Genomic DNA, 45511 nt, shown 5'->3' on the forward strand with positions numbered 1-45511 from the left:
CAAGTAGCGGCAACGGGCTAAGATGTGTCGCCTTGTACCCTGTCGCCCGCAAAGCCTGGCAGGTTGCCTTCCAATGGTATGCGGCTTTAAAGTGCGCAGCGCCTTGGCCTGTTTCATAGTCGGCCGCAGATATTGCCGGCGCTCAGGTCCTTGCACGGGCCGTTGGATATTTACGTTTGACTTGACTGCCTTTGGGGCGTCGCAAGTTCCACAAGACCAATTACAATTTTCAGGAGCCTGAATATGGGCTGGTTACGATCACGTCGTCTGCATTACTTTTTGGGCGGTGTAGTGATTCTTTTTATACTGCTGGTCGCTTTGCGGGCAGTCTTTCTGTTTGGTTTTTCGTCGATTACGCCCGGAGTGGACCAGTCCTGGGGACTGGTGCTTGAGACACTGGGGATCGGCGTGCGTTTCGACCTCAGGCTGGCGATTCTGCTTATGCTTCCGGCGATGTTCTTGGCCTGGTTGCCAGTATGGAACAGCCTGCGTTCCAGGCCGCTGCGCTGGATCAGCCGAGCTTATCTGTTGATCGCCCTGGCGGTTTTACTGTTCATGTACATCATCGATTTCGGGCATTACGCCTATCTTGGCGTACGTTTGAATGCTTCTGCCCTCAAGTTCATCGAGGACGCAGGTATTTCCCAGCAGATGGTCTGGGAAAGTTATCCGGTAATCTGGATTACTCTGGCCTGGCTGGTGATGCTGGTAGCAACCTTCTGGGCATTGTTGCGTCTGGAAAGGGAAACGCTCGATCGCGCTGATACCCGGATTGGTCTCGGCTCACGGGTCTGGGGTAGCTGCCTGATGGTTGTCGTCGTGTTCCTGGCGATCCTTGGCCGGTTCAGCAACATCAATCTGGAGAATCCCGTTCCGCTGCGCTGGAGTGACGCATTTTTCTCGGGCGACAGTCAGTTGGGTGCCCTGGGTATTAATCCGGTGATTTTTTTCTACGACACCATGGCCATTCCCCAGGAGCGTTATAACCTGGAAGAAGTGCGCAAATATTATCCGGTGGTGAGCGAATATCTCGGCGTGAACGACCCGGATATAGAAGCATTGACCCTTAACAGGAACGTGCCTGCGCAACCGCACCAGCTGGACGTCATGCAACGCCCCAATGTGATCTTCATTATGCTTGAGTCGCTCGGGACTACGGCGGTAGGAGCTTATGGCAACCCCCTGAAACCAACACCCAATCTTGATCGAATGGCTTCGGAGAGTTGGTTCTTCCGGCACTTCTACGTTCCGGTAACCGGCACGGCAAAGACCGTCTGGGCGAGTATTACCGGTATACCCGATGTGTCCCGTTCGGAAACCGCGACGCGCAACCCGCTGATTACCAATCAGCACACGCTGGTCAATGCGCTGGAAGGTTACAACAAGATCTATACCATCGGTGGCAGTGCCGGCTGGGCCAACATGAATGGACTCATAAGGCAGAGCATCGACGGTGTGACGCTTTATGAAGAAGGCTTCTGGCAATCAGGTAATGCCGATGTCTGGGGTATCTCTGATCTGGATCTGTTCAAGGAAACCGACAAGTTATTGCGCGAACTGCCGAGCGACGAACCTTTCTTTGCCTACATCCAGACCGCAGGCAACCACAGGCCCTTTACCATTCCACCGGAAAACGACGGGTTTGAAGTGCTTGAGCCGAGTCTGGAGGAGGTCCAGGCAGCCGGTTCGCGCAGCGTAGCCCAGTACAATGCGGTGCGTTTGCTCGACTTCAATATCGGACGATTGATGGAGATGGCGAAAGAAAGCGGATATTTTGACAACACCATTTTTGTTCTCTTTGGTGATCACAATACCCGTATTGCCAATATCGATTACATGAAGCCGGCTTTCGACCAGCTGGGTCTGGAAAGCAACAATACGCCGCTGTTCATTTACGCCCCCAAGCTACTTCCTCCCCGCGAATTCGATGAGGCCGTGGGATTGGCTGACCTGCTTCCTACCATCACTGGCCTGCTCGGTTTCGAGTACGACAATCGCACCATGGGTCGTGACCTGTTGATGCCTGCCCCGGAAGGCGAGCGAGTCGTGCCCCTGGTATTGCGTGAGGGTACCTTCCCGTTGATTGGTGCCGTCAGTCAGGATTTCCTCTTGCAGATGAACTACGACGGGAGCGAGCCCAGTTTGCACGACCTGCATTCCGATACGCCGCTTGATAACGTGGCGGACCAGTACCCGGATGAGTATCAGCGTCTGCTGCCGTTGACCCGGGGTTTGTATGAGACGTCGCACTATATGCTGTATGAAAACGTGCGCGATTGAAGGGTAAGCACCTGTAATAGAAGAACCGGCCTCTTGGCCGGTTTTTTCAATTACATGCTCAGGCGCATGGATAGGTCCACGGCCTTGATGTCCTTGGTCATACTGCCAATCGAGATAAAGTCGACACCGGTATCAGCGGCGCTTCTGAGCGTTTTCTCAGTGATTCCGCCGGAGGCTTCAAGCGCGGCACGACCAGCGCTGAGGCGCACCGCTTCACGCATATCTTCGTGGCTTAGTTCATCAAGCATGATGATATCCGCACCCGCTTCGAGCGCTTGACGCAGCTCATCAAGACTTTCAACTTCGACTTCCACGGGCTTGCCCGGCGCCAGATGTCGAGCCTGGCTGATAGCCTCTGTAATGCCGCCGCAGGCAGCAATGTGATTTTCCTTGATCAGAAACGCGTCGAATAATCCAATTCGGTGATTATCACAGCCACCGCAGGTTACCGCGTATTTCTGGGCCATGCGTAGACCCGGCAGTGTTTTGCGGGTATCAAGCAGGCGGACGCCACTGCCCTCTACCAGATCGGCAAAATACCGGCTGCGGGTCGCTGTGGCGGAGAGCGTCTGAATGAAATTCATCGCGCTGCGTTCGGCGGTCAGTAGCCCCCTGGCGGGACCAATCAGGCGGCAGAACACTTGATCGGGCTGCATACGCTCACCGTCGCGGGCCAACCACTCGACGCTGATCTGAGGGTCGACCTGGCGGAATACTTCGTCGGCCCAGGCAGTGCCGCACAGAATGGCTGATTCGCGCGTAAGAATGCTGGCGCTGGCCTGACGTTCAGCCGGAATCAGGGCCGCTGTAATATCGCCGGTACCCACATCCTCGGCCAGGGCACGGCGCACGTCATCCACGATAGTCTGTTGCAGGGTGTCCAGGGTCAGGTTGGGCATGAGCGGGGCTCCGTCGAGAGTGTCGTGAGCCGGCGAGTATACCCTATCGAGCAAAGAACGCCCGCCTGGAGGGCGGGCGAGCAGGGCGGTTTACCTAGTCTTTCAGCAGGTTGGCCGGGTCTTTGAAGTAGTCCCGGGTCAGCTTGAATACAACCGGGCTGAGCAGCAGGAGCGCAATCAGGTTCGGAATCGCCATCATTGCGTTCAATGTGTCTGCCACGAGCCAGAGACTACCTAGATCGACAATCGGCAGGGTGCCCAGTGGGATCGCCAAAACCCAGAGTATGCGAAAGGGGATGTTGGACTTCTCGCCGAACAGGAACTGGGTGCATTTCTCGCCATAGAAGCTCCAGCCGATGATGGTGGTAAAGGCGAAAATTGCCAGGCCGATACTGACGATGTACTGACCCCAGCCCCCCGGTAAGCCAATGTTGAAGGCGAGGGCCGACATGGATGCGCCGTTCTCGCCACTTTGCCAGGCACCAGTCACCATGATCACCAGGCCGGTGATCGAGCAGATGACGATGGTATCGATAAAGGTACCCAGCATGGCAACCGTACCCTGGCGGACCGGGTTGCTGGTCTGTGCAGCGGCGTGGGCGATGGGCGCGCTGCCCAGACCTGCTTCGTTTGAAAAAACGCCACGGGCAATACCAAACCGCATGGCCGCCCAGATGGTCGCACCGGCGAATCCGCCGGCCGCGGCTGCAGGGTTGAATGCATGGTAGAAAATCAGACCGAAAGCTTCAGGCAGTTCACTGGCGTGCATGATCAAAATGATCAGCCCGCCACCGACGTAGAACAGGGCCATGATAGGAACCAGTTTGCCGGCAACATCGCCAATACGCTTGATGCCACCGATCAGTACCAGTGCTACCAGAACGGCAATAACAATACCTGTCATCAGGGGGGCGATACCGAAGGTGCTTTCCAGCGCATCAGCTACCGAATTGGACTGGATGGTGTTACCAATACCAAAGCCGGCAAGCATCCCGAATATCGCAAAAAGCACGCCAAGCCATTTCCATTTCTGACCAAGTCCGTTCTTGATGTAATACATTGGGCCGCCAACGTGATGGCCCAGGGCATCTTTCTCACGAAAGTGGACAGCCAGAGCTGCCTCACAGAATTTGGTTCCCATGCCGACTACTGCAATAGCCCACATCCAGAAAAGCGCGCCAGGACCGCCGAAGAACAGTGCGGTGGCTACGCCGGCAATGTTACCGGTACCGACTGTCGCAGACAGTGCGGTCATCAGGGCGTTAAACGGGCTGATGTCGCCTTCAGCGGTACTTTTCCGTCCGTTCCAGAGCATCTTGAAGCCAAAGCCCAGCTTGCGTTGGGGAATCAGCTTCAGACCCAGGGTCAGATACAGGCCGGTGCCCGCCAGCAGAGCCAGCATTGCTGGTCCCCAGACAATGCCGTTTATGGTGCCAATATACGCAATAAGTGCATCCATTAGGGTGACGCTCCAGTAGTCAGATCTGTTATTTTGTGTTTTTACCAGCGCGCACAGGATAGCTTGAGTTGTCTTGTGGCAGCTGTCTGCTGGCGTCCATTTGTGTCACCAATGCGTCTACGCCCAGTGCTACGAGCATGAATTATGTGAACCGGTTCAAGGAAAAATCAGATCAAAGAAGGCTGGCCAAGAAAAGGCTGTATACTTGACCTTAATTTGACGCCAAATCCGTGACGCATGGAAGGCATTACGAGCAGTATCATGTGCAGTAGAAGGGAGCTCCGCTGGCGTTGGTCATGACGGTCGCAGACCGTCCGGAGAACTGGTATGGCGCGCGATCCCAAAATCATCAATTTTACCAACGCTGGTCAGGGCGGCGAAGCTGACCGCGAGCGGGTGTCCTCGCTTCCCGCCCCGCTCAGGTCGGTCGGCAAGGAAGCCGTTGATTTTATCAAAGCCCGCTTGTCAGCACTTTTTGACAACGCTGACGATAGCCTTTTTGAAATGGCTGATCGCGCAGCGAGCAATTCCGAGCAGGCGCTTTTCTTCGAAGCTATGCGGGCGGTGCGCCTGCAACGCCACGCCATTACTACCCAGTGTTGCCAGCAGCTTGCCCGGGATCTGGAAGCACTCAATGACACAGCGGATGTAGTCAAGGTCAAGCCAACATCCAATTTTGCCATCGACAGTCTGTCTCTTGTTCAGCCCGACGACCTGGAGCAAACGGTCGCGCTCGACAGTATGGTTGGCCGGGTGGTGGAGCGGAACCGTCAAGCGCTTTCGCATCTGGCGATTCGACTCAACAGTCTGGTTAAATCGCCTGTTGACGAAAACAGCAATCCTCTTGGTCCAGCGGGCCTGGCGCAGATATTTATGGATGCGTTGGGCGGGATGGACCTTGATATAAAAGTACGCTTGATCGTTCTCAAGCTCTTTGAGCGTTATGTGTTCAATCAGATAGATCCCTTTTATACCAAGGCAAATGCCCAGCTCGTCAGCGCTGGTGTGCTGCCTGATCTGAAGAGCACTGCAGCACCCCAGCGGCGGCCGCCCACCCCGGGTGCCAGTTCTGGGACTAGTTATGCCCAGGGAGGCTACGAGAGGCAGGAGAGCGATGACCAGCAGAGGGTGCTTTCCCTGTTCAGCGAGCTGATCGGTAACTGGCGTCACGCTAGCGGAGATGCGGCGCTGTCGCGGGTTGCGGGCTCTTCAGCTGCGCCGCTGCAAAGCAGTGAGTTACTGGGCGTTCTGGCCCAGGTGCCTGTGGATGAGATGGCGGAAGGCGGTTTTGGGCGCCAGGATCTGCGTACTCATATCAATCAGTTGCTGCGCGAGCAACGTGATCATCATGGACAACGACGCTCCGTTGATCGTATTGATGAGGACGTGATCAGTCTGGTTTCGATGTTGTTTGATTTCATTCTGGATGATCCGCAATTGCCTGCTGCGCTAAAAGCGATGATAGGCAGGCTGCAACTGCCGATCCTGCGTCTGGCGATTGCTGATAAACGCTTTTTTGGTCAGGCCAGCCATCCTGCACGAAGGCTGCTGAACGAGCTGGCCCGCGCGACGATGGGGTGGAATGATCAGGATGATCTTCGGCGCGATCAGTTGCATGTCTTGCTGGAAAGTATTGTTCAGCGTCTGCTTGCCGAGCCAGAACCGCAGCCAGACATGTTTGCGGCGATGCATAGTGAGTTGACCAGCTTTGTCAGTACCGAGAAGCGTCGTTCTGATCTTCTCGAACAGCGGACTCGCGATGCTGAAGAAGGCAAGGCCAGGGTGGATGCCGCCCGTGGTGAGGTGGCGGCCAGATTGAATGCACTGCTTTTGGGAAAGACGCTGCCCGTCTTCGTAGTGGATCTGTTGCGTGACACCTGGAGTCAGGTAATGCAAATGATCTGCCTGCGGGAAGGGGCGAATTCTGCTGCCATGCGATCGGCCGAGGAGGCGGCACGCCAGTTGCTTCTGAGCGTTGAGCCATTGGGGATCGGTGGCGCAGGGGAGCGTGAGGATCTCAATAGGCAGGTGCGTGAATCCCTCGCTGAAGGGCTAACGCTTCTGGGCATTCAGGCTGAGCAGGGAGCGCCGTTACTGGTGCGGCTCAAACAGTTGCAACAATCCGTGCTGCTTGAAACGGGCGGCCCTGCGCAAGCAGCCGAGATCTCCCCGGTTTTAGACGGGGACGAGCAGGGCACTATCCGGGAGGAGCAACAGGTAGAAAACCTTGTAGCCCCGGAAGTAACAACGCGGGATGGAGAAGATACTCAGGCTGGGTCTCGTGTGTCTCCGCAGATAGCCTCAAAGCTGGAGCAAGCCGCGCAGTCAGTAGACGATTCTGCCGGGGTGGTGGGGCCGGGTGCACCATCCGTGCCTGTGGAATCACCTCCCCAGGCGCCGCGGTCTCGCACGCCTGTGATAGAAGTGCGTGAGCCGGTGCTGGAAGAGAACACTGCGCCTGCGCCGGCGGATCCGGCAGAGGAGGTTGATCCGGCAGCGGTCTCCTGGGTGGAGAAGCTGCACACCGGTAGCTGGTATGAGTTTCAGACGGATGAACAAGCTGCCGCGCAGCGTTGCAAGCTCGCTGCGGTAATCAGCTTCAGTGGCAAGTACATTTTCGTCAATCGTGCCGGCATGAAGGTCGCGGAGTTCAGCCGTGTCGGCCTGGCGGTGCATCATTCTGCTGGGTTGATTCGATTACTTAACGACAATCAGCTATTTGATCGTGCTCTTGAATCGGTGATCGGCAACCTCCGTCAATTGCAGGCGGGCAAGCACTGACACAAGTTGTGCTATCCAGCGCGCAGACTGCTAGCATAGGGCTTTTGCAGGACTCCCGATGCCATGCCGATACGCATAGAAGATGGTTGGGCGAGTGGTGTGCACATCTGCCCTTCGCCCCATTGCAATACCCGCTCTCCCGCGGACACCATCTCGTTACTGGTGATTCACAATATCAGCCTACCGCCCGGGCAGTTTGGCGGCGGCTTCGTGCAGGCCTTTTTTAGTGGTTCCCTCGATCCCCGCAAACATCCCTATTTTGCAGAAATAGCCAGCCTGCACGTCTCGGCCCATTTCCTCATCGAGCGCGGGGGACAGATCACCCAATTCGTTTCCTGTCTTGACCGGGCCTGGCACGCTGGCGTTTCTCGTTATGGGGGACGCACTGATTGCAACGATTTCTCGGTCGGTATCGAGCTGGAGGGTACCGACACTCAGCCTTATGAGGACGCCCAGTATCGCAGTCTTCTGGAGCTGACCCAGGCTCTGCAATCAACCTACCCGGCGATAACGCCATACCGTATCACCGGCCATGAATTTATTGCGCCAGGTCGCAAGACAGATCCAGGCATTGCCTTTGAATGGCGTCGTTATCTGAGGGATCTGATTAACCTGCCAGGAGGGCACGCAGCGTGAGTTTTCTAGTTCTTCTGTTGGTCGGTCTCATCGTCCGCTTCACTCCGTGGCGTCACGGATTCCCCCTTGATGCGCCCGGCTTCTGGGCGCGCAGGATTGTCGAGGGTGCCCCTTATCGCGCCGTTTGGCCCACTCTGGCGCTTCTGGCGTTGCCGTTGCTGCTTGCCGGCTTTGTTTTATGGTCTATAGGGGGGCAACTTTATGGCCTGTTGACTCTGGTTGCGCATGTCGTGCTCCTGCTGTTCGCTATTGGCCGTCATGACCCGCTGGGCTCAATGGCAAGTCCTTTCGAGGAGGCCTGGCAGCGGAGTGACCAGGAAGCGGCCTATCACATCGCCCGCCGGGACCTGGATCTGGACTGCGAAAACCCTGACGACCTTTTGCGCCAGGTAGATGCCAGCATTGGCTGCGCAGCGTTCCGTGACTACGTGGCACCCGTGTTCTGGTATTTATTGCTTGGACCATTGGGAGCGCTGGGTTACAGGTTGCTGAATCGTTTCGAGTTGCAGGCCGGGCATCCGGCCCATCCGTCGGTTACACGCATGACCCATGCCCTGGAATGGCTGCCGGCACGACTTTTTGCCATGAGCCTTGCCCTTGTAGGTGATTTCGAGCGAACGCTGGGGTTGGTAAAAGGTTGGCTACTGAGCTGGGAAATCAGCGCCGATCAAGTGGTAGCCGATTGCATTGCCGCGGCCCTGGGAGATGAGCAGGCAGTGGATTCTGCCCCGCTCGCTGTACTTCGACCGGTCCGTGTTCTTGTAACGCGCAGCTTGCTGGTATGGGCCGCCTGTATAGCATTCTTCAGCCTGTTCGGTTAAAGATGTTCGCAGTGTTGCCGATAGCCCAGTATGAGACAATCAGGGCAGGTTCAGTACTGCTTGCCTTTAGGGTTTTAGGAATACACAGGGTGGTGGTCGACCCGCCGACATAATAACCACAAGGCCTGATCACAGGTTTCTGCTGAAGCGGCTGCTTTGCGCCGCAGGTGGAGAATACGTATTTAGGGAGATGGATGCGTGAATAGTCTGATGGCCCCTGCCATAGCATTGATGAACCGCTTGAGTTACGGCATGAAGTTCTGCCTGATCAGCGTCCTGTTTTTTGTCCCTCTGGGTATTGTCAGCAGCATGCTGGTTCAGCAGGCATACGAGCGGGTCCAGATTACTCAGCGCGCACTCGATGGAATGACGCTCGTGGGACAGAATCTGTCGATCATGCGCAACGCAGAAATGCTGCGTGATCTGGATATGGTGCTTGGGCAGCTGGGTCAGGGCGAGTTTGCCGCTGATCTGGAGCAGCGCACGGCGGTGGTGCGTGAACAGGTAGTAAGTGCGCTGCAGAGTCTGGATCTGGATCCAGAGGACCCTCAGGCAAGTGATCTGTTGACCAAGCGCGACGAGTTGGTAGAGGCGTATCAGCAGGCCGGTCGGGAGTCAGTCCGAAACCGCGGTGCATTGACCAGTCTTGCGCTAGGCGAACTTGCCTCGCTACTGGGCTTCAGCGCGGCCTATGCAGGCCTACCCCAGGATTACGATCGCAATATACGTCAACTTTCGGACCTGTTGATCAACGTGACGCCGCCGATTACCCAGGCACTCGGAGCTGGTCGCGCCGTTGGCTCCTACTCCATTGGTCTGGGCTATCTGAACTCCGATGCCAGTCGGGACATGGATGATCTGTTTGAGAGTATGCAGACTCTGCGCGGTGGTTACGAACAGACTCTGGGCCTGGTACTGGCGGGTGATGAGCTGAGTGGACTGCGTGCGGCTGGCCAGGCCAGTCTTGAAAGTCTTGATATCGCCGCACGGATCTTCGAGGACGATATCATTCTGGCCAGCACGCTGAGCGGCAGCTGGCTGGACTACTTCAACCAGCTCACTGCAGAAATTGACAAAACCTATGCGTTCAACGAGGCGGTGCTCGAGACACTAGGTAATGTTCTGGCCAAGCGGCTGGGTGAAAATATCCAGGCCATGACGGTACTGATCATTTCCTTGTCAGCTGTAGGTTTGCTGATTATCTATCTCTACGCTGGCTTTTATATGGCCACACGTCGCACGCTCAAGCGGCTGTCCGTGCTGATGGGGCAGGTGGCTGATGGTGACATGACAGTCCATGTCGAGGTCGATAGCCGAGATGAACTTGGAGCCTTGGCTACTGACTTCAATCATACCGTGCGCCGCATTCAGGAACTGATCACCCAGGTCAGCCAGACCGCGGGACAGGTGGACCAACAATCGCAGCAGGTCGAGTCGATCTCCGGTGAGAGCAGTCGTGCGGTTGCTTCACAGCGCTCGCAGATCGAACAGGTGGCGACAGCCATGAACGAGATGTCGGCAACCTCCCAGGAAGTAGCTCGAAGCGCTGCGAATGCCGTGACCAGTGCCGGATTGGTGAGCAAGGAAACAATGGCAGGACGTCAATTGGTGGAGTCCTCGGTCGATGGTATCGAGAAACTGGCCAGCGAGATCGAGAACTCGGTCAATGCTATCAACCAGTTGGCCGACGACAGTTCCTCCATCAGTCGCGTACTTGAAGTGATAAAGGGTGTGGCCGAGCAGACTAACCTGCTTGCACTCAACGCCGCCATTGAGGCTGCCAGAGCAGGTGAGCAGGGTCGTGGTTTTGCAGTGGTGGCAGATGAAGTGCGAACGCTGGCAAGAAGGACCCAGCAGTCCACAGAAGAAATCGAGCAGATGATTGCCCGCTTGCAGAATGGCGTTAACGGCGCAGTCAAGGCCATGGGGGCGAGTCACGGTATGACGGGAGCCACCGTGGATTCCTCGTTGAAGGTACAGGATGCTCTGGCCAATATCCTCAAGGCGGTCAATCAGATCGTTGAGCAGAGCGAGCAAATTGCCGCTGCCGCTGAAGAGCAGACGGCAGTAAGCCATGATATTGATCAGAACATTGTTGAAATCAATCAGGTCAGTGATCGAACCGCCGAGGGCGCTCGGCAGACTGAAGAGTCCAGCAACCGTATGAGCCAGCTGGTCCAGCAGTTACAACAGATTATCAGCGCCTTCCGCGTTTGACCCGTGCACAGGCAGAACGGTAAAAGTCAAACCGTTCTGCCTGGCTCCTGGCCTATTCCTAAGCCTCTGGCTTGGGTTTGGACTGCCACAGGACTTCAGGTGTCTGTTCCAATTTCGCAATGGCCCTGGCCATGACAAATAGCAGATCCGACAACCGATTGAGATAAATCCGTGCCTGATTGTTAACCGCTTCCTTGCTGGAAAGCGAAAGGTAACGGCGTTCTGCTCGGCGGCAAACACTGCGGGCCAGGTGTGCGCTGGCCACGCACCGAGACCCACCAGGCAGGATAAAGTTTTTTAAGGGTTCCAGATCCGCGTTGTACTGGTCGATCAACACTTCCAGGTCCGCTACATCTGTCTCGCCAATGATATCGTGGCCGGGCACGGCCAGTTCGCCGCCCAGGTCGAAGAGTCGATGCTGAACCGGCCCCAATACCGCGCAGAAACTTGTCAGGTGCTGTGCTTGCAGATCTGCTATCAGTAATCCGAGCAGGCTGTTCAGCTCATCTACGCTGCCCATAGCTTCGATGCGAGGATGATCCTTGTCGATACGTCTGCCGTCAGCCAGGCCCGTCTGACCAGTGTCGCCAGTCCGGGTATAGAGTTTACTCAAGCGAAATCCCATGATGCATATGCCTTTAGGAAAGAAGGAAGTGTGCGGTAGGTGGTCCAGCGGCAAAGCCTAGCTGTTCTAAGCTCCGGCGCAAAGGATGCTCTCAGTTGGGCGGCAGTCCAAGCATTGCCAGATGTGTCTTCAATCGATCATGCAGACGTATCATCGTAGGTACTTCCAGACAGGCTGCCTCTGCTGTACGGCAAGCATGGCCAAGTATGTAGTCGATTTCTGTGCGTCGGCCTGCATGAACGTCCTGACGCATCGAGGAGCTATTCTGCGCAGTCCGCCGGATGACATTGCTGATGACCTCGGGTAGCTCCGTTGCCTGCCCGGTCATGCCCTGGCTTCGCAAAAGTGTCTGTAGTTCGCAAACAAGCGCATCGAGATCTTTTCCGGCATGCATCGGAATCTCGCCGTTTGGGCAGTCATGCAGTGCTGTAAAGGGATTGATGGCGCAGTTGATAGCCAGTTTTTGCCAGAGCACACGACCAATGTCTGGCTCCCATACCCAATCGAGGGTGGCTGGCTTGAGTGACCGGAGCCAGGGGGGGCAAGCGCCACCGTCTTCGTCCCCGATCCTGGTTGTTCCCTTTCCGGCCCAGACCACATGGCCGGGTTCGCGCATCCAGGCACCATCGGTGACACTCGCACAAAGTACCGGGCTTTGCCTGCACAGCTCCTTGGCCTGGTGCTGACTACCGATGCCGTTTTGCAACATGATCAGCGTGCTTTCAGGCCCCAGAAGGTGAGCAAGGGGGGCAAGCGCAGAGGCAACGGCATAGGCCTTTGTAGCAACGACAAGATGACTTATTGATGTGCATTCTGAGGCTAGCTGCGTTTCTACCTTGAGCCGTTGCTGGCTGCCCATGTGCTCAAACGTAAGTACGTTACCGGCGGTCTGCCATAGTGACACTGCCTCGCTGGAGCGCAAGATCAAGCGTACTTGATGCCCAGCCCCAAGGAGCCGACCTGCCCATAGCAGTCCCAGACTGCCGGCTCCAAGTATGTGAAACAGCATCGCCGTCAGCCCGGCTGGGGCCAGCGAACTTCAGTGATCAGGCTGGTTTCATAAGCCTCATCAAGGTGTTGTTCGACACACTCAAGCAGCTGTGCGGTACCTGGTAAAGCCTGTCTGTCATTCACCGCGCATAGTGCCATGCCGGCACGCAAGGTGAGATAGCCTTCGCTGGTTTTGAATGCCTTGAGGTTCAAGCCGTCGTGTAGCCGCTTGAAGCTGGCTGGTTTGCAGTCAGCGGGATCTTCAGCGAGAGTAACGATGGCAAAGGTGTTGGAGCCCACCCGGGCAATAACGTCGGTGGGCCTAACCAGCTGTTGGAGTCGACGGGCAATTCCCCTGAGTAGTTCATGTTGAACGCTCTCGCCAAGACGGCTGGTGAGCTCGTCGAGGTTCTGCACGCCCAACACCAGCGTGCAGCAGATGCCTCCGCGTGATTCGACATTGCGAAGAATGTCGCCGAGGCGTTGCAATGCATATCGCCGGTTTCCAAGGGCTGTCACGCTGTCTACCAGATTGTGTTCTTCCAACTGGCTGTTATTGCTCGCCAGTAGGCGATTTTCATCAAGCAGACGATTGATCAGCTGGGACGTGCGGTCAGCAGCATAGATGCGTGGAAGCAACTGTTCGTTCATTGACGACTTGCTGATGAAGTCGTCTACACCACGGTCGAAGGCTTCGCTGAGAACATTGTCGCCCTCGCGTGCCGTTAACAATACAACATAGGTGTAGTGGTCGGTCTGTTCATCGGTCTGACGAATGCGTGTAGTCAGCTCCAGGCCATCCATTTCCGGCATCAACCAGTCAGCGACCATTACGCTGGCTGGACGTTCTTCGTGCATTGTCAGCGCGTCCATTGCGGAGCTGGCAAATCGGATATCGGCATAGCCTGCGCGTGTCAGGTTGTGTCCAATAACCGCACTGCTGAACTTGGTGTCGTCCACCACCATGATGCTGAGCTGCGGGTTGGGCATGACGGGACTCCCGGTCTGTTGTTCTGTTCGGGTTATAATGCCACGAACCAAAGCCTAAGTTTTGCAATATATGTCATAAATTTTCTGTTTAGTTGAGGTAAATGCATGCCTTCTTTTGATGTTGTCTCCGAACTGGACAAGCATGAAGTCACCAACGCGGTAGAAAACTCCATGAAGGACCTTGAACGCCGCTATGACTTGCGGGGTAAGGGCAGTTTCGAGTTCAAGGATAAGGAATTGCTGGTGCATTTGACCGGCGATGCGGAGTTTCAACTGGAGCAGATGCTTGAGATTCTCAGGATTAATCTGGTCAAGCGTAAGATCGATATTCAATGTCTGGAGGTCAAGCCGGCCTTTGCATCAGGCAAGCAGGTAAAGCAGGATGTGCAGCTCAGGGAGGGCATAGACAAGGAGCTGGCGAAAAAAATCGTCGCCAGAATCAAGGAATCCAAGGCAAAAGTGCAGGCTGCAATTCAAGGCGAGCAGGTTCGCGTTACGGGCAAAAAGCGTGACGATCTTCAGGAAGTGATGGCGTTATTGCGCGGCGCCGATATGGAGATGCCCCTGCAGTTCAATAATTTCCGCGACTAAAGTCAATGACAGAGAGGTAGAACGGATGGATGAAGTGATAACGCAGCTTGAAGAGCTTCAGGAAGCATGGCTGCCCATGGTGGTGCAGTACGGGAGTCAGGTCCTGCTGGCTATTTTGACACTGTTGATTGGCTGGTGGCTGATCGGGCGAGTGACCGGCGGCGTCCATGTACTCATGGAAAAACGCAATATCGACAAGACCTTGCACGGATTTATTGGGGCTTTGGTTGGTATTGGGCTGAAGGTAATCTTGCTTGTCAGTGTGGCAGGCATGATCGGCGTGGAGACAACCTCGTTCATAGCGCTGATTGGTGCTGCCGGTCTAGCCGTTGGTCTGGCATTGCAGGGCAGCCTGGCAAACTTTGCCGGTGGCATGTTGATTCTCATAGTACGCCCGATCCGTGCGGGTGAGTATATCGAGGCTCAGGGCGTAGGTGGTACCGTCGACACTATTCAGATTTTCAATACCATTCTGAAAACCCCTGATAACAAGACCATCATTATTCCCAATGGCGCCCTGTCCAACGGCAACATTATCAACTATTCCCGCCAGCCCACCCGTCGCGTAGATCTTAATATCGGGATCGATTATGGCGATGATGTGAAAAAGGCTCGTGAGATATTGTTAGGCTTGGCAGCCGCCGACGAGCGTGTCTTCAAGGATCCGGAGCCGGTAGTCTGGCTGGTTTCGCTGGGTGACAACTCGGTCAACCTGTCGCTGCGTATGTGGGCCAAGACAGATGACTACTGGGGTGTCTACTGGGGCCTCCAGGAGTTGGCCAAGGAGCACTTTGACCGCGAGGGAATCACTATTCCGTTTCCCCAGCGTACGGTTCATATGATGACAGGATCGGCTGCAGAGTAAGTAGTAATCTGATGAAAAAGCCCGGTATCCACCGGGCTTTTTTTGTCTTCAAAAAAAGGTGCCACGTATGGGTCAATCAATACCCGGGCGTTTAAGCCTGTCGGGGTGGGCTACCTTTATCAGCACGAACGCCAGGACGATAGCCGGCAGGCCGGTAAGCGCAGTGAGCATGAAAAAGGTCACCCAGCCCATATTGGCGGCCAGCAAGCCGGTAAAGCCGGCTGCAAACTGACCTGGTAACGTCATTATTGAACTGAACAATGCATACTGTGTGGCTGTATAGGCGGTATTGGTCAGGCTCGAGAGATAGGCAATGAAGACTGAAATCGCCAATCCACCGGTGATGTTATCGGCAACGATAGCGAGAATGAGCCCGTACTGTTCGGGACCAATGTGCGCTAGCCAGGCGAAAGTCAGGTTGGTGGCCGGTGCCATAAAGGCGGTTAGCAGCAAGATAGGCGCAATACCGAAACGGGCTACCAGAAGCCCCCCTAACGCGGCTCCCAGCAAGGTCATGCCCAGGCCGAAGGCGGCTGCAATGTTGGCGATCTCAGCCTTGCTGAAGCCCAGGTCCAGGTAGAAGGGGTTGGCCATCACGCCCATGAAAATGTCGCTTATGCGAAATGTCGCAATAAAAGCAAGAATGATCAGCGCGGCCTTGCCGTAGCGTTGAAAAAACTCGGCAAAGGGACACACCATTGCACCAATGAACCAGGCGGTCAGATTCCTGCGCCATCCCGCATGGTTGGTCCTCGCAAGATAGTCGCTCACACGCTGCTCCAGCCGCATTGTGGAGTGAGTGACATGCACCGCAGGCTCGGCAATGATCAGCGTGGTCAGAATGCCAACGCCCATCAACCCGGCCATCGCCGTGTAGGCAATGGTCCAGCTATCCAGTGAAGCCAGATGCAGCGCGCCGGCGCCCGCTGCGAGAATGGCTACCCGGTAGCCCGTAACATAGGTGGCGGCCATGGCGCCCTGGCGATGCTTTGCCTCGGCCTCGACACGGTAAGCATCGATTGCAACGTCCTGGGTTGCCGAACCGAACGCAGCAAGAACTGCCCATAGCGCAACAAGGGTAAGGTTCTCTCTGGGGTCAGTGAAAGCCATGCCGAGCAGGGCAACGGCAATGACCAATTGAGCCAGCAGCATCCAGGCCCGACGTCGCCCCAGCCAGCGGCTCAGAAGGGGCAGCGGAGCGCGATCAATCAGAGGGGCCCAGAGGACCTTGATGGAATGCGCCATGCCGACCCAGCTTAAAAAACCAATGGCCGTCAGTTCGACGCCCAGGTCACGCAGCCATGCGCTGAAGGTGCCACCAACCAGCAGTAGCGGCAGGCCCGCGGAAAAACCCAGGAAAAGCATGCCGATAACGCGTGGTTTTAGATATACACGCAAGCCTTCACGTTCGTCTGTAGAAGTGGTGGGGGTGCCATTGGTTTCGGGGTCGATCATGCTGCTCCTGTTCTTCCAGTTCAATCCGGCCAGCCGAAACGTTTCATGTCGACCCGGCGATCGGTGATGATGATTCCTTCGGCGAGTAGCCGTTGATATTGCTCCTGACCTGCAGGGTGGTCCGGCGGTAATGAAAGCTGCCCCTGACTATTCACAACCCGGTGCCAGGGCAGAGCCGTCCCTTCGGGCAACTGCCCCAGCCAGCGTCCGGCCAGGCGTGCTCCACGACCCATTCCTGCCAGTTGCGCCAGTTTGCCATAGCTCGTGACACGCCCTTCGGGAACAGCCGCCAGAACCTGCCAGAAGGTCTCACGCACCGAGGCAGAGTTCGTTTGCACGTCTCTTTTCGCCGCTGCTGGCTTTCGATTTTCAGTCATGGATAATAGCGCCTCGCTGTTGAGCCCATCATATAGGTACGCCATGTTCCGTTGTCGATTTCTGTTGGCAGTCGCTCCGCTTCTTTTAGTATCCACCGTCGCCATTGCGGACACACTGTGGCTGACGAATGGCGACCGTATCAGCGGTACCATCGAGCTGCTTCAGGATGGTGAGCTGGTCATGAATACCCAGCTTGCGGGCCGTATCCGGGTCGGTGTCGAGGATATCAGCACCTTCGAGGCAGAGCATGCGTTGCTTATCAAAACGCTGGGGCAGGCAGAGGGCACGTTGACGGTATCTGCATCGCAGACCGCTGGAACGGTCAATGTTCTCAATGGTGGTACCGAACCTGTGTTGCTCAAGATCAATTCAATTCAACAGATGCTCGAACCTAGCCCTGTTATCGAGGATTGGGTGTGGACGGGTGATGTGACCGGTGCGCTGGATATCAAGAACACGAATACCGATCAACGGGATCTGGATCTAGCCTTTGATACCCGTGCCCGGCATGGCGACTGGCGACACGTGCTTGGCGGTGAGTTCGAACGTGATTACCGGGACGATGTAAAAAGCCGCCATTTCTGGCAAGCCGATTACGGTGTGAGCTGGTTTTTTGACGATAAGTGGTTCTGGCAGACTGCAGTTGGCTATCAGCGGGACCATCTCAGTGAGATAGCCAAGCGCCGGCAGTTTGGTATGGGCCCCGGTTACGAATGGTGGAATGACGCATTGGGCCGTTTCGAAACGTCGGCGCGTCTGGATCGCGTTACGCTGGAAAATCGAGATGGTAGTACTGACGTATTCAATGCCCTGGGCCTGCAATGGGAGCTACGCCGCTATCTGTTCAGCAAGCGCTTTGAAGCGATTCATAACGCCGAAGCCCTAATTCCGGATGATCCAGCAATCAATTTTGCTCTGGATGCGGAGCTTGGCGTCCGTTACCTGCTAAATAGCTGGGCCTCACTCAGCTTGCTCACCGAGTGGGATTACGTCGATGGAAGTTCCCAGAACAGCATCAATCATACGCGCTATCGATTGGGTTTCGGTGTGGGCTGGTGAGGACCCTTCGAGTCGCATGGGAGGAGTAATGGCAGGGTTGCCACTGGCAAGCCCTGCCTTTGGCAGACGTCAGATTCGAATGCCGCCGTCCAACTCCAGAATTCGGCCCGTGTAGTAATCGTTTTCAAACAGGTAAGCGGCCGAGTGGGCAATCTCTGCAGGCTTACCCATTCGTTTGAGGGGAATCCCCGAGGTCATTTTTTCCAGTGCTTCGGGTTTCATCCCGGCGGTCATATCGGTTTCGATGAAGCCCGGAGCGATGCCCGCGACTCGGATACCGTAGCGCGCCAGTTCCTTGGCCCAGGTAACAGTCAATGCAGCCACACCGGCCTTTGCGGCGGAATAGTTGGATTGGCCCATGTTGCCGGCGCGGGAAATGGAGGAGATATTGATAATCAGGCCCTTGCTACCCAGCTCAACCATTTTGGCTGCTACTTCGCGCGTACCGAGAAATACGCCGGTCAGGTTTACGTCGATAACCGACTGCCATTGCGCAAGACTCATCTTCTGGATTTCACCATCCCGGGATTTGATCAGCAGGCCATCGCGCAGGATGCCGGCGTTGTTGATCAGGCCATTGATGGTGCCAAAATCCGCAGCTACCTGACTGACCATTGCAACGACTTGCGGCTCATCGGCCACGTTGCAAATATAGGAGCGCGCATCGCCGCCTGCCTGTTTGCAGGCCTCTACAGCCTCGTCCAGACGTTCCTGATTGAGATCAACCAGTGCCAGCCGGGCGCCTCGCGCGGCAAGGTATTCGGCCATCGAGCGCCCGAGGCCCTGACCGCCGCCGGTAATAATGATCACACTGTCTTTCAATTGCATGGTTGGCACTCCTCATAGCCAAAGGGGGAACTTGTGCGACGCAAGCATGCCCGAGTCACATGGATTTTAGAATACCCGGAAATGGATTTTGGTCATTCTTTGACCTTAAAAGCAATTATGGACAGTGTGGGGGTGTTGGGTTGAAAGGAGGCTCAGGTGCACCCATATAGGGAACTGATGAGACAATTGTTCGAGGTTCGCATGCCTGTTTTGCGCTTTTTGTTGCTGGCTATTCCGTTGATCGAGCTGGCTGGTCTGATAATCCTTGGTCAGGCCATAGGCGTTGGCCTCACGCTCTTGTGGGTGCTGGTCAGCGGCATTCTTGGTGTGGCCGTCATTCAGTCCCAGGGTTGGAACATGTTGCAGCGGTTGCAGGCCCGTATGGCCCAGGACAGCTCTCCCTTTGGCGTACTCAAGTCCGGCATGTGGGGTGTTCTGGCCGGTCTTTTGTTGGTTTTCCCTGGCGTACTCTCCGATGCCGCGGCATTGATCTGCCTGCTCCTGGCGTGGCGTTACCGTGGTCAGCCCCAACCGGGCGACCCAGACGGACCTGGAGTATGGCGTCAGGGCGACCACGACGTGATCGAAGGGGAGTGGGAGCAGGGCAGAGAGGAAAGGCTCAAGCGCGAAAACCCCGCTGACAAGGAGTGAAAAAAAATGGATTCGGCCCTTGAAATCGTCTACCGGGGCCCCATTAACGCTTCATCAGTTTGACGGGCATCCTGAAAGGAGCCCCACCGGACAGTGACGCTGCCTTTGGCGCGTCCTTCGGGCCGCAAGGCCTGATTAACTTGAGAGGCCGGTTCGCCGGCAATTGACATCAATATTGGGAGAGATACAACGATGAAAATCCGTCCGTTACACGACCGCGTAGTGGTTCGTCGCAGTGAAGAAGAGACAAAGACCGCTGGTGGTATCGTTCTGCCAGGCTCTGCCGCAGAAAAGCCGAACACGGGCGTCGTGTTGGCCGTTGGTACTGGCCGTATTCTGGACAGCGGTGAAGTTCGTGCTCCAGCTCTCAAAGAAGGCGACAAGGTTGTCTTCGGCCCTTACTCAGGCAGCAACACTATCAAGATCGACGGCGAAGACCTGTTGATCATGAGCGAGTCCGAAATCTACGGCGTGCTGGAAAGCTGAGTTACGCATTCCCGGCATTCTCTGAAAGACATTATTGAAGGAAAGTAAAAATGGCTGCTAAAGAAGTTAAATTTGGTATTTCCGGCCGCAACAAGATGCTGGCCGGTGTAAACATCCTGGCCGACGCGGTTAAAGCAACTCTGGGGCCAAAGGGCCGCAACGTTCTGATCGAGCGCAGCTATGGCGCGCCGATCATCACCAAGGACGGCGTCACCGTCGCCAAGGAAATCGAGCTGAAAGACAAGTTCGAGAACATGGGCGCACAACTGGTCAAGGATGTTGCCTCACGTGCCAACGATGACGCGGGTGACGGTACTACTACCGCCACCGTGCTGGCCCAGGCTATCGTAACCGAAGGTCTGAAGTCCGTTGCTGCCGGCATGAACCCGATGGATCTCAAGCGCGGTATCGACAAGGCAACTATCGCCATCGTTGCCGAGCTGAAGAACCTCGCCAAGCCCTGCGCTGATTCCCGTGCTATTGCCCAGGTTGGCACTATTTCCGCCAACTCCGACGAGTCCATCGGCAAGATCATTGCCGAAGCCATGGACCGCGTTGGCAAGGAAGGCGTAATTACTGTCGAAGAGGGCTCCGGTCTGGATAACGAACTGTCCGTTGTTGAAGGCATGCAGTTCGATCGTGGCTACCTGTCACCCTATTTCGTCAACAAGCCCGAGACCATGTCTGCTGAGCTGGATAATCCCTATATCCTGCTGGTCGACAAGAAAATCTCCAACATTCGCGAAATGCTGCCGACCCTGGAAGCAGTTGCCAAGTCTGGCCGTCCGCTGATGATCGTTGCTGAGGATGTCGAAGGCGAAGCGCTGGCGACTCTGGTTGTTAACAACATGCGCGGAATTGTTAAAGTCGCTGCCGTCAAGGCGCCTGGCTTTGGTGATCGTCGCAAGGCCATGTTGCAGGATATCGCTATCCTGACCGGCGGTACCGTGATCAGCGAAGAAGTGGGTCTGAGCCTGGAAAACACCGGCCTTGAGCACCTTGGCCAAGCCAAGAGCGTTCAGATCAACAAGGACAACACCACCGTAATCGATGGTGCCGGCTCCAAAACCGATATCGAAGCTCGCGTCGGTCAGATCCGCAAGCAGGTTGAAGATACGACCTCCGATTATGACAAAGAAAAACTGCAAGAGCGTCTGGCCAAGCTGGCTGGCGGTGTTGCGGTGATCAAGGTCGGCGCGGCTACTGAAGTCGAAATGAAAGAGAAGAAGCACCGTGTTGAAGACGCTCTGCACGCGACCCGTGCGGCCGTTGAAGAAGGCGTAGTACCTGGCGGTGGTGTTGCTCTGGTACGTGCTCTGCAGGCTATCGATGGCATGGTTGGCGATAATGAAGACCAGACCGTTGGTGTTAACCTGCTGCGTCGCGCTGTAGAAGCTCCTTTCCGTCAGATCGTGCTGAATGCCGGCGACGAGGCCTCCGTTGTTCTGAACAACGTCAAGGCAGGAACAGGCAACTATGGCTACAACGCCTCTACTGGTGAGTATGGCGACATGATCGAGATGGGTATTCTGGATCCAGCCAAGGTCACGCGCAGCGCGCTGCAGGCCGCCGCGTCCGTAGCCAGCTTGATGATCACTACCGAAGCCATGATTGCCGAGCTGCCGGAAGACGACAAGCCCGCAATGCCTGATATGGGCGGTATGGGTGGTATGGGTGGCATGGGCGGCATGATGTAAGCCGACTGCCTCCAGGCAAGATCAGAACCCGGTACCTAAGGTACCGGGTTTTTTTTGCGCTCTAAAATGGCCTTGAATAGATCACCTGCGACTCGTGATGCCGGTAAATGTTCCGGTCGGGCTGCGCTCTTTTTGTAAGCCTTTGCCTACAGGTCACGTAAGCGAAGTCTGCCAAGCGTTGTCAGTACTTGGCATAAAACGACTAAGAAAAATGGTAAGTTATTAATTAATATGAATATATTATTTTAGACCCGTAGGTTTAAGCCGTTTTATCACACTTGCTTACATTCTGCTGAGCAGTACTATGTACCCATGTGTGAGGGATCACGCAGTCAGGCAGGAAGCCAGACAAGGATCATCAGGGTGATGGAGTCAGGACGACTGGATAAGGATGTCACATAGGGAATGAAAGAGTGGGCGGGTTTTCCCGCCCCTTTTTTTGCCTGCGATTTGGCCCTGCCTGGGCGACAGACACAAAAAAGCCGGCTCTTTAGCCGGCTTTTGCATACCATGCTAAAGCACTAGCGCTCCAGATATTGCAACTTGTCTGGTACGCCATCCCACTCTTCAGCGTCGGGCAGCGATTCCTTCTTCTCTGTGATGTTCGGCCAGACTTCCGCCAGTTCGGCGTTCAGTTCAGTGAACTCCTGCATGTCTTCCGGTACTTCATCCTCGGAAAAAATGGCATTAGCCGGACACTCAGGTTCGCACAGGGCGCAGTCGATGCATTCGTCCGGATGAATCACGAGGAAATTGGGACCCTCGTAGAAACAGTCGACGGGGCAGACCTCAACGCAATCGGTGTATTTGCACTTGATGCAGTTGTCTACAACAACAAAAGTCATGGCGGGGTCTCCGGAATAAGTCGGTCTTCATTAATGGCGCGTAGTCTAGCAGTTTTTGCTTTCTGGTACAGAGCGATGGAGAATTTTGCCGAAGTTGGCAACATGTTCGCCGCTCTTAATGCAAATATGTCTCATTTGCGAAATCATCGATATTCCGCCTTCCAGGCGTAGAGTAGCTCCAGTGCCTGTCTGGGAGTCAGCTCGTCAGGCTTGAGTTGTTGAAGTTGCTCAAGCAAGGGATGGGGTGAGCTGGCGAACAGATCATTTTGCTGGGGCGTCATGGTCGGCGCACGCTCGGATTTGCTCTGCTGGCTCAGGCTTTGCTGTTCGAGTAACGCCAAGTGCTCGCGCGCACGGTCAATGACTGGTCGAGGAACGCCTGCCAACTGGGCGACCTGTAGACCGTAACTCTGGCTCGCAGGGCCTGGCAGCACGCTATGCAGAAAAACGATCCGCTCATTGTGTTCGGTCGCATTGAGATGCACGTTGGCAACGCCGGGATCGGTATCAACCAGGCCGGTCAATTCGAAATAGTGCGTGGCAAATAAAGTGAATGCGCGTACACGGGCCAGGTATTCGGCCGCCGACCAGGCGAGTGACAGGCCATCAAAGGTACTTGTGCCCCTGCCGACTTCGTCCATGAGCACCAGGCTGGCGTCGGTGGCGTTATGCAGGATGTTGGCTGTCTCGCTCATCTCCACCATGAAAGTCGAGCGCCCGCCTGCCAGGTCGTCGCTGGAACCGATGCGAGTAAAGATGCGATCAACCATCGACATCTCGACGGAGTGCGCCGGTACAAAGCTGCCTATGTGAGCGAGGAGTACAATCAGCGCGGTCTGACGCATATAGGTCGATTTACCGCCCATGTTAGGGCCGGTGACGATCAGCATGCGGGTGTCGGGATCCAGATGCAGGTCATTGGCGACGAATGGACCGTCCAGTACGTGCTCCACTACTGGATGCCGTCCTTGCTCAATACACAGTTGGCTGCCTTCAACGAAGGTCGGACGCTGATAGTCAAGCGTGCTTGCCCGTTCGCTCAAGGTTGCCAGCACATCAAGCTCGGCAAGTCCTGCTGCGCTGTCCTGCAGGCGTGCTAGGTCTTCATTGAGGCGGTCAATTAGCTCCTCGTAAAGCTGTTTTTCACGGGCCAGGGCTCGGCTGCGCGCCGATAGCGCTTTGTCTTCGAAGGTTTTCAGTTCGGGTGTTATGAAACGCTCTGCGCCCTTTAGCGTCTGACGGCGGACATAATCGGCTGGCGCCTGGGCGGACTGGCCCCGCGACAATTCGATGAAGTAACCATGCACCCGGTTGTAACCGACCTTGAGGGTGGAGAGGCCGGTGCGCTCCCGCTCACGGGTTTCCAGATCGATCAGATATTGTCCGGCGTTTTCGCTGATGTTCTGTAGCTCATCGAGATCCGCATCGTATCCCGGCTTGATCACGCCACCGTCGCGCAGTACAGCGGGTGGGTTTTCGATTACCGCGCGCTGCAGCAATTCGGCCAGTTCGGGGTATACACCCACCTCGCTGGCGAGATGTTGCAGGTGAGGCGTTTCGAGCGGCACCAGTGCCTGTTGCAGAGCGGGCAGGGCGGCGAGTGAGTCCCTCAGCCGTGCCAGGTCTCGGGGGCGTGCCGAGCGCAGGGCGATACGCGCGAGTATCCGTTCGATATCGCCAATACCCTTCAATGCAGGCTGTAATTCTTCGTGGTAATGCTGCTGCAGAAGGGTGCTTATGCTGTCCTGGCGAGCCTGCAGTACCTTTGGGTCGCGTAACGGGCGATTCAACCAGCGGGCAAGTAACCGGCTGCCCATGGCCGTGGCCGTATGGTCAAGTACATCCAGCAGGGTATTGTCGCGGCCGCCGGATAAGTTGCTGTCGATTTCCAGATTACGTCGGCTGGCACTGTCGATAATGACGCTGTCTTCGAAACGCTCCAGCATGATGCTGCGAATATGGGGCAGGGCGGTACGCTGGGTTTCCTTGGCGTAGCACATCAGGGCTCCTGCGGCGCCCATACCCAGGGTCAGGTCATTACATCCAAAGCCGACCAGGTCCTTGGTACCGAATTGCTGGGTAAGGGCCTTGAAGGCGCTGTCACGGTCAAACTCCCAGGGCGCACGGCGTCGCACGGCGCGGCGTCGCTCTATGGGGGTATTGGTTTCCCAGTCATCCGGGATCAACAGCTCAGCCGGTGCCAGGCGTTCCAGTTCGCCAAGTAATGTCTCCCAGCCCTGGAGCTCCATCACGCAGAAGCGTCCGCTGTTGATATCCAGGGTTGCCAGTCCAAAACCTCGCTCGCTGCCAACCAGTGCGGCCAGCAGATTGTCGCGCCTTTCGTCCAGCAAGGCCTCATCACTCACTGTGCCAGGTGTGAGGATGCGAACTACCTGACGTTCCACGGGTCCCTTACTGGTAGCGGGATCGCCGATCTGCTCGCAGATCACCACGGATTCGCCAAGCTTCACCAATCTGGCCAGGTAGCCTTCCGCGGCGTGGTAGGGAATGCCTGCCATCGGAATCGGCTGGCCACCGGATTGACCGCGGGCTGTGAGAGTGATGTCGAGAAGGCGCGCAGCCTTTTTGGCGTCGTCGAAAAATAGCTCGTAGAAATCGCCCATGCGATAAAACAACAGCTCATGGGGATGGTGCTGTTTGATCCCGAAATATTGTTGCATCATCGGTGTGTGGCTGACGGATTTCTCGGCGCGGCTCATGCAGATCCCTGATAGATGACTAGTTTGCCGCGCCTAGTCTACGCAATGCATCCACAGCTTTTAAGCGCAATTTGAAGAGGCAAGTGATATGTCCCAGTATGACCCCCTGATCGACTCTGCAGCCGCACGGTTGGGCAGTGTCCTGCGCCCCCAGGGATACCAGGTAACGGCCGCCGAATCCTGCACGGGCGGTGGAATATCCGAGGCAATTACCCGTGTGGGCGGCAGCTCCGCCTGGTTTCAGACCGGTTTTGTCACCTACGCAAACCAGAGCAAGAGTCGCTGGCTTGGGGTGGAGGAGGCGGTACTGGAAGCCCATGGCGCAGTCAGTGAAGAGGTAGTACGCGCGATGGCCAGCGGCGCGCTCTCGGCCGCGCACGCAGATATTGCCGTGGCGGTCAGTGGTATTGCCGGTCCCGACGGCGGTACCGCGGACAAGCCGGTAGGCACGGTATGGTTCGCCTGGGCCATGCGCGACGGCACGGTCAGCTCCGGTTGCCGGCGTTTGCAGGGCAACCGCCGGGAAGTACGTGCGCAAACGGTGCTGCATGCGCTCGAAGGTCTAATCAAGGCTGCCGAACGGCTGGCTGTGAGCCAGTCCTCAACCTAATCAAACAAGGGGTAGGCGGCGGCAAACTTCTGTGGAATAATACTGACCATATATACAGTAGTTTTCGTTGACCGGGCACTAGCGTACCCGCCACTCCAAGAGGATGCACAATGGACGACAACAAGAAAAAGGCGCTTACGGCTGCCTTGAGTCAGATTGAACGTCAGTTTGGCAAGGGTGCGGTGATGCGCATGGGCGATCACGAACGCATGGCCATTCCTTCCATCTCCACAGGCTCGCTGGGATTGGATATTGCCCTCGGCCTTGGCGGCCTGCCGAAGGGCCGTGTGGTCGAGATCTACGGCCCTGAGTCTTCGGGTAAAACTACCCTGACACTGTCAGTTATCGCCCAGGCTCAGAAGCAAGGTGCAACCTGTGCTTTCGTTGATGCCGAGCATGCTCTGGATCCCGAGTACGCAGGCAAACTGGGCGTCAACGTTGATGACCTGCTGGTGTCACAGCCCGATACAGGTGAGCAGGCGCTGGAAATTACCGACATGCTGGTGCGTTCCAATGCAGTAGACGTGATCGTTATTGACTCCGTCGCGGCTCTGGTGCCCAAGGCTGAAATTGAAGGCGAGATGGGTGATCACCACGTAGGTGTGCAGGCCCGCCTTATGTCCCAGGCCCTGCGCAAGATTACCGGTAATATCAAGAACGCCAACTGTCTGGTGATCTTCATCAACCAGATTCGTATGAAAATCGGCGTGATGTTCGGCAACCCGGAAACCACTACAGGCGGTAACGCGCTGAAGTTTTATTCCTCCGTGCGTCTGGACATACGCCGCACTGGCGCGGTGAAGGAAGGCGACGAAGTGGTCGGTAGCGAGACCCGCGTCAAAGTCGTCAAGAACAAGGTGGCACCGCCTTTCCGACAAGCTGAATTCCAGATCCTCTACGGTTCGGGTATCTACCACAATGCCGAGATCATTGATCTGGGCGTGCAGATTGGCCTCGTGGAAAAGTCCGGCGCCTGGTATGCCTACAAGGGCAACAAGATTGGCCAGGGCAAAGCCAATGCGGCCAAGTACATGTCTGAAAATCCGGCTATCGCCGATGAGATCGAGAAGGCCATCCGCGATCAGTTACTGCCCAAGCCCAGCAATGCCAAGGCAGCGGCCCCCGAGGCCAGTGCTGACGTCGATCTCTGATCTGACCCCGCATCATGTTTGGCCGTCAGCAGCAGCTTGAAACACCTCAGGAAATCCGGCGCTCTGCGCTGGATTTATTGGCGCGTCGTGAACATAGTCGTCTGGAGATGCTGCGTAAACTGAAGTTGCGTGGCGCCTCTGCAGATCAATGCGAAGCGGTAATTGAGCAGTTGCAGGAAGACGGACTGCTTAGCGATGAGCGGTTCTGCGAAGCCTACGTGCACTCACGTGTTCAAAGGGGTTACGGTCCTCAGCGATTGAGCGAAGAGTTACGCGAGCGAGGCGTTGACGATCATATAATCCACGCAGTTATAGGTTTGGACTGGAACTGGTCAGAGCGCGCCGAGTCCGCCTTTGCAAAGCGTTTCCCTGAAGGCCCTGCGCGGGACAACAGGGAGCGGGCGAAGCAGCTTAACTTCATGCGTTACCGGGGTTTTCCAGATTTTCGGCTTGATTGACGAAGTCGATAAGTGCGCGCAAACGCCCTTGGTGGCGACCCGTAAAAGCAAATTCCAGCCGATGCATCTCTTGCAGTTCCGGTTCATCAGGGTCGGTTAGCGTTGGAGCGCTCTGCTGAAATGTACCTTCCTTGCAGATATCACTGAACTGGTCGTTTATCTGTTGCATGGCAGATGTGGATAAAGGCCGCTGTATTCGCAATTGATAGCTGCCATCCGCCCATCTGGATGAATGATAATTGCTGTAGAAATGCAATATTTCTCGCATCGCCTGATCGGGCGAGCGCGCCAGCGTCATCAGGTTGAAATCAGCCTCTAGAATATAGCCCTCATCGCACATCTGGGTCTTGAAGAAGGTCAGTAAGCCATCCCAGAAGCCACCACCTGGAACATCCAGAAGAATGACAGGTACCACCGGGCTCTTGCCGGTCTGGATCAGGGTAAGGACTTCCAGTGTTTCGTCCAGGGTACCAAAACCTCCAGGGCAGAGAACCAGTGCGTCGGCCTCTTTGACAAAGAACAGCTTGCGCAGGAAGAAGAACCTGAACTGCAGATCATGGTCAGTGTTATGGACTATCTCGTTGGAGCGCTGTTCAAATGGCAGGGTGATATTGAACCCAAGACTGTTATCAAGTCCGGCCCCTTGGTGGGCAGCCCCCATGATCCCGTTACCGGCTCCGGTTATGGTCATGTAGTCGTTTCGGGCAAGGATCTTGCCCATGTCCCGCGCAAGGGCGTAGAGCTGGTGGTCGACAGGGGTGCGAGCAGAGCCGAAAACAGTCACCTTGCGACGGCGTTTGAATATTTCCAGACGACAAAAAGCCTGCTCAAGCTCAGCGATGGTCTGCAGCATGATCTTGGCATCCCAACGGTCCCTGTCAGCCTGTGCCATGCGTACAATATTTAGGATCATCTCGCGATAAAGTGGCGCGTTTATGGTCTTACCGGCGCTGGCATTGACCAGGGCATCGATTTGCTGCTGTAGCCCTGTACCGCCAGTCTGCACGTGTCGCGTCAGGTAGTCGGCTGGGTCTTTGTCATCGGTCATTAACTATTCCAGTGCCAGTTTGAGCGATTGTCAGAACGCTATTTGTTCATCCAATTCGGGTATGTTCGCCAGCCAGCCGAGCCTAGCCTTTATCGCCTCTGCAAGTGCTTGACTCTTCTCCAGCTCACCATGCACCAGGTAGATTTCAGGACTGCGTTTGAAGTGGCCAAGCCATTCAATCAGTTGTGACTGGCCCGCATGCGCAGAAAATCCACCAAGGGTATGCAATTGGGCTTTCACGGCGAGGCTCTGATGGATGATGCGCACATTTTTTTCACCATCAACCAGACGACGGCCCAGGGTACCCTTGGCCTGGAAGCCCGGCATGATGATATGACAGTCCTCTCGCCACAGATTGTGCTTGAAATGATGAACGATACGCCCTCCGTTACACATGCCAGATCCTGCAATAATAATAGCGCCCCCGCTGACACGGTTGATTGCCATGGATTCCTCGGTACTTGGCGTGCACTTGAGAATCGGTAGCCAGTGCTTGAGGTCACCCTCTTTCTGGTTTTCTATCAGCGCTTTTTCCGCAGGTCTGAAATCCTTGCGAAATCGATCGTAGATTTCTGTTGCTGCTATAGCCATCGGACTATCCAGAAAGACGGCCTGTTGCTTTAGCGTGCCGGCCTGATAGAACTTGCCCAGGTAGTAGAGAATGTCCTGCGTACGACCAACCGCAAACGACGGAATCAGGACGTTTCCGCCGCTGGCCCATGCGGCGTCAAGTATCTCCTTGAACTCTTCAAGGGTTTCGTCCAGATCACGGTGGTCACGATCGCCGTAGGTAGATTCCATCAACAGCAGATCTGCTTCCCCAATAGATTCAGGTAGTCGCAACAGGGGCGATTGGCTGTTGCCCAGGTCTCCTGAAAACACCAGCTTGCGGGAGAGGTTATGCGCCTCATGGATGGTTATTTCCACGATAGAGGATCCCAGAATGTGCCCAGCGTCATGGAAGGTGACATTGATACCATCGGCTATTGGTGCTTCGAGCCCGTACTCGTGAGTCTTGCACAGGCCAATAGCAGCATCGGTATCCTCTTGGGTGTAGAGCGGTTCAAGGAGGGGTTTTCCGGCGCGTCTGCGCCACTTGTTTTCCCAATCGGTATCGCGTTGTTGTAGTGCTGCAGCGTCGCTAAGCATGAGCTTCAGGAGTTCTGCGCAGCCCTGGGTCATGTGAATGGGACCGCTATAACCCTCAGCTACCAGTTTGGGCAGGAGACCCGAGTGATCCAGGTGCGCGTGGGATATAACAACGGCGTCCAGGTTGGCCGGCATAAAGTCGAAGCGATTACGGTTCTGTGCTTCTTCCCGGCGATACCCCTGGGTCATGCCGCATTCCAGCAGAACACGACAGCCGTTGGCCTCCAGCAGATAGCAGGAGCCGGTAACCTGTTGAACTGCGCCTTTAAAGGTGAGTAGAGCCATGTGGGTATTCTCCGCCTAAAACTCCATTATGCGCGGCGTTGTGGACCTTTATATTGACCTGCAGCAGCTCAGAATGACTGGCAGTGCTCTGAGACAAAGCTGTGCGTCAGGACAGGCTGCGTGGTATCTGTCAGCACGAAGTGGTAGGTCAGGGTAGCGCCCATGTCCATCAGACGACGAAACTGGGGGTTGGTGCACACGCTGGCCTGTAACTGGCTGCGCACAACCAGAGGTTCGGACTGCAATTGCGCCGCATAAGCTTCGTTCACCGAGAGATAATTGATCAGATGACCGTCGCGCGCGCTGAACCCTTCATCCACAATATCGTCGTTGAGTGGACGGGGTGTTCCCACGCTGCTCTGCTTGGCAACGTCCTCCAGGGTATCCTGCAAGCGCATTTCCCGAAGCGATTGCGCCTGGACAGGAAGGGCGATAAGAGCTGCAACCATCAGGGTGGTGGTCAGGGATAACCAGCGCATAGTTTTCTCCATTGATCGGAATGTGTGACGGACTGCAACCTTCGACAGCCGAAGAGTGAACTGGTTCGTGGCAAGCCCGCTCAAAGGGGTTTTGATTGTGTCAGAATGCTCATCAGGCACCAAATCTCATTGTGGATACCCATGACCGAAGAGAAACACCCCGAGCACGCTGTGCACCGGCTGCGAAGGCAGTTGCGCGATAAATCGACAAGACCCTTTCTCGCCCGTGGCTCGTTCATGCAGCGTTGCGAGGGTTGCCTGCTTGCACCCAAGGCATGCCTGTGTGACTGGCAACCCAGGCTGGCAACATCAGTGGGCATCTGTCTGATCATGCATCCCCTGGAGCCACTCAAGCCCACCAATACCGGTAGGCTGATTGCCGACTGCCTGCCGGCGACGCACGCCTTTGTCTGGTCCCGCACGGAAACCGCTCCACAGCTGGAGCAGCTACTCGCAGATCCGCAATGGCAGCCCTACATCGTTTTTCCGGGGGAGTATGCGCAGCCCAATCAGCAGGTATTGCAGGAGTTACCTGAGCGAAGCGCTTCAGGCAAGCGACCGCTATTGATCATTCTTGACGCAACCTGGACACAAGCGCGCAAGATGTTTCGAAAAAGCCCTTGTCTGGCCGGGTTACCGATTCTGAGCCTGCGTACCGAGCAGCTCTCGCGCTACCGATTACGTCGGTCCTGCCGAGAGGAGCATCTGTGCACCGTCGAAGTTGCTGCTGCCTGCCTGGCTCTGGCCGGCGATGAAACAGATGCACAGTTGCTTGGGGACTATTTCGACCTCTTTACCGAAGCCTATCTCGCATCGCGGGCCAATCGCCCAGTCGATCTGGATACGCCAGCGCATCAACGTCTTGCGTTGCATCTGTCCATGCACGTGAACGCTCAGTGATGTCCTGCCGGTTCCTGCTGAACCGGAACAATGGCCTTGCGTCTTTCCAGAAGCAATGGCACCAGTTGGGCTATCAGCATGCCAGCAAGCATCAGACAGCAGCCGATGAAGCCCCTGAGGCTCAGTGTTTCATTGAGAATCAGCCAGCCTGCCAGCGCAGCGAACACGGCTTCCAGGCTGAGTATGACGGCGGCATGGGAGGCAATTGCGTCACGCTGCGCTACAACCTGAAGGGTGAAAGCTACGCCCACAGCCAGCAAACCGCCATATAGAATGGAAGGGCCCGCCAGCAAGATCGATGCCCAGACCACAGGCTCGAAAATAAATGCCAGAACCAGGCTGATTACCGAACACACCACGAATTGGCAGAAAGCCACGCGTACCGGATCAAAGCGACTGGCCAGGGAGCTGACCAGCAGTACGTGGGCAGCCCAGCATGCTGCCCCGGTCAATTGCAGCCAATCGCCACGGGCAATGCTGTAATCGGCATTCACGCTTAATAGCAGCATTCCGACAAGCGCCAGACCTGCTCCGGCCCAGGTTCCTATCCCGGTGCGCATACCGATGAAGAGTCCAAACACCGGCACCAGGATAACGTACAGACCGGTAATGAATCCCGAATTGGTCACGGTAGTGAACATCAGGCCGATCTGCTGCAGGTTAATACCCAGGGTCAGTACCAGGCCCAGAACCAGACTTCCCATAAGCATCGGGCGGCTAAAGCGGTGTCCGCCAGGCGCGGTGCCAGGCTTGGCGAGCAATACCAGGGGCAGTACCGCCAGGGCCCCAAGCAGAAATCGCAGTCCGGTATAGAGAAAGGGCCCGATGTGCTCCATTCCCTTGCTCTGGGCGACAAAGGTCGAGCCCCAGATAAGGGCTGTAATGAGCATGAGCAGGTCGGCTCGGTAGGCTCTGGATTTCATGTCTTGCTCCGCTTGAATTGCTCCGGCGCGGAGTATGCCTACAGCTTTTGTCCAAAAACAGATACAGTTGCGCATGATCCACGTGTCATTGAGCCTATGCCGCCAGCTAATTGACGGGTTCTCTGGCTGCTGTCACGCTTTGCTTCACGAAACCAACAAAAATAACATTACTGTCGAGAACATCAGGTATGGCTCCCACCTACGATATTTTAATCGCAGACGATCACCCCCTATTTCGCAGCGCGCTGCGCCAGGCCCTTGTTGCTGCTGACGCGCAGGTTCAGCTCACTGAAGTGGGCAGTATTACCGAACTGCAGGGTAGCCTGGAGAAGCGAGATACCTGGGATCTGGTTCTGCTGGATCTGAACATGCCCGGGGCCTACGGTTTTTCGGGGCTGGTGCTGCTTCGCGGCCAGTATCCGCATATACCGGTGGTGGTTATTTCGGCCCAGGAAGAGTCCTCCGTGGTTAATCGCGCGCGCGACTTCGGTGCCAGTGGCTTTATTCCCAAATCCTCATCCCTTGAGGAGATCCAGCAGGCAGTCCGCACGGTACTTGAAGGTGGAACCAGTTGGACGCATGTGGTCGGCAGCGGAGGGCCACTATCGGAGCAGGAAAAAATCGTCAGTGCCCAACTCGCCAGCCTCACACCACAGCAGTTTCGTGTTTTGACAATGGTCTGCGATGGCCTGCTGAATAAGCAGATTGCCTACGAACTGACCGTGTCAGAGGCGACGGTCAAGGCCCATGTGACCGCTATTTTCCGTAAGCTGGGGGTACGGACTCGCACCCAGGCAGCGCTGGTGCTGCAGCAGATGGAACTGACCCACGCGGGCTTGAGTGCATGACCAATCCGTACAAGGGCGTGACCGGACTTCGACGCATATGGAACGCCTGCGGCTATTCTCTGGATGGCCTGATGGCGGCTTACCGCGGCGAGGCGGCCTTTCGCCAACTGGTATGGATGGCGCTTGTTCTGATACCCGTGGCCTTGTTTCTGCCGGTTGGTCTGGTATCCAGGGCATTATTGATTGGCAGCGTACTCATCTCCTTGATTATCGAGCTACTTAACTCGGCTATCGAGGCCGCAATCGATCGTATTTCCCTTGAGACCCACCCACTGTCCAAGGCGTCGAAGGATATGGGCAGCGCAGCGCAAATGCTCGGTCTTATTCTTCTGGCGGTCGTCTGGGGGCTGGTTCTGCTGGAAAACTTCTAGCCCGGACTGCAACAACCGTCCGATGTTTAGACCTAAGTCGTAGTCGGCGCATCTGGGCAAAGCCAGGGCCGGCTGACAGACTGGTCACCTTGTTCAAGGTGTCGTTACGTGATGCTTTCAGGTTTGCTGGTCGCCTCAATCTTTCTGCTATACATGGCGTTGCTGTTCGCTATCGCGTTCTGGGGCGACAGGCAGACCAGTGAGTTCAATCCGCGTTTGCGGGTATGGGTTTACAGTCTGTCTCTGGCTGTCTGGTGCACCAGTTGGACGTTCTTTGGTGCCGTGGGTATGGCCTCGGACCAGTTGTGGAATTTTCTTCCCATCTATATAGGTCCGGTCGTTCTCTTTCTGTGTGGTTGGCGCCTGTATGCTCGAATGATCGCGATCAGCAAACAGGAAAACATCACCTCCATTGCCGATTTCATCTCCTCGCGCTACGGAAAATCCCGTGGACTCGCGGTAGCGGTCAGCATTCTGTGTCTGGTCAGCGTGCTGCCTTACATTGCCTTGCAGCTCAAGGGCATTGTTCTGGGTTACAACCTGCTCAGTGGTTCGTCCCTGACAGGCACTGCGACCCTTGCCGGTACCAGCGGCGCAGAAGACACAGCACTTATCATCACCTTCGTACTGGCCCTCTTCACCGTTCTGTTTGGAACACGCAGCCTCGACGCTACCGAGCACCACCGGGGCATGATGCTGGCTATCGCCTTTGAGTCACTGGTCAAGCTCTTTGCTTTTCTGGCGGTGGGCATTTTTGTCACCTTCAGCCTGTTCGGTGGAGTGGGAGACTTGCTGCAGAGGGCCGGTTCCAGCCCGGAGCTTCAGGCTTACTGGCAGCGCGATACCCTGTTTACCAATCTTCTGTTCCAGTCGTTCATTGCGATCCTGGCGTTTCTCTGTCTGCCCCGCCAATTTCAGGTAGCCGTGGTCGAGAATATCGAACCCGGTGATCTGCGTCTGGCGCGTTGGGTGTTTCCGGCCTATCTGATTCTTGCCGGTCTGTTTGTTCTGCCCATCAGTCTCGCTGGGCAGATGACTCTGGGGCCAACAGTATCGGCAGACTCCTATGTGATCAGCCTGCCGCTATTGCAGGGTAGCCCGATCCTGGCTTTGCTGGCATTTATTGGCGGCGCATCGGCTGCGACCGGTATGGTGATCGTTGCGGCCAGTGCCCTTAGCACCATGGTGTCGAACGATGTTGTTCTGCCCTTGCTGCTGCGCAAGAGGAACCGGCCTGAGCGGACCTATGAGGAGTTTCGAGGCCTGCTTCTCAACGTCAGACGTACCAGCATCCTGGTCATTCTGTTGCTGGCTTATGTGGTTTATCGATTGATTGGCTCAGCAGGTACGTTGGCGAGCATTGGACAGATTGCCTTTGCCGCCATAGCCCAACTCGCCCCGGCCATGTTTGGTGCTCTGTTCTGGAAACAAGCCAATCGTGCTGGTGTTTTTGCCGGTCTGGCAGTGGGCAGTAGTCTGTGGCTGTACACTCTGATCTTGCCGTTGCTGGGTTGGCAATTGGAGGGCTGGCCCCTGTTGGCCAGCCTTTACAGTGATTCGCTTGATCTTCCGATTGATAGTCTGACCCTGGCAAGTCTGATTGCATTGGCTGGCAATGTGGTGTTTTTCATTCTGGTATCGGGGTTCAGTAGAACCCGGGTTGTTGAACACTGGCAGGCGAGCCGTTTTGTTAGCCCGGATTCCTCGCCCTGGCAGGAGGGCCCCAGTCGCGCGCTACTGCGTGTGACCGTAGATGACCTGCTGCTGCTGGCGGCGCGATTTGTCGGTCAGGAGCGCGCGCAACGGAGCTTCGAGCGTTTTGCCCTGAGCCAAGGACCATCGCTGTCCGGTTCACAGATTGCCGGCAATGCCTGGATTGCCCACAGCGAACGCCTGCTGGCTGGGGTTCTGGGGGCTTCCTCTGCCAGGGCCGTAGTCAAGACAGCGATTGAAGGCCGCGACATGCAATTCGATGACGTGGTACGCATTGTCGACGAGGCAACCGAGGTATTGCAGTTCAATCGGGGACTGCTGCAAGGCGCGATCGAGAACATCAGTCAGGGGATCAGTGTGGTTGACCGCGAACTTCGGCTCGTGGCCTGGAATCGGCGCTATGTGGACATGTTCGAATATCCCGAGGGATTGATTGCGATAGATACGCCCATTGCCGATCTCATCCTGTATAACGCCAGCCGAGGCTTATGTGGTCCAGGCGATCCACGTGACCATGTGACCAAACGCATTAATTGGATGCGCAAGGGCAATGCCCATCGGTCCGAACGGCTGTTCCCCAATGGACAGGTTATCGAAATCATCGGCAATCCAATGCCTGGTGGTGGCTTTGTCATGAGCTTTACCGATATCACGGAGTTTCGCAGGGCCGAGCAGGCGCTCAAGGAATACAACGAACGTCTGGAACAGCGTGTTGCCGAGCGCACCAGCGAGCTGTCGAAGCTCAATCAGGCGCTCACCCTCGCCAAGGCCCAGACCGAACGCGCCAGCCAGTCGCAGAGCCGGTTTCTCACCGCAGTGAGCCACGACCTGATGCAACCGATGAATGCGGCAAGATTGTTCTCAGCGTCACTGTCCCATCAGGTGGGCTTGCCTTCCGAGGCGCAAGAGCTGGTGCATCATCTGGATTCTTCCCTGCGTTCGGCTGAAGATCTCATTTCGGATTTGCTGGATATTTCACGGCTTGAAGCCGGTCGGATCACCCCAGAATGGAATGATTTTGCCCTGGGCGAGCTCTTTGAACCCCTGCGTATCGAGTTTGGCGCCCTGGCGGTGGAGCGGGGCGTCGATCTGCGCGTGCACGACAGCCACCTGCGCGTGCGCAGCGACATGCGACTCTTGCGTCGGGTGCTGCAGAACTTTCTGACCAACGCGTTTCGTTATGCGGGTCGCGCAAAGGTGGTTATGGGCACGCGTCGACAGGGTAATCAGGTAAGAATCGAGGTGTGGGATCGCGGGCCAGGCATTCCCGTGGACAAGCTACGCGTCATCTTCGAAGAGTTTCAGAGGCTGGACAGTCATAATACCCAGGCTGAAAAAGGACTCGGACTGGGGCTGGCGATTGCCGACGGGATATGTCGGGTTCTCGGGCATGAACTGGCCGTGCGCTCCTGGCCGGGCAGTGGCAGTGTTTTCAGTGTGGCCTTGCCACTGGCCACAGCCAGTCTGTCCCATGCGGCACCGTCCGTCCTGCAGCCAAGTCCGACAGTCAGCGGAGCGCGGGTGCTTTGTGTGGATAACGAAGAAAATATCCTCACCGGCATGTACAGCCTGCTAAGCCGCTGGCAATGCCAAGTTGCCGTGGCTCGGGATCGTTCTGAGGTCGAGCAGCTACTGGCCTCCGGATTTCGCCCGCAGCTGATTCTGGTGGATTATCATCTGGATGCCGGGGACACCGGTACCGCCCTGGTTCAGTGGTTGCGCGAGCGGTTGGCCGAAGAGCTGCCCGGCGTGGTAATCAGCGCCGATGGCCGCAGTGAGCTGGTGGCGCAGATCCGTGCTGCCGGGCTGGACTTTTTACCCAAGCCGATCAAGCCGGCCGCACTGAGGGCGCTGATCAGCCGTTATGTGCATCTGCACTGAGACCTGTTCGCGCCTAACTGTATCTTGTGTGCCTTGACGACAGGGCGTAGTTTTGCCCCCCTGATGGATAAGGGGCGATAGCATGTCACCGCGTTGCAAGTCTGCGTTAATGGGAGCCAGGGACACGATCCCGATGTTGGTCGGCGCTTTGCCGTTCGGCATTATTTTCGGCACGCTGGCCGTTTCTTCCGGACTGTCTGCCACCGCAACACTGGCCATGTCCGCCCTGGTTTTTGCCGGCTCGGCCCAGTTCATCGCGATCGGTCTGATTGCATCTGGTACCGGTCTGCTGGTCATTCTGCTCACCACCTTGATCGTCAACCTGCGGCATCTACTCTACAGCGCAAGCCTCCTGCCATACGTTCGGCTTCTGTCGCAGCGCTGGCGTGTACCTCTGGCGTTCTGGTTGACCGATGAAAGCTATGCAGTAGCGCACAGGCATTACCTTGACCCGAACGAACCCCTGAAAGACAAGCACTGGTATTTTCTCGGTTCATGCCTTGCCATGTACAGCAACTGGTTTCTTTGCACCCTGGTAGGTGTTCTGCTTGGTCGCTCGCTACCGGGAATGGCTGAATGGGGTTTGGACTTCGCGATGGTCGCCACCTTTATCGGCATTGTTGTCCCGTTATTGCGAACCCGGCCGATGCTGGTTGCCGCCCTGGCTGCCGCAGCCGTAGCAGTAGCGGCCCACGGCTTGCCCTACAAGCTCGGATTGATGCTGGCGTCACTGGTTGGAGTCACCGCGGGCATATTGGCCGAGCGATTGTCCGGCCATCTGGCGGGGCAGGGAGGTAACCTATGACTCCCCAGGAGATCGCCCTGATAGCCGGTATGGCCCTGATTACTTTTGCTATCCGCTACACACTTTTTGCCGTCGGGCACCGCGTGAGGTTCACCCCTTGGGTGGCCCAGGGTTTGAATTACGTGCCAGTGGCTGTACTCACCGCAATAATCGCACCCGCCATGCTCAAGCCTGATGGTGGTCAGCTGGATCTGGGTATGGATAACGCCTATCTCGTAGGCGGTATCGTGGCGATCGTCCTCGCCGCGCGGTGGCGCAATTTGCTGGTGACCATTATTGGCGCACTGCTCTGCTTCTTTGCCTGGCGCTGGTGGCTTGGGTGATCACCAGAAGGTTGCACGTCCGCTGCGCACTGCGGAAATCATCAACGCCAGTGCAGCGAATGAAATAAGTGTGGTGAAGCCCAGTACGGTCGTGCCAAAACCGATTACATCGCTGGTAAAGCCCACCCCGAGTACCACCGACGCCATCGTCAGATACGCCATCAGATAGAACGCGGAGATGATGCCGCCGCGCTCTGCTGGTGGCGCTACCTGGCTGATCGAGGCAATTGCCACGACCCCGGTAGCTCCGGCGCCGGTAGCCGTCGCCAGCGTCGCCAGTGCGAAAAGTGAGGGTGAGCTGAGTAGCACTGAGGCTGCCATCACAACCAGGCCACTAATGAGCATGATGGGACCGGCAATCAACAATCGGTTGAGGGGTTGGCGTTGGCAGGCAAATTGACTTATCCCCGCCATCAACTGCCAGGCTGCCGCAAACAAGCCAGCAACGGCGCGATCACTGATGCCGGTCAGGTTCATTGCCAGCGATGGACCCAGGGAGGCGTACAGGCTTCCGGTTGACCAGGCCAGACATATGGCGGCGGCTGCGAATATGAACGCACCAAGAAGTTCGCGCGGGACCTTGATAGTGGTCGGTCGCCAGTTGCGTAGTCTGAAGTTGTGCTGGCGCTGGCCCAGATGAGTAGGCCAGGGCGCGGTCAGTAGCAGAATGATTGAGCCCAGAGTAAGCGCAATAACCACCAGAAAAGGCCAGAATGCTGCACCTGCACCGAAGTACAGCGCAATTGAGCTGACCGTGGGGCCCGCAAAGGCGCCCAGGGTAAAAAACAGCGCCGACAGGGTGGCCGCACGGGTCCAGTTCTCATCCGGCTCCAGTTCTACCAGGGCGGCGGAAGCAGCCCCGGTAACCAGGCCAGTACCGATGCCGGTCAGCAAACGGGCCAGGCCCAGTCCGTATATATCCGTGGCCAGGAGGAATGCGGTCGCGCCAGCAAGGATAAATACAAGGCCGGGCACCATCATCTGGCGGCGGCCGAGTTTGTCCGATAGCGATCCCAGGGTAAGCAGTGTGGCTACCACACCCAATACATAGATGGAAAAAACGGCAGTCAGCGCTGTCGAAGAAAACCCCCATTGATCCTTCCAATAGGAGTAGAGGGGAGTGGGCAGATTGCTGGCAAAGATAGTAGTGAAGATCGCCAGCAGGGCAGCAATCATTGCCAGGCCCCGACGATTCTCGCCGCCGGTTGCGCTCAGTTCAGCTGTCATGCTCTGTGTCCGTTGCGATAATACTCGCATTATCGCAGAGAGCGGCTGGTGTTGCGCTGTTGCTTGGCATCATCAGCGGTTATGGACGGGCTTTATCTTACCTGGCCCGGTGCCGCTGGCATTTCGCCCAGGTTGCTTGCCAGGGCTTCCAGGGGAAAGCGGTACTCACCGTCCACTGCGCGCCTGAACAGATCCCCTAGCTGGCCCAGGTCCGCACTTGGTGCGGGCCACAGCTCGGAGTCACGGATCAATGAACTGGTTTGCCCATCATCGGAAACGTTGGCAAGGGCAAAGCGGAAGGGATGATAGCCGGTCATGCCCAGCCGCAGATCGGTAACCACCCACTGACCTTGAATGAGGTCGTAGCGCAGCATGTCACGGGTAAACCAGCGCAGTCTTTGATGCTGCACTGAGCCCTCCAGGGCCTGCGATGCCTCGCTGTAATTTCGCGGTAATTTGATCAGTTCCGGCAGGCTGCTATCAAACCATCCGGTCAGCCCCTCGTAATATTGGTCTCCGTCTACAGCTACCACGCGCCAGAGTAGCGTGTTGAAAGGAGTGGGCGAGCTGAAACGATGCTCAGTCTCAATGCCTGCGACAGCGAGGGCACGGTCGAGCCGGTGTTCCGCCATATATTTGCCTGCCAGGGTACTGAGCAGATACAGGCTGCTTAGCATCAGTGCAGCATGTTGCCAGCGAATTGCGGCGCGATTCAGACCGCTGATCAGGCCCACAATGACCGCCAATAAAAGCGGCAAGGTGAAAATCGGGTCGATAATGAAAATACTCGAGATCGCGACCGGCGCGGTGGTCATTGGCCAGAAAAGCTGCGTGCCGTAGGTAGTGAACGCGTCGAGCAGAACGTGGGTGACAAGAATCAGCCAGACGCACAGCCATAATCGAACTGCGGTGTAATCAGGGTGAGGTCGGAAGCGTCTTGCCAGAAAGGCGAGCAGCAGACTCAGAGCGGTAAGAACGAACAGCGAATGGCTGAAGCCGCGGTGGTAGGTCATGTCTGCGACAGCATCGCCGAAGTCCAGCACTACATCCATGTCTGGCAGTGTACCGAGCACCGCGCCAGCAATCAGGGCCTTGCGTCCGTGCCAGCGTCCCAGCATGGCGCCTCCTACAGAGGCGCCCAGCACAGCTTGAGTAAGCGAATCCATTTAGTCGTCGTTCCCCGAACAAATAGGCGTCAGGATAATTCAGCCTGGGGGGCTTTGTCTGGGCAAATCGATTCGAGTCGTAACCTGATCCTGGCTTAAAGGGCGTGCTGTTTGTCTATAGTGATTGAGCGATCCAGCAGCTCAAGCAGCTCTTTGCGGGTTTTCAGCTTGGTATTGCGATGGGCTGTCATGTTCAGCTTGGTCAACTGCGAGGCCATTTCCATTGCCTTGCTTTCCAGCTCCTCGGCGGGTACTACCTTGTCCAGGAAGCCCGCGGTTACCGCATCTGCCGGATCGAACATTTCGGCGTTGATCACCGAGCGGTTGAACGCACTGTTGGTCAAACGCGCCCGCGCCAGCTCGATACCCACATGGTGCATGGTCATGCCGATGGCAACTTCATTCAGACCGATCTTGAACGGCCCCTCGATGCCAATACGGTAGTCGGCAGACAGCAGAATGAAAGCGCCCTTCGCTACAGCGTGACCGGTACAGGCAACAACTACCGGAAAAGGATGCGACAGCATGCGGCGCGCCAGAGTGGAGCCCGATGCAACCAGATCGCGCGCAGCGTCAGGGCCCGATGTCATCACCTTGAGGTCGTATCCACCGGAAAGAATACCGGGTTGTCCTGTGATGACCACAACGGCCTTGTCCTGTTCAGCCTGGTCCAGTGCCTTGTTGAAAGCTTCAACGACTGCTGGAGATACGGCATTGACCTTACCGTTGCTCAACGTAAGTCGCGCGATGCCATCGGAGAATTGGTAGGAAACGAGCTCGTTCATGAAAGATTCCCTTTTGTGTGGAGACGACCGGACATGGTCGTTTATGGTTTGCAGTGTACCAATATAAAGCTGACCGGCCAGTTCCGGAGCAATACTCCAGCATCAGGCTGCCATGGGGGAAAAAGGGTTTGCTAAACAGGGGCGCTTTCGGTAAATTAGCGCGCCTTGGAACCGGCCATGCCGGCTCCAGGATTTGCGGAGAGGTGGCCGAGTGGCTGAAGGCGCACGCCTGGAAAGTGTGTATACGTTAATAGCGTATCGAGGGTTCGAATCCCTCTCTCTCCGCCATATATTTACATAAGGCCCTGATTATTCAGGGCTTTTTTGTTTGTGTCGTCAGCAGTAGACACTTTGGTAGACACTCTGTCCTCTTGCTTGCTCTGCCCCCCCTCACCTTGTCTCGTTATTTGATGCGCTCCATATCTCTAATCGCTTTGGGGGAGTCAATTGGTATCAGTTCCGCTGATCCGCACGCGGGGCAGGCGCGGTACTTGTTGCTAAGGCGCCAGACACTGTAAATAAGCCCTGGCAGTAGAAAGGTAAGCCACAGCACTAATTCCACCAGCGTCGAACCTCTGGCCTTTTGTTTGCCGTCGCTTCGGGTGCCACAGGCTACACAATACAGTGAACCTTTAGCCCGCTCTGCCTTGCTGGCTTTTACAGCCTGACTGGCGTTCTGCAAGCGTTTGGCTATCTGGCTGGGGGGTTTGGGTTGAGCTTTAGGCGCGGGTGATGCTGCTTGAGCATTAAGGCGGGCAATTACCTTGTCATAGTAAGCGCCGCAGGCGGGGCACTGCCGATCAGGCCCGAAAGCCTCCGCAGTGTCTTCATGATTGCATTTTGGACATTCCATTGTGGCGCTCTCCTTGGTGGGTCCATTAAGAGACTAGCTCATTTAGGTTTGAAGACGTCGCCTTGATGTGTTTGCAAAACTTGAATTTTGTGGAAACGAAAGTGTAGCTCCCCCCGACGTTCGGGCTCCGCGTGCGCTGAAGTTTTGACCCACCCCCTCCAGTGCTGCTGTCTCGTGCGGCCTTTGCTCCGGGTTATAACGACACAACAACCAACTGCTGGCGCTGGCTCACATGTAGCGAAGCACCGGGGTTCGAATTACCCGCAAGGGGCAGGGCGCCAGGGAAGAACCTAAAGCCCCCACCCCCTGCCGGGTATGCTGGACTAGGGCGTATTGGCTCCTGCTTACTGGTCTGGCTCGTACCGTTCCAGCACCTTGCCGAGCCGCTTGGCGAAACTGTCGAGCGTGCTGGCTCGCTGTGGGTCTGCCTCTTGATCGCGTTGACGGCATAGGTCAGAGAGGATGCCGAGCAGAAGAGTCTGCCCGTAAGCGTCCAGGTGCCGGCCTTGGTCGTCTCGGTGGGTGCCGGTGTCGCTGGTGTTGATGTCGATAACTTCTCCCATGATGTGGCTCCTTGGGTAACGGTGATGTAACGCTGCAAGCTGTCTTCTATGCGTCCGCATTGCGTCCGCATCCGAGGCGGACATTCCCCAGGCTTGGGTATCGTCCGCCGTTCCTTCACCCTCCCTATTGAGAAACGCAGGAACCGGCCACATAGCCCGCTGTGTATGGCTTTGCTGGATCGCGCAGAAATGCAGGAAGGGCCGCTTTGACTCCAGATCTCGCCCATCAGACGCTGATTCAGTTTTCACTGTATGAACTCCATTGGCGTGACGGTGTATTGCTGGCGCAGATCCGCACCAGTCACGCAGTAGCGGCTTGTGGGGGCGTGGCAGGCTCGGCAGCCCATCAGGTGGTTGATGTATTGTTCTCGCGCCTTGTGCCATTCAGGCGAAGTGGTGGCGGCTGTCAGCGTGTGCCTGGCCGGCTCATGGCTCCGCGGTTGGTCCTCTGGTGCTGCGGCTTCATTGGCGGCGTCCAGCTCTGCCAACAGTTCGGCCTTGTGGGTCATTATGTGCTGGCGTAGGTCCGGGGTGATCCGTTCCACCGGGGTGACGCGCAGCTTGTCGGCTACGGTCACGACAGTCAGGCCGGCGCGGCGCAGGTACTCCAGGGCAGCCATGATTCAAAACTCCTCATAGTCAGGAATAGTCTCTGCGGACGCGGGGGCGTGCGGATTCTGCGGATTCTGCGGAAGCCCTTTATTTACGCGGGTTTCAGGTTGCGGAAGATTTGCGGAAGGTTGCGGATTTGTCGCGGAGTCTTGGTCCGTCAGCACCTTTTCCGCAGTTCTCCGCAGATCGTCCGCAAATGCAAAGCCTTGTAATCGCTGGCTCTCCGCAGTTTCCGCAAGCGGGTTAACCCTGAACTGCTCGCCGTTGGTGGTCAGCAGGTGCCTATGCTCCACCAGTACGGCCAATACAGCGTCCCGCTTCTTCGCGGATCTGATCGCGGGCGGCCATGACTTGCCGGCCTTGGCCTTGTCGAATATGCGCCAGCTCTCGGCACGCTTCGGGTCACGCATCCAGTCCATTGCATAGGCGGCATTTCTCAGCAGCGGGCTGGCGGTCCCGGCGTCGGTGTAACGGAGCCACTCCGATACTGAGTACCGCGCCAGCAGGCATGCGCGGTACATACAGTCGGCATTGATCCGCTCCAGTCCTTCGAAACAGCCCAGCACGGCAGCCAGGCGTAGTGCCTGCTGTGCTACCCGATTGGCGGAAGGCTTGATTGCTGCGTATTCTCCAAGCGGCCCTAGCTCAGCCTCTATGTCGTTTTTGAAGTCAGCCCATTGGCAGATTGCAGCATCATCCAGAGCTAAAAGCGGCGGGGTAACTTCGTTGGTGTCCGGGTCTATGTATTCGGGGCTGGCGGCTATTTCCTTGCAGCGTGCCCAGTAGCGTTGCAAGCGCGAATCGGCGTAAGCACTTCGGCTAAGTGATTCCACGGTGATGAATCGCGTACCCGCCAGGCTGTTCGGGGCGGAAAACAGGAAGCGCGGTAGAAAGCCCTGACCAATGAACAACGGGTTGGTCAGCGCCTCCGCTACCGCTACGGGTTGCGCCAACAAGTGAATGCTCAAGCGGCGGTTGTAAGCTACCCCAGAGCCCTCAGCATTCCCACGAGACCGGGTGCGCTCGAAGTACCCGTCATCGAATGCCTTGGTTAATCCTCCCAGCGTTGCCGCCACGGTGTCAGCCTTGAGTGACGATCCGCCCAGCATTTGCCCGCCTTCGTCAGTGTCCCAGCTTGCAGCGGCCTTGCCCCGGATGAAGTCACCAGCGAGCGGCTCGAATGTCGCGTCACTGTATTGTGTTCGCGGGTCGTCTGGCAGCGGGTTGGCTTCCATAAATTCCTCCCGCGCCTTGCCCTTGAGTTGCCGCGCCTGGGTCGTGATTTCATTGCATTTCTGGCGGTGCTGGTTACGCAGTTCTCGTTCTGCCTCGTCAATCGTCTTGAATGCCAGGCGGCGGGCGCTGGATTTCCCCTCGCCAGATCCGAACAGTGACAGCATGAAAAGCGAACAGGGGGCGCCAGCCGGATTGCCTTTCGGATGCCATGCGTTTGTGCGAGTTTGTGCCAGGTGGGCAGCAGCACCAATGGCGCATTGTCCTGCGATGGCGAACGGTACTTGCTCGAACTCGGCAATGGCCCGGACAGCTTCACGCATCAACGGCGGTAGAGCGTCCAGCGGGTAGGGTGTCGGCGGCGCAGTGTCAGGCAGCAGCGGCGCCGGGGCGGCGTATTGTGGTTGCGGTATCAGTTCGCTCATCTTTGACCCTCCCGCCATTGGTGCAAATCATTGAAGTCAGACAGGCTCAGGGGTTCGTCACCTTCCCAGGGTGGCAGGATCAGACCACAGCCCAGGGTCGCGGCAGTGGTGATAGCAGCACGCTTGCCGGGGTTGCCTTCGGTCTGGCGGTCGTCGTCTCCGGCAACGATCAGCAGGGCGTCGGGGTAGGTGCTGCGCAGGTACTGGCCGACCGAAAGTAGGTTGCCAGCGTTCATCGCGCAGGCGACGGGGTGGCCGGTTGTCTCCTGAATGGTCGCGCCAGTTGCCCAGCCTTCGCATAGGTACAATGGTTCGCCTGGCCGAATCATCCCAAGCGGGCTATAGCAGCCTTTCACCCGACCACCGGACAGAAACCGCTTGCTACCGTCCGCCTGGATGCGCTGGACGTTCACCAGTTTGAACGTATCCG

At 56.5% G+C, this 45511-nt stretch carries 41 protein-coding genes and 1 tRNA gene; 21 read left to right on the forward strand and 21 right to left on the reverse strand.

What is annotated here, in order from left to right; all coding sequences use genetic code 11:
* The first annotated feature begins 243 nt into the window (after window positions 1-243).
* Complete coding sequence (locus tag AAC076_RS03865; RefSeq protein ID WP_339843080.1) at window positions 244-2280, forward strand: sulfatase-like hydrolase/transferase; 2037 nt, start codon at window positions 244-246, stop codon at window positions 2278-2280.
* Between the two features lie 50 nt (window positions 2281-2330).
* Here AAC076_RS03865 and nadC read toward each other — a convergent pair whose 3' ends face one another.
* Window positions 2331-3179: a carboxylating nicotinate-nucleotide diphosphorylase gene (gene nadC, locus AAC076_RS03870; RefSeq protein ID WP_339843081.1), complete on the reverse strand. Its 849-nt coding sequence runs from the start codon at window positions 3177-3179 to the stop codon at window positions 2331-2333.
* Window positions 3180-3273: 94 nt separating this feature from the next.
* Complete coding sequence (locus AAC076_RS03875; RefSeq protein WP_339843082.1) at window positions 3274-4638, reverse strand: sodium:alanine symporter family protein; 1365 nt, start codon at window positions 4636-4638, stop codon at window positions 3274-3276.
* A 327-nt stretch (window positions 4639-4965) separates the two neighbouring features.
* On the opposite strand from AAC076_RS03875, the gene AAC076_RS03880 reads away from it, so the two are divergent.
* The 4 genes from AAC076_RS03880 (at window position 4966) to AAC076_RS03895 (ending at window position 11093) form a co-directional block, all read left to right on the forward strand.
* Complete coding sequence (locus AAC076_RS03880) at window positions 4966-7419, forward strand: DUF1631 domain-containing protein (protein ID WP_339843083.1); 2454 nt, start codon at window positions 4966-4968, stop codon at window positions 7417-7419.
* A gap of 63 nt (window positions 7420-7482) precedes the next feature.
* Entirely contained in the window at window positions 7483-8055 is a 573-nt protein-coding gene (ampD, locus tag AAC076_RS03885) for a 1,6-anhydro-N-acetylmuramyl-L-alanine amidase AmpD (RefSeq protein ID WP_339843084.1), read from the forward strand.
* Window positions 8052-8876 (forward strand): regulatory signaling modulator protein AmpE, encoded by an 825-nt coding sequence (gene ampE, locus AAC076_RS03890; RefSeq protein WP_339843085.1) that lies wholly within the window; start codon window positions 8052-8054, stop codon window positions 8874-8876. Before ampD ends, ampE begins: the two co-directional genes overlap by 4 nt.
* Before the next feature lie 198 nt (window positions 8877-9074).
* Window positions 9075-11093 carry a methyl-accepting chemotaxis protein gene (locus tag AAC076_RS03895; protein WP_339843086.1) on the forward strand — a complete coding sequence of 673 codons (2019 nt, stop codon included), beginning with the start codon at window positions 9075-9077 and terminating at the stop codon, window positions 11091-11093.
* 58 nt (window positions 11094-11151) lie between these two features.
* Here AAC076_RS03895 and AAC076_RS03900 read toward each other — a convergent pair whose 3' ends face one another.
* From AAC076_RS03900 to AAC076_RS03910, 3 genes are all read right to left on the reverse strand, one after another.
* Window positions 11152-11718, reverse strand: coding sequence for a cob(I)yrinic acid a,c-diamide adenosyltransferase (locus tag AAC076_RS03900; protein ID WP_339843087.1), 567 nt, complete (start codon window positions 11716-11718; stop codon window positions 11152-11154).
* A gap of 91 nt (window positions 11719-11809) precedes the next feature.
* On the reverse strand, window positions 11810-12727 hold the full coding sequence (locus tag AAC076_RS03905) for a 2-dehydropantoate 2-reductase (protein WP_339843088.1): 918 nt from the start codon (window positions 12725-12727) through the stop codon (window positions 11810-11812).
* Between the two features lie 5 nt (window positions 12728-12732).
* Window positions 12733-13698, reverse strand: coding sequence for a response regulator (locus tag AAC076_RS03910; protein ID WP_339843089.1), 966 nt, complete (start codon window positions 13696-13698; stop codon window positions 12733-12735).
* Between the two features lie 105 nt (window positions 13699-13803).
* Between AAC076_RS03910 and AAC076_RS03915 the strand changes: the two genes are divergently transcribed.
* Window positions 13804-14289 (forward strand): YajQ family cyclic di-GMP-binding protein, encoded by a 486-nt coding sequence (locus AAC076_RS03915; protein ID WP_339843090.1) that lies wholly within the window; start codon window positions 13804-13806, stop codon window positions 14287-14289.
* A gap of 25 nt (window positions 14290-14314) precedes the next feature.
* Window positions 14315-15154, forward strand: a complete 840-nt coding sequence (locus AAC076_RS03920) for a mechanosensitive ion channel domain-containing protein (RefSeq protein ID WP_339843091.1) — start codon at window positions 14315-14317, stop codon at window positions 15152-15154.
* 72 nt (window positions 15155-15226) lie between these two features.
* Here AAC076_RS03920 and AAC076_RS03925 read toward each other — a convergent pair whose 3' ends face one another.
* Together AAC076_RS03925 and AAC076_RS03930 are read right to left on the reverse strand one after the other, a co-directional pair.
* Complete coding sequence (locus AAC076_RS03925; protein ID WP_339843092.1) at window positions 15227-16609, reverse strand: MFS transporter; 1383 nt, start codon at window positions 16607-16609, stop codon at window positions 15227-15229.
* Window positions 16610-16629: 20 nt separating this feature from the next.
* Complete coding sequence (locus AAC076_RS03930; RefSeq protein WP_339843093.1) at window positions 16630-16986, reverse strand: MGMT family protein; 357 nt, start codon at window positions 16984-16986, stop codon at window positions 16630-16632.
* A 43-nt stretch (window positions 16987-17029) separates the two neighbouring features.
* On the opposite strand from AAC076_RS03930, the gene AAC076_RS03935 reads away from it, so the two are divergent.
* Window positions 17030-18046: a DUF481 domain-containing protein gene (locus AAC076_RS03935; protein WP_339843094.1), complete on the forward strand. Its 1017-nt coding sequence runs from the start codon at window positions 17030-17032 to the stop codon at window positions 18044-18046.
* Between the two features lie 69 nt (window positions 18047-18115).
* On the opposite strand, the gene AAC076_RS03940 is transcribed toward AAC076_RS03935, so the two are convergent.
* Window positions 18116-18874 carry an SDR family oxidoreductase gene (locus tag AAC076_RS03940; RefSeq protein WP_339843095.1) on the reverse strand — a complete coding sequence of 253 codons (759 nt, stop codon included), beginning with the start codon at window positions 18872-18874 and terminating at the stop codon, window positions 18116-18118.
* A 177-nt stretch (window positions 18875-19051) separates the two neighbouring features.
* Between AAC076_RS03940 and AAC076_RS03945 the strand changes: the two genes are divergently transcribed.
* The 3 genes from AAC076_RS03945 to groL all read left to right on the forward strand — a co-directional run bounded on the left by AAC076_RS03945 (window position 19052) and on the right by groL (window position 21708).
* A complete protein-coding gene (locus AAC076_RS03945) occupies window positions 19052-19525 on the forward strand; it encodes an FxsA family protein (protein ID WP_339843096.1) in 474 nt (157 codons plus the stop codon).
* 192 nt (window positions 19526-19717) lie between these two features.
* Window positions 19718-20011: a co-chaperone GroES gene (locus AAC076_RS03950; RefSeq protein WP_339843097.1), complete on the forward strand. Its 294-nt coding sequence runs from the start codon at window positions 19718-19720 to the stop codon at window positions 20009-20011.
* 50 nt (window positions 20012-20061) lie between these two features.
* Window positions 20062-21708, forward strand: coding sequence for a chaperonin GroEL (gene groL / locus AAC076_RS03955; RefSeq protein ID WP_339843098.1), 1647 nt, complete (start codon window positions 20062-20064; stop codon window positions 21706-21708).
* Window positions 21709-22229: 521 nt separating this feature from the next.
* On the opposite strand, the gene fdxA is transcribed toward groL, so the two are convergent.
* Together fdxA and mutS are read right to left on the reverse strand one after the other, a co-directional pair.
* Complete coding sequence (gene fdxA / locus AAC076_RS03960) at window positions 22230-22553, reverse strand: ferredoxin FdxA (protein WP_335605898.1); 324 nt, start codon at window positions 22551-22553, stop codon at window positions 22230-22232.
* A gap of 143 nt (window positions 22554-22696) precedes the next feature.
* Entirely contained in the window at window positions 22697-25273 is a 2577-nt protein-coding gene (gene mutS, locus AAC076_RS03965) for a DNA mismatch repair protein MutS (RefSeq protein WP_339843099.1), read from the reverse strand.
* A gap of 88 nt (window positions 25274-25361) precedes the next feature.
* Between mutS and AAC076_RS03970 the strand changes: the two genes are divergently transcribed.
* From AAC076_RS03970 to AAC076_RS03980, 3 genes are all read left to right on the forward strand, one after another.
* Window positions 25362-25883, forward strand: a complete 522-nt coding sequence (locus AAC076_RS03970; protein ID WP_339843100.1) for a nicotinamide-nucleotide amidohydrolase family protein — start codon at window positions 25362-25364, stop codon at window positions 25881-25883.
* 110 nt (window positions 25884-25993) lie between these two features.
* Window positions 25994-27034, forward strand: a complete 1041-nt coding sequence (recA, locus tag AAC076_RS03975; protein WP_339843101.1) for a recombinase RecA — start codon at window positions 25994-25996, stop codon at window positions 27032-27034.
* Between the two features lie 14 nt (window positions 27035-27048).
* On the forward strand, window positions 27049-27492 hold the full coding sequence (locus tag AAC076_RS03980) for a regulatory protein RecX (RefSeq protein ID WP_339843102.1): 444 nt from the start codon (window positions 27049-27051) through the stop codon (window positions 27490-27492).
* On the opposite strand, the gene AAC076_RS03985 is transcribed toward AAC076_RS03980, so the two are convergent.
* The 3 genes from AAC076_RS03985 to AAC076_RS03995 form a co-directional block, all read right to left on the reverse strand.
* The gene (locus AAC076_RS03985; RefSeq protein ID WP_339843103.1) at window positions 27452-28540 is read right to left on the reverse strand and encodes a TIGR00730 family Rossman fold protein; all 1089 of its coding nucleotides are present in this window, start codon (window positions 28538-28540) and stop codon (window positions 27452-27454) included. The genes AAC076_RS03980 and AAC076_RS03985 overlap by 41 nt on opposite strands.
* A 30-nt stretch (window positions 28541-28570) precedes the next feature.
* The gene (locus AAC076_RS03990) at window positions 28571-29974 is read right to left on the reverse strand and encodes an MBL fold metallo-hydrolase (RefSeq protein WP_339843104.1); all 1404 of its coding nucleotides are present in this window, start codon (window positions 29972-29974) and stop codon (window positions 28571-28573) included.
* A 68-nt stretch (window positions 29975-30042) separates the two neighbouring features.
* Entirely contained in the window at window positions 30043-30453 is a 411-nt protein-coding gene (locus AAC076_RS03995) for a PA3611 family quorum-sensing-regulated virulence factor (protein ID WP_339843105.1), read from the reverse strand.
* A 141-nt stretch (window positions 30454-30594) separates the two neighbouring features.
* Here AAC076_RS03995 and AAC076_RS04000 point away from each other — a divergent pair, with 141 nt between their 5' ends.
* Complete coding sequence (locus AAC076_RS04000; RefSeq protein ID WP_339843106.1) at window positions 30595-31353, forward strand: tRNA-uridine aminocarboxypropyltransferase; 759 nt, start codon at window positions 30595-30597, stop codon at window positions 31351-31353.
* Here AAC076_RS04000 and AAC076_RS04005 read toward each other — a convergent pair.
* A complete protein-coding gene (locus AAC076_RS04005; RefSeq protein ID WP_339843107.1) occupies window positions 31347-32276 on the reverse strand; it encodes a DMT family transporter in 930 nt (309 codons plus the stop codon). The two genes, AAC076_RS04000 and AAC076_RS04005, sit on opposite strands and share 7 nt — an antisense overlap.
* Before the next feature lie 188 nt (window positions 32277-32464).
* Here AAC076_RS04005 and AAC076_RS04010 point away from each other — a divergent pair, with 188 nt between their 5' ends.
* From AAC076_RS04010 to AAC076_RS04030, 5 genes are all read left to right on the forward strand, one after another.
* Complete coding sequence (locus AAC076_RS04010; protein ID WP_339843108.1) at window positions 32465-33124, forward strand: response regulator transcription factor; 660 nt, start codon at window positions 32465-32467, stop codon at window positions 33122-33124.
* Entirely contained in the window at window positions 33121-33495 is a 375-nt protein-coding gene (locus tag AAC076_RS04015; protein WP_339843109.1) for a diacylglycerol kinase, read from the forward strand. Before AAC076_RS04010 ends, AAC076_RS04015 begins: the two co-directional genes overlap by 4 nt.
* Before the next feature lie 108 nt (window positions 33496-33603).
* Window positions 33604-37089, forward strand: a complete 3486-nt coding sequence (locus AAC076_RS04020) for a PAS domain-containing hybrid sensor histidine kinase/response regulator (protein ID WP_339843110.1) — start codon at window positions 33604-33606, stop codon at window positions 37087-37089.
* An 82-nt stretch (window positions 37090-37171) separates the two neighbouring features.
* A complete protein-coding gene (locus tag AAC076_RS04025; protein WP_339843111.1) occupies window positions 37172-37894 on the forward strand; it encodes an AzlC family ABC transporter permease in 723 nt (240 codons plus the stop codon).
* Window positions 37891-38217: an AzlD domain-containing protein gene (locus AAC076_RS04030; RefSeq protein ID WP_339843112.1), complete on the forward strand. Its 327-nt coding sequence runs from the start codon at window positions 37891-37893 to the stop codon at window positions 38215-38217. The genes AAC076_RS04025 and AAC076_RS04030 overlap by 4 nt, the downstream gene beginning before the upstream one ends.
* On the opposite strand, the gene AAC076_RS04035 is transcribed toward AAC076_RS04030, so the two are convergent.
* From AAC076_RS04035 to AAC076_RS04045, 3 genes are all read right to left on the reverse strand, one after another.
* Entirely contained in the window at window positions 38218-39444 is a 1227-nt protein-coding gene (locus AAC076_RS04035; RefSeq protein ID WP_339843113.1) for an MFS transporter, read from the reverse strand.
* 92 nt (window positions 39445-39536) lie between these two features.
* Entirely contained in the window at window positions 39537-40610 is a 1074-nt protein-coding gene (locus tag AAC076_RS04040; protein WP_339843114.1) for a metal-dependent hydrolase, read from the reverse strand.
* Between the two features lie 95 nt (window positions 40611-40705).
* Window positions 40706-41395, reverse strand: a complete 690-nt coding sequence (locus AAC076_RS04045) for a crotonase/enoyl-CoA hydratase family protein (protein WP_339843115.1) — start codon at window positions 41393-41395, stop codon at window positions 40706-40708.
* Window positions 41396-41592: 197 nt separating this feature from the next.
* Here AAC076_RS04045 and AAC076_RS04050 point away from each other — a divergent pair.
* A tRNA-Ser gene (locus AAC076_RS04050) sits at window positions 41593-41683 on the forward strand.
* Between the two features lie 909 nt (window positions 41684-42592).
* On the opposite strand, the gene AAC076_RS04055 is transcribed toward AAC076_RS04050, so the two are convergent.
* The 4 genes from AAC076_RS04055 to AAC076_RS04070 all read right to left on the reverse strand — a co-directional run.
* Entirely contained in the window at window positions 42593-42811 is a 219-nt protein-coding gene (locus AAC076_RS04055; RefSeq protein WP_339843116.1) for a hypothetical protein, read from the reverse strand.
* 245 nt (window positions 42812-43056) lie between these two features.
* Complete coding sequence (locus tag AAC076_RS04060) at window positions 43057-43431, reverse strand: hypothetical protein (RefSeq protein WP_339843117.1); 375 nt, start codon at window positions 43429-43431, stop codon at window positions 43057-43059.
* Window positions 43432-43434: 3 nt separating this feature from the next.
* On the reverse strand, window positions 43435-45081 hold the full coding sequence (locus AAC076_RS04065) for a DUF3987 domain-containing protein (protein ID WP_339843118.1): 1647 nt from the start codon (window positions 45079-45081) through the stop codon (window positions 43435-43437).
* Window positions 45078-45511: toprim domain-containing protein (locus AAC076_RS04070; protein ID WP_339843119.1), on the reverse strand; the 434-nt coding region annotated here is incomplete at its 5' end. The genes AAC076_RS04070 and AAC076_RS04065, both read right to left, overlap by 4 nt.

Origin of the sequence: uncultured Halopseudomonas sp. (assembly GCF_963977355.1) — a bacterium.
Classification (GTDB): Bacteria; Pseudomonadota; Gammaproteobacteria; order Pseudomonadales; family Pseudomonadaceae; genus Halopseudomonas.

Excerpts from the sequence above, each read along its gene's own strand:
- AAC076_RS03920 (WP_339843091.1), top strand. The coding sequence starts at position 14,315 with ATGGATGAAGTGATAACGCAGCTTGAAGAGCTTCAGGAAGCATGGCTG.
- AAC076_RS03880 (WP_339843083.1), top strand. The coding sequence starts at position 4,966 with ATGGCGCGCGATCCCAAAATCATCAATTTTACCAACGCTGGTCAGGGC.
- AAC076_RS03875 (WP_339843082.1), bottom strand. The coding sequence starts at position 4,638 with ATGGATGCACTTATTGCGTATATTGGCACCATAAACGGCATTGTCTGG.
- AAC076_RS03980 (WP_339843102.1), top strand. The coding sequence starts at position 27,049 with ATGTTTGGCCGTCAGCAGCAGCTTGAAACACCTCAGGAAATCCGGCGC.
- fdxA (WP_335605898.1), bottom strand. The coding sequence starts at position 22,553 with ATGACTTTTGTTGTTGTAGACAACTGCATCAAGTGCAAATACACCGAT.
- AAC076_RS04065 (WP_339843118.1), bottom strand. The coding sequence starts at position 45,081 with ATGAGCGAACTGATACCGCAACCACAATACGCCGCCCCGGCGCCGCTG.
- AAC076_RS04055 (WP_339843116.1), bottom strand. The coding sequence starts at position 42,811 with ATGGGAGAAGTTATCGACATCAACACCAGCGACACCGGCACCCACCGA.
- AAC076_RS04005 (WP_339843107.1), bottom strand. The coding sequence starts at position 32,276 with ATGAAATCCAGAGCCTACCGAGCCGACCTGCTCATGCTCATTACAGCC.
- AAC076_RS03945 (WP_339843096.1), top strand. The coding sequence starts at position 19,052 with ATGAGACAATTGTTCGAGGTTCGCATGCCTGTTTTGCGCTTTTTGTTG.
- AAC076_RS03940 (WP_339843095.1), bottom strand. The coding sequence starts at position 18,874 with ATGCAATTGAAAGACAGTGTGATCATTATTACCGGCGGCGGTCAGGGC.
- AAC076_RS03995 (WP_339843105.1), bottom strand. The coding sequence starts at position 30,453 with ATGCGCTGGTTATCCCTGACCACCACCCTGATGGTTGCAGCTCTTATC.
- AAC076_RS03935 (WP_339843094.1), top strand. The coding sequence starts at position 17,030 with ATGTTCCGTTGTCGATTTCTGTTGGCAGTCGCTCCGCTTCTTTTAGTA.
- ampD (WP_339843084.1), top strand. The coding sequence starts at position 7,483 with ATGCCGATACGCATAGAAGATGGTTGGGCGAGTGGTGTGCACATCTGC.
- AAC076_RS03905 (WP_339843088.1), bottom strand. The coding sequence starts at position 12,727 with ATGCTGTTTCACATACTTGGAGCCGGCAGTCTGGGACTGCTATGGGCA.
- recA (WP_339843101.1), top strand. The coding sequence starts at position 25,994 with ATGGACGACAACAAGAAAAAGGCGCTTACGGCTGCCTTGAGTCAGATT.
- AAC076_RS03970 (WP_339843100.1), top strand. The coding sequence starts at position 25,362 with ATGTCCCAGTATGACCCCCTGATCGACTCTGCAGCCGCACGGTTGGGC.
- AAC076_RS04045 (WP_339843115.1), bottom strand. The coding sequence starts at position 41,395 with ATGAACGAGCTCGTTTCCTACCAATTCTCCGATGGCATCGCGCGACTT.
- AAC076_RS03990 (WP_339843104.1), bottom strand. The coding sequence starts at position 29,974 with ATGGCTCTACTCACCTTTAAAGGCGCAGTTCAACAGGTTACCGGCTCC.
- AAC076_RS04000 (WP_339843106.1), top strand. The coding sequence starts at position 30,595 with ATGACCGAAGAGAAACACCCCGAGCACGCTGTGCACCGGCTGCGAAGG.
- AAC076_RS03930 (WP_339843093.1), bottom strand. The coding sequence starts at position 16,986 with ATGACTGAAAATCGAAAGCCAGCAGCGGCGAAAAGAGACGTGCAAACG.
- groL (WP_339843098.1), top strand. The coding sequence starts at position 20,062 with ATGGCTGCTAAAGAAGTTAAATTTGGTATTTCCGGCCGCAACAAGATG.
- mutS (WP_339843099.1), bottom strand. The coding sequence starts at position 25,273 with ATGAGCCGCGCCGAGAAATCCGTCAGCCACACACCGATGATGCAACAA.
- AAC076_RS04025 (WP_339843111.1), top strand. The coding sequence starts at position 37,172 with ATGTCACCGCGTTGCAAGTCTGCGTTAATGGGAGCCAGGGACACGATC.
- AAC076_RS03925 (WP_339843092.1), bottom strand. The coding sequence starts at position 16,609 with ATGATCGACCCCGAAACCAATGGCACCCCCACCACTTCTACAGACGAA.
- AAC076_RS03985 (WP_339843103.1), bottom strand. The coding sequence starts at position 28,540 with ATGACCGATGACAAAGACCCAGCCGACTACCTGACGCGACACGTGCAG.
- AAC076_RS04015 (WP_339843109.1), top strand. The coding sequence starts at position 33,121 with ATGACCAATCCGTACAAGGGCGTGACCGGACTTCGACGCATATGGAAC.
- AAC076_RS04060 (WP_339843117.1), bottom strand. The coding sequence starts at position 43,431 with ATGGCTGCCCTGGAGTACCTGCGCCGCGCCGGCCTGACTGTCGTGACC.
- AAC076_RS04035 (WP_339843113.1), bottom strand. The coding sequence starts at position 39,444 with ATGACAGCTGAACTGAGCGCAACCGGCGGCGAGAATCGTCGGGGCCTG.
- AAC076_RS03950 (WP_339843097.1), top strand. The coding sequence starts at position 19,718 with ATGAAAATCCGTCCGTTACACGACCGCGTAGTGGTTCGTCGCAGTGAA.
- AAC076_RS03915 (WP_339843090.1), top strand. The coding sequence starts at position 13,804 with ATGCCTTCTTTTGATGTTGTCTCCGAACTGGACAAGCATGAAGTCACC.
- nadC (WP_339843081.1), bottom strand. The coding sequence starts at position 3,179 with ATGCCCAACCTGACCCTGGACACCCTGCAACAGACTATCGTGGATGAC.
- AAC076_RS03900 (WP_339843087.1), bottom strand. The coding sequence starts at position 11,718 with ATGGGATTTCGCTTGAGTAAACTCTATACCCGGACTGGCGACACTGGT.
- AAC076_RS04010 (WP_339843108.1), top strand. The coding sequence starts at position 32,465 with ATGGCTCCCACCTACGATATTTTAATCGCAGACGATCACCCCCTATTT.
- AAC076_RS04040 (WP_339843114.1), bottom strand. The coding sequence starts at position 40,610 with ATGGATTCGCTTACTCAAGCTGTGCTGGGCGCCTCTGTAGGAGGCGCC.
- AAC076_RS03865 (WP_339843080.1), top strand. The coding sequence starts at position 244 with ATGGGCTGGTTACGATCACGTCGTCTGCATTACTTTTTGGGCGGTGTA.
- AAC076_RS04030 (WP_339843112.1), top strand. The coding sequence starts at position 37,891 with ATGACTCCCCAGGAGATCGCCCTGATAGCCGGTATGGCCCTGATTACT.
- AAC076_RS03910 (WP_339843089.1), bottom strand. The coding sequence starts at position 13,698 with ATGCCCAACCCGCAGCTCAGCATCATGGTGGTGGACGACACCAAGTTC.